We start from the raw sequence: 57,671 nt of genomic DNA, 5'->3' as shown, positions 1-57,671 counted from the left end.
TGGAACGCGATCGCCGGCGGGAACACCGAGGCCGTGTGGAACGAGTCCTGGCTGCCCGCCGCCACCGGGGGTGGCCCCAGCACGATCTACGCGCGCCCCAGCTGGCAGGACAGCGTCGCGAGCCGGATCCCCGGAAACCATCGCGGCGTCCCGGACCTGGCGTGGAACGCGGCCGTGAACGGCGGCGTGCTCGTGTACACGTCGTTCTTCCCGAAGACCGACCGCGTCGGCTGGCACGTCTATGGCGAGACGAGCGCGGCCTCGCCGCAGGTCGCCGGGCTCGTCGCGCTCGCCAACGAGCAGCAACGCACGAGCAATCAGCCGCCGCTGGGACACCTCGCCCCGCTGCTGTACAAGGTCGGCTCGAACCCCGCCGCCTTCCGCGACATCGCCCCGGTCACCGAGGGCAGCGCTCTCAGCGGCCGGCTCGTCGACAACCGCCTGTTCGACTACAACGGCGACGGCCTCCCGGTCACCCCGGGCCCGGTCAGCGGCTGGCCCGTCACCAGCGGCTGGGACATGACCACCGGCTTCGGGACGCCCAAGGCGCCCGGGTTCGTGGCCGCGATCCGCGCCGCCCGCAACACCCCCTGAACGGCGCATCGGTGGGGGTGGCCAGGATTTCCGTCCTCTGAGTCAAGTTTTCCTGACCACCCCCCGAACCGAGCGCGGCGGGGGGTGCGCGGTGCGAATCCGCGTCGGTGGCTGCGGGCCGCTACTGTCGCGCAGCTCATGGAGCTCGTGACCTGCATCTACAGCGCCCCGATCCCGATCGGCCACCGGATCGAGGTCCGGTGGTTCCAGTCGAGCGGGGGCGGCGTGTTCGGCAACAAGACCGAGGAGCAGCCGCACCAGCCCCTGATCAAGGACCTCGACACCGGGATCGAGTACATGGGCGACTGGATGCTCAAGCACGCCGGCTCCAAGCGCCCCAAGCGTGCGCTCGAGACCGAGGAGCACCTCAAGCACGAGCTCGAGGTCGTGCGCACGGTCGTCGGCACCGTCCGCCGCTGCCGCGTGGTCACGGTCGCGTGGAGCGAATACGACGTCCAGACCCACCTGGACGTCGAGCCCGATTAGACCGTGGCGACGCGCCGGGCGGCGTAGAGCCGCTCGTCGGCCCTGCGCACCAGGGTGTCGGCCGCGAAGCCGTCGTCGGGCGCGGCGGCGACACCGGTCGTCGCCTGCACCCGCTCGGCCAACGCGGCGCGGGTGCGCACCGCGACCGCCACGGCGCCCGCGAGGTCCATCCCCGGCAGGATCAGCGCGAACTCGTCGCCGCCCAGCCGGGCGACCGCGTCATCCCCACGCACCAGCGCCTGCAGCGTGCGGGCGACCCACACCAGCAGCTCGTCGCCCGCGGGGTGACCGAAGGTGTCGTTGACCGCCTTGAAGCCGACGAGGTCGAACAGGACCAAGCCCGTTCCCACCACCTCGCCGCTGAAGCGCTCGGTGAACCCGAGCCGGTTCAGGCAGCCCGTCAGCGAGTCGGTGCGCGAGATCCGCAGCAGGTGGTTCGCGCGGCGGGTGTTCAGGCGCGCCTGCCAGATGCACATGAAGGCGACGAGCGCGAGGCAGGTCGCGAAGACGAGGATCGTCGACGGCGACAACGACGCGGCCGCGCCGGTCTGCTCGAGCAGCGCGAGCGACACGTACGCGCCGAGGCTCGACACGCTCACCACGACCACCAGCGTGAACGGATACGACAGCGCCGAGAAGACCATCGTCAGGAAGAACACGAGCGTGGCCGGACTGCGGGTGCCGCCGGAGCCCGCCGCCAACGCGGTGATGAAGACGATGTTGGCCATGCTCCAGCTCACGAAGAACGGCTCGCGCCAACGGGAGCGAACGATGCGCTCGTGCGGGAGCAGCGCCACGAGCAACGCGGTGAGCGCGGCGATGACGAGGAACGTCGCCATCAGCGCCCGCCCCGCCTCATGCCACGTCGCCGCGACCCACACGGCCAGCGCCGCGATGATCGCGAACGACACGAAGACCCCGATCGGCACGCTCTGCGCACGCAGCCGCAGCCCGTCGTCGAGCGGGTCCCGCGGCACTCGCGCGTCCTGCATACCCGTGTGGTCGGCCCGGCCGGCCGCCGGCTTTAGGCGTAGCGGGTGAGATCGAGCGCGCACCACACGGACTTGCCGTCGCGGATCGGGCGCGTGCCCCACTCGTCGGCCATGATCGCGACGAGCTGGAGGCCGCGGCCGTGGACGTCGTCGGCGGTCGGGCGCAGCTTGCGGGGGACCGCCGTCGCGGTGTCGGAGACCTCGATCAGCAGGTGCTCGCGGGCGCGTCGCAGGCGCAGCCGGATCGGCCCGCGGCCGTGCACGATCGCGTTGGTGACCATCTCTGAGACGAGCAGGATCGCGTCGCGCGTCAGCGCTTCCGGCAATGCCAGGGCGGCGAGGGTGATCCTGGTGAACGAGCGCGCCTGGTGCACGGCGCGGACGTCGTCGTCGATGGAGAGCTGGGCGGACGCGGGCTCGTCGCCCTCCAGCACGCAGGCGACGAGGACCGCCACGTCGTCGTCGGAGCCCTCCGGCGCCAACGCTGAGACGAGCACGCCCGGCAGCTCGGCCACCGGCTCGGCGGCAGCGGCGAACCGGGCGGCGAGCAGGTCGATCCCGGCGTCGAGGTTGCGGTCGCGGCGCTCGACCAACCCGTCGGTGTAGAGCGCGAGGCACCCGCCGACCGGCAGCTCGACCACCTCCTCTTCGAGCGTGAGCGGCCCCGCGCCGAGCGGCGGTCCGGCCGCGCCGGTCAGTCGCCGCACCGGCGCGCCGGCCACCCGCAGCAGCGGCGGGAGATGGCCGGCGTTGGCGTAGATCAGCGACCGGTCGGTGGGATCGAAGACCGCGTAGACGCACGTGACGATCTGGACCTCGCCGAGATCGCGCACGACGGCGTCGAGGGACTCGAGGATGTCGGCGGGCGGGAGGTCGAGCCGCGCGTAGGCCCGGACGGCGGTCCGCAACTGACCCATGACCGCCGCGGCGTTGACGCCGCGGCCCATCACGTCGCCGATCACCAGCGCGGTGCGTCCCGCCCCGACCTGGATGACGTCGTACCAGTCGCCGCCGACCTGGGTGCCGGCGACGCCCGGCTGGTAGAAGGTGGCGACCTCGAGCCGGTCGGGGGCGAACGTCACTGCTGGGAGCAGCGAGTGCTGGAGGTGGTCGGCGATCTCGCGCTCGCGCGCGCTCGCCTCGCGCTCGGCGGCGGCGCTCGCCAGCGCCCGCTCGGCCTCGCGCTGGGCGGTGATGTCCTGGAGGCTGCCGCGCAGGCGCACGGGGTCGTCGCCGTCGAGCTCGCCGAGCGCACGCACCCACGGGCGCCCCGGCAGCGCCAGCTGGACCTCGACGTCGATCGGCACCCCCTGCGTCCCGGCCTCGATGGCGGCCCGCAGGCGTGGCACGTCAGCCGGGTCGAAGATCCGCTCGAAGGCGGCCTCCAGGCCACCGGACGCGAGCTCCTCGGCCGTCCGCTGGAGGATCCGGGCCAGCTCCTCCGAACCGCTGATCGCGCCGCTGGCGAGGTCGAGCTCCCAGCTGCCGACGCGCGCGAGCCGCTGCGCCTGGTCGATCAGGTCCTGGCTCTTCCGCAGCCGATCACGGGTGCGCCGGACGCGGTCGAGCTCGAGGTTCGCGGCGACGCGCGCGAGCAGTTCGCGGGCCGCGAACGGCTTGATCAGATAGTCGTCGGCGCCGGCCTCGAGCCCTTCGATCGTGCCTTCCTCGCCCGCTCGCGCCGAGAGCATGATCACCGGGACGCCCATCGTCGCCGGGTCCTCCTGCAGCGCCGCGAGCAGCCCGAAGCCGTCCAGGCGGGGCATCATCACGTCGGTCAGCACGAGGTCGGGCGGGTGCGCCCGCGCCTGCTCGAGCGCGTCGACGCCGTCCGCCGCGGTCTGGACCGCGTACTCGGACGCCAGCAGCGTGGCGATGTAGCGCCGCATGTCCGCGTTGTCGTCGACGACGAGCACGCGCGGGGCATCCGGGTCGGTCACGGCGGCGATGCCGTCGTCGTCGGTCCCGAGCCAGCGCGAAGCCTCCTCGAGGAACCCTTCGGCCTGCTGGCGGGCGCTGACCGCGGCGTCCCCGTCGCGGCGGATGTCCTCCTGCGGAAGATGCGCGTCCCCGAACGGCACGTCCACCGTGAACGTGGAGCCCTCGCCGCGGCGGCTGGTCGCCGCGGCGCAGCCGCCGTGCAGCTCGGCGAGCTCGGCCACGAGGGCGAGGCCGATCCCTGAGCCCTCGTGTGAGCGCGCCCGCACGCCCGCGACGCGGTGGAAGCGCTCGAAGAGCCGCGGGAGCTCGTCCTCCGGGATCCCGATGCCGGTGTCGGTGACGGTCAGCCGCGCCCGGTCGGACTGCGCGCTCAGCCGCACCGTCACACCGCCGTCGAAGGTGAACTTCAACGCGTTGGAGAGCAGGTTGAGCACGATCTTGGCCCACATCTCGCGGTCGACGTAGACCGGTTCGGGTAGCGGCGGGCACTCGATCTCGATCGTCAGGCCGGCACGCTCGACGGCCGACTCGAACATGCTCGCGAGCTCGGCCGTGTAGCGCGCGAGGTCGACCGGCTCGAACTGCGCGCGCACGTTCCCGCTCTCGAGCCGGGAGAAGTCCAGCAGCGTGTTGACCAGCTTCAGCAGGCGCTGCGCGTTGCGGGTGATGACCTCGACGCGGCCGCGTTGCTTGTCCGGCAGCGCCGCGTCCGGGTCGGCGAGCGCGTCCTCGGCCGGGCCGAGCAGGAGCGTCAGCGGCGTCCGCAGCTCGTGGCTGACGTTGGTGAAGAACGCGGTCTTCGCGCGGTCGAGCTCGGCCAGCGCCTCGGCGCGCCGGCGCTCGGCCTCATACGCCCGGGCACCCGCGATGGCGGCCGCGACCTGGCCCGCGACGAGGCCGAGGAACCCGCGGTAGTCGTCGTCCAGCTGCCGGTAGCGGTTGAGCGCCGCGACCAGGAACCCGGGCGAGTCGACCTGGCCCTGAGCGGACAGCGGGAGCACCGCCGCGGCGTACGGTGGCTCGGCCCAGGCGCCGGTCGGAAGGTCGTCGACGTCGAGCTCGACCATGTCCGCGTCGGCCGGCCAGATCCGGTGGGTGACGGGGTGGTCGGCCGCGATGCCGGTGGCCGCGCGCAGGACGGGCGTCCCCTCGTCGTCATAGAGGTAGGCGAGCGCGAAGGGCAGGTCGTGCGGGTTGCCGGCCAGCTGCCGTGAGACGCTCGCGAGCACCTCGTCCTCGCTCGACGTCGACGACACGGAGCCGAGGTCGCGCAGCGTCGCCAGCCTCCGCTCGCCGATGACGCGGTCCGTGTCCTCGGAGACGACGCACAGCATCCCCGCGATGCGGCCGTCCTCGTCGGTCAGCGGGCTGTAGGAGAACGTGTGGTAGGTCTCCTCGGCGTAGCCGGAGCGTGCGAGGAAGAGCTGCAGCGCCTCGTCCCACGTCGCGATCCCGGTACGCATCACGGTCTCGATCCGCGGCCCGATGTCGGGCCAGATCTCCGCCCACACCTCGCGCGCGGAGCGCCCGAGCGCCCACGGGTACTTCTTGGCCAGCGTGTCGCGCCGGTAGGCGTCATTGCAGAAGAACGTGAGGTCCGAGCCCCACGCCATCCACATCGCGAAGCGCGAGGTCAGGACGACCTGGACGACGGTCTGCAGCGAGCGCGGCCAGTGCTCGGGCGGGCCGAGCGGGTGTGCGGCCCAGTCGACCGCCAGCGTGTCGCGCCCGACCTCGCCACCCGCGAGGAGCACGTCACGAATGCCGGATTCCGCGGCCCGCTCTTGCGTCACGCGTCGCCGCCGGCGAAGAAGGCGTCCGGGTCGTCGACGAACGTCAGGACCTTCGTGAGCCCTGACATCTCGAGGATCCGATGGACGTCGGTGGCGCCGCCGACCGCCACCGCGAACCGGAACCCCTGCTTGCGCGCGCGCTGGTTGGACTCGACGATCAGCCCGAGGCCGCTGGAGTCCATGAAGGTGACACCCCGCAGATCGAGGACCACGGCGCTGTCACGCGAGCCGTGACCTGCGAGCGCGGCCTTGATCTCCGGCGCCGACCAGAGGTCGATCTCGCCGCTGGCGACGACGACCACACCGGCCTCGCGTCGCTCCAGGCGCACGTCAAATGGTCGCTCCTCCACCGACATCGGAGGAGCTTATTCCCCTGTCCGACCGATTTCAGGCGCGCGGCGGGTTTCCCCTTGCACCGCCGCGCGCCTGATGTCCCGCCCCTAGGAGGCGGCGGGAACCGGGTCCGGGTTCACGATCACCGTTTCGGCGATGAGCGTGATCTCGTCCGCCGGCATACCGGTGCGCTCGGCCTGCTCGCGCACCTTCTCGGCGCTCGTGCCCTCGTAGATGCACAGCGTGCCGAGCTTGCCGGAGTCTTCCTGCACGATGTAGGTGCGGATCCAGCGGATGTCAGCCGCCATGTCCTCGCCCACCTGTGCGGACTTCGCGGCCGTCGCCTGCAGCTCCTCGGGGGTGCCCCAGAAGTCACGACGGCGGATGGCGTAGAGATTCATGCTTGACCTGCCTTTCTCACTGGACGTTGTAGCCCTTCGCGGCGAGCTCTTCGGTGGCCGCCTGCAGCTCCTTCGCGCCTGGGCTGGAGTCGATGTCGGAGATGACCTTCAGCAGCTTCTCGCTGTCGTTGGACTTCGCGGCGTCCGCGGCCTCGCGGAACGTGTCCGCGAACTTGTGCAGACCGTCGACGATCTGCCCGTGGGCGTGCTTGGCGTCGTCCGGCGGCGTGATGTTGTTGAAGTTCTCCGCGGCGACGTCCATCGCCTTGGCGCCGTCCTGGAGCCGCGTGACCGCGGCGCCACCGTCCGTGGCGGCCGGGCCCAGCGACGCGGTCGACTTCTGCAGCGACTGCACGGCCTCGTTGAGGTCCTTGACGTAGTCGTTCTTGCTCACCCCGCCGGACCCGCCGCAGGCGGCCACGAAGAGCGTGGCGGCGACGGCGAGGGCGCTGAAGGGACGGAGGGCGTTCACTGGTCTGCTCCCAGGTCGACGGTGGCGGCGATCAGGTCGGAGATGTCGTTGTCGAAGACGACGCTGTCCTTGCCGCCCAGGGTGTTGACCTGGAGGGTGTCGAGCGTCGGCTCGGAGTCGAAGATGTGCAGCTGCGGGCCGAGACCGGTGAGGTCGACACGGCCGTTGATCTTGAAGATCGTGACGTTGTCAGGACGCTCGGAGCCGTTGACGATCACCTGGTCGGCCGTGGCGTCGCCGCCGCCGCCGAACCCGCCCAGCTGCAGGTCGACGTTGGTCACGTCGGTCCCGCGCAGGTCGTTGACCGTCAGCTTGTCCGCCGAGCCCAGCGACCGGACCACGACGTCCTCGAGATTGTCGTAGTCCATCGTGATGTTGGCGATGTTGCGGGTCAGGCGACCGCGGCTCCCGTTGGCGGAGAGCTGGATGTCCTCAGCGGCGTTTGAGCCGTTGAAGTCGAGGCCGTCGAAGCCGGACTGGCCGTCGATGACATCGTTGCCGTCGCCCGGGTCCCACTGGAAGCGGTCGTCGCCGATGCCGAGGTTGGCCGTGTCGGTGCCGCGGTTGCCGTCGACGTGGTCGTTGCCCTGGCCCCCGAGCAGCAGGTCGTCGCCGTCGCCGCCGCCGAGCGTGTCGTCGCCGTTGCCGCCGTCGATCGTGAAGTGCGAGTCGCCGGCGATGCCGTTCTGGCCCTGGATCGTGTCGTTGCCGTCGAGACCCTGGATGAGCGTCTCCTCCGTGCCTGCGCCGGCGGTGACATCGAGGCCCGAGGTGGTGGCGGTGCCGACGCGGGCGATCCCGGTGCCGGCGGCTGCGAAGAAGATCTGATCGTCCCAGCTCGTGCCGAGGTACTTCGCGGTGTCGTCGTCATCGCCGCCGTTGGCGACGATCGCGGCGGGGCCGGTGACACCGACGCCCGAGGTGATCGTGTCGTCGCCGGCGAGGCCGTTGACGGTCACGAGGTCCTGCGTGAACTCGGCGCCGTCGACCTGGACGTTCGCGGCCAGGCCGCTGATCAGCGCGGTGCCCGCCGTCGGCGAGGTCGCGGTGACCTTGTCCGGGCCGGAGGTGCCGTTGACGATCACGTTGTCCTTGGCGCCGTCGCCCTGGCCGTCGAAGCCGGCCTCGTCGACGTCGACGAGCTTGACGCCCGTGCCGTTCAGGTCGTTCACGGTCACGTTGTCGACGGAGCCGAGCGCGCGGACGTTGACGCGCTCGATCGTGCCGAGGTCCATGACGATGTTCGCGATGTTGCGGGTGAAGCGCGTGCGGGCGCCGTTGGCCGAGACGGCCATCTCCTCGCCGGCGTTGGAGCCGTTGAACTGCAGGACGTCCGCGCCGGTCTCGCCGTCGACGGTGTCGTTGCCGTCGCCCGGGTCCCACTGGAAGGTGTCGTTGCCTGAGCCCATGCGCGCGGTGTCTGAGCCGCGGTTGCCGTCGATCAGGTCGTTGCCGGCACCGCCGAGGATCAGGTCGTCCCCGTCGCCGCCGAGCAGCGTGTCGTCGCCGTTGCCGCCGTCGATCGTGAAGTGCGAGGCGGTGGAGACGCCGTTCTGACCGGAGACCTTATCGTTGCCGCCGAGGGTCTGGATGAGGGTCTCCTCGGTGCCGCCGCCGGCCGCGACGTCGATGCCGGTGGCCGTCGGCGTCCCGACGCGGGCGATCCCCGTGCCGGCCGCCGCGAGGAACAGATCGGTGTCGTCGCCGTTGGTTCCGACGTATTTGGCGGTGTCGGCGCCGTCGCCGCCATTGGCGACGATCGAGGCCGGGCCCGTGACACCGACGCCGCCCGCGATCGTGTCGTCACCGAACAGGCCGTTGACGGTCACGAGGTCCTGGGTGAACTCGGCGTTGTCGACCTGGACCTTGGCCGCGAGGCCGTTGATCTGCGCCGTGCCCGGGGTGGGGGAGGTGGCGGTGATCGTGTCCGGGTCGTTGGTGCCGTTGACGATCACGTTGTCCTTGGCGCCGTCGCCCTGGCCGTCGAAGCCGGACTCGTCGACGTCGACCAGGCCGAGCCCGGTGCCCGCCAGATCGTTGACGGTGACGTTGTCGGTCCCACCGAGCGTGCGCACGTTGACGCGCTCGATCGTGCCGAGGTCCATGACGATGTTCGCGATGTTGCGGGTGAAGCGCGTGCGAGCGCCGTTGGCCGAGACGTCCATGTCCTCGCTGGCGTTGGAGCCGTTGAACTGGAGGACGTCTGCGCCGGCGTCGCCGTCGACGGTGTCGTTGCCGTCGCCCGGGTCCCACTGGAAGGTGTCGTTGCCGGTGCCCAGGCGCGCGGTGTCGGTGCCCTGGTTGCCGTCGACGAAGTCGTTGCCCGGGCCGCCGTCGAGGACGTCGTTGCCGTTGCTGCCGAGCAGTCGGTCGTTGCCCGCGCCGCCTTCGATCGTGAACGCCTCGTCGGCGAGGTTGCCGAGCGTGCTGATCTCGTCGTCGCCGTCACCGGCGTTGACGTGGACCTTGTCGAAGGTGCTGCGATCGAACTGGAAGTCGATCGTGCCGTCGGAGCCGACGTCGAGGGCCAGGGCCGTGCCGTTGGCCGCGAACGTCAGCTTGTCGGAGGCCTTGTCGCCCGCGACTTCGAGCGTCGTGCCCTGAACCGAGGCGGTATATGAAGCCGACGCCTGCGTGGCGGTGAGACCGAGGAAGGTCAAGCCGACAGCCGTGACGGCGAGGGATCGTCGCATCCTGCTCCTTATTGAGAGAGTGATCCCGGGCGATCAGTGCCCAGGGGTTGGGGAGGAAGGTCAACCGTAAATCAGAGGTAAGGGCGCGGACAATCAGGCCCCTACCCTGAGATTTCTCGAACCCTTACCAGCGCGTGATCTCGAGCAGCCCCTGGTCGACCAGGCGCGTGCGCTTGCCGCGCTGTTCGAGCCAGTCGATCGAGCGCGGGGCGCGTGGCATCGAGAGCCACAGGGGCAGCCGCGCGGACTCCAGCGCGCGCACCGTCTGCTCGAGCATCGGCTGCCGCGGGGAGCGGGCGTCGAGGATCAGGAAGTCAGGGTGCTCGGCGTGGAAGAGGTCCACGAGCCGGCTGATCGTGCCGCCGTCGTCGAGGTCCATGGTGGAGTCGATCGAGAAGCCGACGGCGACCTTGCCGACCCGCTTCTGCGCGGCGATGGCGAGGCGGGCGAGACGGACGCCGCGGCGGGCGATCGTCATCCAGCGGTCGGGCTCGGGGGAGACCACGGTGGCGGCGGCGATGCCCCACGTGGCGGTCGTGACGACGTCGGCGCCCGCACGCACGTCGCGGCGGTGGCGCTCGAGCACGTCGCCCGGGTTGGAGACCAGTTGACGGAGGCCGTGGCGGCGCTCGACCTCGCGCCGGTGCCGGTGGCCTGAGTCGATCATCAACGGCCGGTCCACGACCCAAGCCTCACGAAGGGCAATGTACGCGCTCATGCCATAAGTGTCCGGCGAGTCGCCCACCCTGACAATCGGTGGGCGACCCTTAAATCACCGGGGGGCTGCCGCCCCCCGCGGACCCCCCGCTTTAAGTCACTTGGCAAGCGCCCACTGGGCGGTGTCCCCGTACCCCGAGTCCGAGGTGTAGGAGAACGTGTCCAGCTTGCCCTTCTTGGGCACCTCGAACGCGATGCAGACGCTCTTGGACTTACCCGGCTTGAGCTTCACGCGCGGGTTCTCGCACGGGTCCTTGGACCCGTCGATCTGGATCAGGTTCGTCTGCTTGCCGGTGCCCCCGCCGACGAGCGTCAGCTTGCCGTTGGGGAGCGGGTTGTCGTAGACGAGCTCACCGGTGTTCTTGAACTTGAACTGCAGGCCGATCAACTTGCGGTTGGACTTGATGTCATAGCCCTTGAACGGCCCCTTGACCTTGCTCAGGGTCACCGTGATCTTGGTCTTGGTGTGGTCGTTGGGGTCCTTGTTGCCCAGCCCGGAGCCGTTGAGCTCGAGCGTGTCGCCGACGGCGCCCTTGACCGTCACCGGGTCCTCGATGCCGTCGCCGTCGTCGTCCTTGATCTCGGCCTCGGTGGCGGCCGGGGTCGCCTCCGCGGTCTTGGTGGCGCCGCCCGAGGAGGCGCCGCCGCCCGACGCGGCCGACTCGTCCGAGCTCGAGGACCCGCAGCCGGCCAGCAGCGCCAGCAGGATCAGGAGTCCGCCGAACCCGGCGAGGCGCGCCGGTTGACGATCAATTCGAACGCGTCGGCGACGTGCCACTCGAGCGAGAGCATCACCGCCCGCCCGCGCGCGTCGTAGTCGACCTGATCGATGTGCAGCAGCGGGGTACCGCATTCAACCTCCAGCAGTTCGGAGAGCCGTTCGTCGGCGAGGGTGGGGAGGAGCTCGGCACTGGCCCGGAAGACCGGGTGGCCGGCGGACTCGAGGATCACGTACAGCGAACTGTCGAGCGCATCTTCAGAGATGCCGTTCAGGAGCGCCGCGGGGATGCGGTCGCGCGAGTAGATGACGGGCCGGTCGTCCGCCAGGCGGACGCGTTCGACCTCGTGGACGCGGTCGTCGCCGTCCAGGCCGAGCACCTCGCACTCGTGCTCGGTGGGCGCGCGCACGGCCTTGGCGATCACCGTCTCGCCGGGCGTGTGCCCGGCGTCGCGGATCATCGCGGTGTAGGAGACGGTGGTGTCGAGCGCGTGGCGGCTGCGCGGCACCTTGGTCACGTAGGTGCCGGAGCCGTGGCGGCGGGTCAGGTAGCCCGCCTCGAGCAGGCCGAGCACGGCCTCGCGCACGGTCGCGCGGCTGACCGAGAAGCGCTCGGCGAGCCGGTCCTCGTTGGGCAGCTTGTCGCCGGTGACGAGCTTGCCGCCGACCAGGTCCTCGAGCAGCCCTTGCCGCACCTGCTCGACCAGGGATGTGCGCCGCACCGACGTCACGCGGTCGCCTCCGCGAACCTAAAGGGGCCTGACCCCTTTATGTGGGCGAGCACGGCGGCGACCTGGCCGGGGACGCTCGGCCCGCCGGGGAGCTGGTTGGCGAAGATCGCCGAGCCGATCGTGAAGCCCCAGGCGCCGGCGTCTCCGAGCGCGGCGATCTGCTCGAAGGACGTGACCGACCCGGCCGCGATCACGTGCCCGCTCGCCGCGGCGGCGACGGCGCGGGTGAGCGCGATCGGGTCCTCGGTGGGGTGGCGGTACGCGAGCAGGTCGACGCCGTGCACGCCGTCGAGCGCGGTCAGGCGCTCGGCGTCGGCGGCGATCTCGGCGATCGAGCCCTTGAGCACGCTCGGATGGCCTTCGATCGTGCCCGGGAACGGGCAGTACTTGACGGCGCCGCCGAGGATCTCGACCCCGACGTCGGCGCGGGTGCCGCCGAGGACCCAGTCGACGCCGATGTCCAGCGCCGCGTGCAGCGAGCGCAGCTCGTCCTCGGCGCTCGTGGATACGACTTCCAGCATGACCTCCATGCTCGCCTCGTGGGCCGCGCGCGTAACCTCGGCCAGCGTCTCGGGCGGCGGTCCGATGTCCTTGAACCCGACGTAGCGCAACCCGCTCTCGCGCAGCGACGCCAGCACCTCGGCGGCGTTGCCGACGGTGACGTCGTCGCGCGTGAGCATGAAGACGAACTCGATCACAGGCCGGCTCCCAGCCGGGCGGCGCACACGAGCAACGCGTCGACGTCGGCGGAGTCCCAGATGCCCATGAAGAACGCGAGGTCCGCGACGCTGAAGCGCTCGCGCATCAGGTGCCCGTGGGCGAGCGCCCAGCGCGCCGTGCGGTCGCGCACGCCGAGCTGGGTCAGCCGCACCGGCGCGCGCGCCGAGCGCAGCGCCGCGACGAGGCGCTCCGGCGACGCCAGCAGCCGGTCGAGCTCGGCGTCGAACGCGGGCCAGCGCTGCCACAACGTCTCGAGCTCTCCGCGCGCGTCGTTCCAGCGGTCGAGCTTGCGGGCGTAGTCGTGCCAGCAGGCCTCGCCGACGCGTCCCGACGGGTCGAGCACCGCGAACGCCTCACGCACCTGCGGCTCGAGCTCGTCGCGCTCCGGGAAGCGCAACGCGCGCAACCCGCCGCCGCGCGCGACCGTCCGCACGCGCGCCCACAGCATCGCGGCCAGCACCGACAGCGCGCCGACCTTCGCCCCGTGCAGCGGCGCCTCGACGCCCGGCCGTTCCGCCATCTCCAGCAGGTGGCTGACGGTGTGCTCCATCCCGGACCCCGGCGCGGTGCGGCCGGCGACACCCATCGCGATGCCGCTCAGGGTCAGCGCCGCGCTGAGATGCTCGAGCGCCGCGGGGTCGGCGCGGTGGATGCCGTCGGCGCGGTCGAGCACTTCATCCACGTGCGCGCGCGCGAGGCCGACCGCGAACGGCGAGTAGCTGTCGTCCTGCCCGACGAGCTGGGCGAGCCGCCAGTCGGCGGGCGCCGTGTAGGTGGCGAGCAGGTCGCCGAACCCCGCTCGGTTGAGCTCCACCGGGGCGCGCGCGATGACATCGGAGTCGATCAGCAGCCGCTCCGGCCAGCGCGTGGCGGTCGTGTGCTTGACGCCGTTGAGCAGCAGCACCGACTGGTCGTCGGCGAACCCGTTCACGCTCGCCGCGGTCTGGACGACGACGTGCGGGACGCGGCCGAGCTCGGCGCTGAGCGCCTTGCCGATGTCGGCGATCGTGCCCGAGCCGACGCTCACCACGACGCTCGCGCCCGCGGCGGCCGCGGCGCCGCGGCGCAACGTCACCGCGTCGGCGTGGACGTTGGCCCGCTCGTCACCGAGCGTGACCTGGCGGACGGACATCCCCGCGGCTTCGAGCGCCGACGCGACGTAGGCCTTGACCTCGCCCGCGGCGCTCGCCATCTGGCGGCGGTCGGCGAGCACGACCACGTCGCCGTCACGATGGCGCACCTCGGCGACGACGTCCGCGACGCGCTCGAGGACGCCCGGGCCGAGCAGCAGGCCGCCGAGCCCGAGCGGGCGCAACGTGGCCGCCTCGGCGCACGCGGCCAGGCGCACGCGCAGCATGTTGAGGTCGCGCGCGACCTCAGGGGCGGAGGGAGGTGGAGCGAGCGTCATGCCAGCGCGTCCTCCACGCCGTCGAAGAGGCGCCGATAGGCGCGATAGCTGTCGTCATACACGGAGCGGACCTCAGGGCGCGGGGTCACCGGCTCGGGGGCGAGTTGGACCGTCGCCTCGGCGGCCTCGGCGAGGTCCTTGAAGGCACCGTCGGCGACGCCGGCGAGCATCGCCGCGCCGGCGCTGGTCGCGCACTCGCTCAGCACGGCCCGCACCGGGCGGTCGGTGACATCGGCCTTGATCTGCAGCCACAGCGCCGAGCGCGCGCCGCCGCCGACGACGCGGATCTCGTCGCCCGCGAGCTCGAGCGCCGCGAAGCGGTCGACGATGTCGCGCAGCGCGTACGCGCAGCCCTCGAGCACGGCGCGCGCGAGGTGCGCGGCGTCGTGGCTGAGGGCGAGCCCCGCGAAGCACCCGCGCATCCGGCCGTTCCAGCGCGGCGCCATCGAGCCCGAGAGCGTAGGGAGGAAGAGCGCGCCGTCCGCACCCGCCGGGGCGAGCGCCGCCAGGCCGAAGAGCTCGGACTGCGGGATGCCCTGGGTCGCCGCCCACCAGCGGGTGCTGCCGCCGGAGACGAAGCCGGGGTTCTCCACCAGCAGCATCTCGTCGACCGCGTGCGCGTGCGTCTCGATCATCCGCTCGGCGTCGAGGACGGGCTGACGCGACGGCGCCGCGACCGGCTCGGCGGTGCCGGTGACGTCGACGATCACGCCCGGTGCCAAGGCGCCCGCGCCCAGCGCACCCGCGTGGTCGTCGCCCGTGCCGACGATCACGCGGCAGTGACGCGAGAGCCCGAGCGCGTCGGCGATCTCGCCGCGCAGCGTGCCGAGCACGTCGCCGGCGCGATGGATCGCGGGCAGCCGCGCGGCGTCGAGCCCGGCGTGGCCGATCAGCTCGGCGCTGTAGTCGCGCCGGTACAGGTCGTAGAGCAAGGTCGAGGACGCGTGCGCGTGGTCGTGGGCGACCTCACCGGTCAGCCACGCGTTCATATGCGCGCCCGCGGACGCCAGCCAGCGCGCGGCGGCGTAGTTGGCCGGCTCGACCTCGCGCAGCCACATCGCCTTCGGAGCGACGTGCGACGCGTCCGGGTTCAGGCCGGTGCGGCTGATCAGCACGTCCTCGCCGACCGCCTCGGCGAGCGCGGCCGACTGGCCGTCGGCGCGCCGGTCGAGCCAGATGATCGCGGGACGGATCGCGCGCAGCTGCGCGTCCAGCGCCACCAGCCCGTCCACCTGACACGCGAGCCCGAGCATCGTGATGTCATCGCGCCCGAGCCCGGCGCTGGTGCGCGCCTGGCGGACCGCGTCGATCAGGGCGCCGGTCCAGTCGGACGGGTCCTGCTCCGCCCAGCCGCCGGCGGGATGACGCATCGTGCAGGGCGCGCTCGCCGTGGCGAGCGCCCGTCCTTCATCGTCGGCGACCACCGCCTTGACGCTCTGTGAGCCGACGTCGACCCCGATCACGCAGCCCATCTAGACCCTCATCGCTTCCCGCATGGCCTCGGTCTCGCCGGTGGCGAGCACGGCACCGGCGAGCTCGAGCTCACGCGGGCGCCGCGATGCCAGCCACTGCGCGCCGAGCGCCATCAGCACGACCCAGATCACGATCAGCCACGGGAACCACGTGTACGGGCGCACGGTCTGCTCGAGGATCTGCCCGATCAGCAGCGCGACCATCAATGCGGCGCCGCCGAGTGGGAGCACGCCGTGGCGGATCAGGTTGAAGCGCCCACTCGCGGCGAAGTAGCGCGCCGCGGCCAGATTGGTCAGCACGTACACCGGCAAGATCCCGAGCGTGAGCAGGAAGCCGAGGTAGCCGTAGACGTTCGAGCCGCCGACCGGGTCGCCGAGACCGCCGGCCACCGCGCCGACGCAGAGCGCCAGCACGATCGCGAAGGCGCCGGTGGCGAAGATCGCGTAGGACGGCGTGTTCCGCTTGGGGTCGATGAACGCGAACATCGGCGGCAGCAGGCGCTCGCGGCCCATCGTGTTGAGGATCCGCACGATCCCGTTGGACGAGTTGATCATCACGGCGAACATGCTCGAGACCGACGCGATGATCACGGGCCACTTCATCCACGACGCGTACATCGCGGCGAGGTCGTTCCACGGCGTCGAGGTGCCGTCGAGCTTGTTGGTGGCGGCGATGCCGAGCCCGTTGACCTCGGCCCAGATGCAGAACACGTAGATCAGGCCGACGAGCAGGACGCTCGTCAGCACCGCGCGGGGGACGACCCGGCGCGGCTCCTTGACCTCGTCACCGAGCGTCGCGGCGGCCTCGAAGCCGACGAAGCTGAGGGCCGCGAACACGAACCCGGTGGTGAGTCCATTGAACCCATTGGGTGAGGCGGACGGATTGAGGGGATGCAATGTCAACCCGTCGTGACCTCCTTGGCCGACGACGATCAGCGCCAGACCGACCACCACGAGCACTTCGAGCGAGAACAGGATCAGCGCGGCGCGCAGTGAGGAGCGAATGCCCTCGAAGGCCAGCAGCATCATCAGCCCGGCGGGAACCATCCCGATGATCCACCACGGGATGTTGGCGCTGAACTCTGCGCGGAACGTGCTCTGCAGATACGACCCGATGAGTCCGACCTCGGCGGGTGGCAGCAGGGCGTAGGCGACGAACATCAGACCGCCGGTGACGAACCCGGCCCGCGGACCGAGTCCGCGGGTGACGTAGGTGTAGAACGCGCCGGCGCTCGGAAGCTCACGGGCCATCTCGACGATGCCGGACGCCGCGATCAGGATCGCGATCAGGCAGACGAGGTACACGAACGGGGTCGCGGCCCCGGAGAACGGTGTCGAGAACTGGGGGTTGAAGAACGTCGAGACCGCCGGTCCCATGATCGCCGCGGACATGATCACCGCGCCGGTCAGGCCGACCGCATTCCGACGTAGACCCCCTGGAATCGCACTCGACATTTGGCTCGAAGATGTCTAACGTCTGACGACTTTTGTGTCAAGCCGGGCAGCACGATTGTGAGACAGGACGAAGCAGAAGATGATCTTCAGCAGCGATGGAATAAATCCGCGAAGGAGACGTCGTCGGTGACTGTGACCACCGCGCTCGCCCCCCGCAGGTCCAACCTGCACGTCGTACCACTGCCAACCGCTCCGTCGCCGCTGATCGAGCGCGCCGTCGAGCTCGATGTGCTGCGTTCATCCGTCGATCGGCTGGCCGCGGGTGGCAGTGGTGTCGTTGTGCTGGAGGCGCCGGCGGGGCTCGGCAAGACCGCACTGCTGGAGTACGGAGCCTCGCTCGCCGCGCAGGCCGGCTACCTCGTTCGCCGCGCCGCCCCCGGGCCGCTCGAGCGCCACTTCTCCTTCGGGGTGGTGCGGGCCCTGCTCGAAGGTCCGGTCCGTGAGGCATCGGGCGACGAGCGCGAAGGCCTGCTCGACGGCGCCGCCGCGGCAGCGGGCGAGCTGCTGCTGGAGGGCAACGCGCCCGCCGGCGACTCGGCGATGCTGATCGCGCACTCGATCCTCTGGCTGTGCTCGGCGATCGCCGAGCGGCGCCCGCTCGCGCTGGTGGTCGACGACGCACAGTGGGCGGACCGCTCCTCGCTCGAGGTCCTCTCCTACCTCGCCCGTCGGGTCGACGACCTGCCGCTGCTGATCCTGATCGGCGCCCGCGCCGACGACCCCGACGCCGCATCCGATCTGCTGACCCTCCTCGGGTCCGTCCGCTCGGCGACCGTCCTGCACCCGCAGCCGCTGACGCCGCGCGGCGCGATGCAGCTGATCCGCCGACTGGCACCGGAGACGCCCGCCGCGGTCTGCCGCGACTGTCATCGCGCGGTCGGCGGCAACCCGTGGCTGCTCGGCGAGCTCGGGCGCCAGATCGCCGCCCACGGCCCCGAGGCGCTCGAGGACTCCGAGCAGGACGCGCCGCAGGTGACCGCGGTCGCCCGCACCGTCGTCCGCCGCCGCCTGGCGGAGCTGACGCCGCGCGACCGCGGCGTCGTCTCGGCGCTCGCGGTGATCGGCGACGGCGCGCCGCCGCACGTGCTGGCGGCGGTGGCCGGCGTGCCGGTCGGCGAGCTCGGCCCGGCGCGCGACGCGCTCGTGGTCGCCGGACTGCTCGATCCCGGTGCCGGCGCCTCGCGGAGCGGTGCGCTCGCCGGCAGCGACGCGCTCGATCCCGCCGCCCGCGCGGCGCGCAACGGCGCTCCCTGCGCGGACGCCGACGGCCGCAGCCCACTCGAGCCGTTGCCCGGCGCGCGGTTCGCGCACGGCCTGATCGCGGTCGCGATCGCCGAGGACCTGCCGCGGACCGAGCGCGAGCGCCTGCACCGCGAGGCGGCGCGGGCGCTGATGGACTGCGACGCCGAGCCGGGCGTGGTGGCGTCGCACCTGCTCGAGTGCGGTCCCCAGGCAGACCCCGAGGTCTCTGACTTACTGCTGCGAGCCGCGGCGGACGCGGCGCGGGGCGGCGTGCCACGCGCGGCAGCGGCCTACCTGGAGCGGGCGCTGCAGGAGCGCGCGCCCGGCGACGACCGCGGCAAGATGCTCGCGCGGCTCGGCACGATGGCCTTCGACGCCGGCCTGCCCGACTCGCGGCGGCGCCTGCGCGAGGCGCTGCGCGAGGTCGACGACCGCGAGTGCCGGATCGACGTCCTGACCCGGCTGGCCGCGCTGAACCTGGTCGACGCGGGTGACGAGGGCCTGGCGGGCGTGTTCGAGGCCGAGCTGGCCAACGAGACCGACCCGGACGTCCGGCTCGCGGTCGAGGCCGCCTCGCTGGACGCGCTGCTGATCTTCCCCGAGCGCCACGCGGAGCGCGCGCGGCGGGTGGCGGCGATCGACCTCTCCGGCAACCGCGACCCGCTGCTCGGCCGCGTGATCCTCGCCCACCGGGCGTGGGTCGGCACCGAGCTGGGCGCGCCGTCGGCGCAGGTGTGGGCCGCGATGGCACGCAACGCGCTCGACGACGGCCTGCTGCAGGAGGAGGCGCACTGGCGCAGCGCCTACTCGCTGTGCGCGCGGGTGCTGGTGGCGACCGACGACCCGCAGGCGGCCGACGCGATCGCCGGCATGCGCGACGTCGCTCTCGCTCGCGGCTCGCTGCGCTTGCGCGTCGCCGCCGAGTGGTACGCCGCCGACCACGCGCTGCGCACCGGCCGCGTGGCCGAGGCCGAGAACCACGCGCGGCTCGCGCTCGATCTCGTCGACGATGACACCAACGTCTTCAGCGGCGGCGCGGCCGAGGTGCTCGTCAGCGCGCTGGCCGAGCGCGGGGCGTTCGGCGAAGCGCGCGAGCTGCTGCGCGAGCGGCGGCTCGACGGCGTCCTCGGGATCGCGGTGTGGGAGATCGGCCTGCGCCATGCCAGAGCCCGCCTGTGGCTCGCCGAGGGTGACTTCGAACGCGCCCACGCCGAGGCGATGGAGGCCGGCGCGCTGCGCGCCGAGCAAGGGCGCCCGAACCCCGCGCTGGAGCCCTGGCGCTCGACCGCCGCGCGTGCGTTGGCGCACCTGGGGCGGCGCGAGGAGGCGGCGGCGCTCGCCGACGCGGAACTGGCGCTGGCGGAACGCTTCGGCGCGCCCGCGGCGATCGCCACCGCGCTGCACGCCCGCGCCGTCGCCGAGCCCGACCACGAGGCGCGGATCGAGCTGTGCGAGCGCGGCCTGGCCGTTGCCACCCGCGCTCCGGGCCTCGAGAGCGTGCGCCTGCGCCTGGAGCTGGGCAGCGCGCTCGCCTCGCTCGGCCGCCGCGTCGAGGCGCGCGACGCGCTCCGTCCCGCGCTCGCCGACGCCGACGTCGCGGGCGCCGTGATCCTCGCCCAGCGCGCTCGCCGCGAGCTCGTCGCGACGGGCCTGCGCCCCCGCCACGCCGCGATCGAGGGCGCCGCCGCGCTGACCCCACGCCAGCGCCAGATCTGCGAGCTGGCAGCGGCCGGCAAGGGCAACCGCGCCATCGCGCAGCAGCTCTTCCTCTCGATCAAGACCGTCGAGACGCACCTCGCCGCGGGGTACCGCAAGCTGGGGGTGAACACGCGCTCGGAGCTTGCCGCCGAGCTGGCCGCGTAATCGCAAATCTCAGGGTCACCCACCGATTGTCAGGGGTGGCCCGAGACCCCGATAGTCAGTCGGATGCGTTCCTCCCCAGCGCTCTGTCTGCTCCTCGCGGCGATGGCACTCGCCGCACCCACCACCGCCCTTGCCTCGGACGAATGGTCGGTGCCACCCGACGGGGCGTCGCAGCCCGCGTCGTCGTGGCCGCACGCCTCGCGGTTCGAGATGGTCGACTTCACCTTCTATGGCGACGAGGACCTGCCGACGCGGGTGCAGGTCGCCACCGACCGCGCCATGCACGACGTCGTCGCGACCTACGACACGGCGCCGAGCGCCGGGCTCGACGAGATCGTCTCGGCCCGCACCGCGCCTGACGACCGCTGGGTCGGAACGCCCGGCATCTACTACTGGCAGGGCGGCGACCGGCCCGTCCAGGCGCTGCGGATCACCGGCGGCGACGCCACACCCGCCGCGGCCGCGCTGGCCGGTGTCACCGAGGTCGTCTTCAGCCCGGCCGACAACGGCACCGAGGCCGGCCTGCGGATCACCGGCGACCACACCGTGGACGAGGACGATCACATCACGATCACCCAGACCCAGACGCGCTACATCGTCAGCCGGGAGTCGGGCGACTTCGCGCCGGCGACCGGCCAGTGCACGGGAGGCAACGGCAACACACCCGTCAGCTGCCCGATCGCGCCGAGCATCTCGGTCGACCTCGCGGGCGGCAACGACTCGCTCACCACCAACCATGTCACCCACCCGGTGCTCGTGGCGGGCGGCGCGGGGAACGACACGCTCAACGGCGGGGACGCCGACGACGTGCTCGCGGGCGGCCCGGGCGATGACACGCTCAACGGCGGCGCCGGCGACGACGCGTACTTCGGCGAGGCCGGCAAGGACGTGATCGAGGCGCGCGACGGCACGCCGGAGCGGATCGCGTGCGGCGCCGACGACGACCAGGCGCGCAACGACTTCACCGACATCCTCGCCGAGTGCGAGCGGGGCGTCGACGGCGACGGCGACGCGTTCGCCTCCGGCGCGGACTGCAACGATGGCGTGGCGGCGATCCACCCCGGCGCGCTGGACATCTTCGAGAACGGGATCGACGAGGACTGCGACGGCCGCGACGCCGTCAACCGCGATCGCGACGGCGACGGGTTCCCGGTGCCGATCGACTGCAACGACGCCGATCCGAACATCCGCCCGGGGGCGGTCGAGATCCGCGGCAACGACGTCGACGAGAACTGCGACCGCAAGGCCGAGCGCTACGGCCTCCTGCGCAGCCTGGTCCTGAGCAACTGGCAGTTCACGAACACCTTCTCGCGCCTGCGCAGCATGGACATCCGCAACGCGCCCAAGGGCGCGCAGGTGTCGCTCTCCTGCGCCAAGTGCGCGCTGAAGACGACGAAGAAGCTCATCGTCGCCCGCGACCTGCAGCCGCTGCACCTGAAGAAGTTCCTGGGCACGGGGAAGCTCAAGAAGGGCGCGTCGATCAAGGTCGTCGTCACCGCGAGCGGCCTCGTCGGGCGCACCTACACGTACAAGGTCGTCCGCTACGGGGAGTTCCCGGCGCCGTCGATCGTCTGTACGAACCCCGGCGAGAAGGGGGGACGGCCGTGCTGAGGCGCGCGCTGATCCTGACCGCCGCCGTGTGCGCGCTCGCGCCCGCGACCGCGGCCCACGCCACCGGCGTCTTCCAGAAGGCCGGCCCGACCGTGATCTATACGGCCGCGCCCGGTGACATCGACCAGATCGCGGCGTTCGAGACTCAGACCACGATCCGCTTCACCCGCTTCGGGGGCGCGAGCTTCGGCCCCGGGCCGGGCTGCAACTTCCTCGACAACGACTCCAACACGATCGACTGCACCAAGGACGGCGTGACCTCGGTCGTGCTCAACCTCGGTGACGGCGACGACGTCGCCTCGATCGACCCGTCGCTGAAGATCCCGGTGATCTTCAACGGCGCCGACGGCCGCGACGGCCTGTTCGGCGGCGGCGGCATCGACATCTTCGACGGCGGCGCCGGCGACGACAACATCATCTCGCGCGACGGCGTCGCCGAGCGGGTGACCTGCGGGATCGGCCATGACACGGCGATCTCCGACGACGCCGACCAGCGCGACTCGTGCGAGGAGGTCCAGGGCGACGCGGACCTCGACGGCGTCCGCTACCCGGCCGACTGCGACGACACGAACCCGAACATCCACCCGGGCGCGACGGACATCCCGGACAACGGGATCGACGAGGACTGCTCCGGCGTGGACGCGGTCGACCTCGACCGCGACGCCGACGGCATCCCACGCCCGCAGGACTGCGATGACACCAATGCGGCGATCCGTCCCGGCGCCACCGAGGTGATCGGCAACGCGGTCGACGAGAACTGCGACGGGATCATCGCCCCGTACCCGCCGCTGGTCGGCTCGATCCAGGCGACGTGGAAGAAGAGCGGCAAGAACACCCGCAACGTGACGCTGCTGGCCAAGGGCTTCCCGGACAGCGCGCAGATCACGATCGTCTGCACGGGCGTCAAGAACTGCCCGAAGCGGACCGTGCTCGCGCACGTCTCGGCCAAGGCCGGGCAGATCAACCTCCACGGCGCGCTGGGCACGCGCAGCTTCTCGAGCAAGGCGCGGATCGAGGTCCAGGTCACGCGGGCGGAGCGGGTCGGGCGCGTCCTGCGCTTCGACATCGGGACGCCGGGGCTGCCGACGGTCGACTTCCTCTGCAAGCCGCCGAACGCGGAGGCGGGCCCGTGCTGATTGAAGGTCAGGGGGTCAAGGCGAGGCGGACCGAGCTCTTCGACCACGTGGTCGGGCGCGCGTCGTCCGACGCCCCCGAGGAGGCCGACCGCCGGTTCGCCTTCCACTTCCCGCTGTTCCTGTCCGAGTTGCTCGACGACGTCGACGGCGGCGACGCCAACACCGTGCTGGCGGAGTGGGCGGAGGCGTTCGACTGGATCGCCGGCACGACCACGCTGGTGGGTCAGGCGATGGTCTCCGTGCTGGACGCGGACAAGCTCCGTGCCGCCGCCGGCCGGGCGGACAAGCCGGAGACCGCCATGTGGCTCGAGCGGCTCGCCGCGGAGTGGCCGCAGGTCCGCGCCTGGATCGAGGCCGATCAGGCGGCAGCTGTGGCGCGCCGCAGCAGCGGCGTGCCGGCGGGCCACAGCACGTACACCGCGGCCGGGATCAGGAAGACGAGGTACCCGACCAGCTCGGCGTAGGTCGGCAGCGGCTGCCAGCCGAGCATCCCGGTCAGCAGCGCGGACGTCCACGAGCCCGGTACCACCAGCCAGGTCAGGTCGAGCGCCTGGCCCTGGGCGACGTTCAGCCAGCCGGCCTCGTGGGCGCTGTGCAGCGTGCTCGCCACGAGGCCGGCGGCGACGAGCACGAGCACGAACCCGGTGATGCGGAAGAACCGTGCGAGGTTCAGCCGCACGCCGCCGGTGTACACCAGCGCGCCGATCCCCACCGCGACCGCCAGGCCGAGCAGCGCGCCCAGGCCCGCGGTCGCCGGATCGTCCGCGTTCTGGAAGACCGCGAGCAGGAACACCACGGTCTCCATGCCTTCGCGGATGACGGCGAAGAACGCCATCGCGATCAGCGCGCTCGCCGACCCCGACGCGAGCGCCGCCCGCGCGCTGTCGCGCAGCTGCCCCGAGAGCCCGCGCGCGTGCCGGCGCATCCACACGATCATGAAGCTCACGATCCCGATCGCGGCCACGCCGATCACCGTCTCGAGCCCTTCCTGCCGGCGCTGCGGCAGCTCCGTGTCGAGCAGCTCGAGCAGCCCGCCGACGGCGACGCAGATGACGATCGCGGCGACGACCCCGGCCCACATCGGGCGCAGGGCGTCGCGCCGTCCCTCCTGGCGCAGGAAGCTGGCGATGATGCCGACGATGAGCGCGGCCTCGACCCCCTCCCGGAGGCCGATCACGAAACTGGGCAACATGAGTTAGGGGACCCTAAGGGTCCCTGATGAGAAAACGCCTAGGAGTCGGTTGACGCATGGTCGGTCCGACCGGTGTGGTGCAGCCGCCAGTGGCTCGGGTCGCCCGCGCTCGCGATGCGGCCCTCTGGGCCGTGAGCAGCGTGGGTGGCGCGAGGCGCTGCGGATGTGCCGCACCCGGGCGCACCGGTATGCGTCAACCGGCTCCTAGGACACGGAGAACGTCAGGCTGACCGTCGCGTAGACCTCGCGGGGGACCCGGCAGACGCGGTGCGTGCCCTTGGTCGCCACGCGGCGCCGCACGCCGTTGCGCACCACCGTCTTCGTGTTGCGGACCTTGCCGCAGTAGTGGCCGTTGCCGAACGTGCCCTGCTGGCCGAAGAACGTGTAGCCGTTGTTGGGGTTGTCGGAGATCGCGATCAGCGGGCCGAGCGTGACGCCGGCGGCCGCCGCGAGCTCGGCCGCGTGCGCGCGGGCCTTCTCCATCGCGTCGGGGAGCGCCTTGGCGTTGGCGGCCTTGACGGCCTCGCGGATCGACGCGTCGCTCTTGCGGTTCTCGGGCTTGACGTCGGCCTCCCCGAGCCCATTGGCGGTCAGCGTGGTGGCGGGCTGCTGCGCGTGCGCGGGTACCGCGGCGAGAGCAGTGAGAACGAGCGATAGGGCGGCGACGCGGGCGACACGGAACATGGAGGCTCCTCCGATTGGATTGAGGACCGGCACATTGATGTTTCGCCGAACGCTGAACTTTGTGACCGATCTCATGGTCGTGTCATCTGCGCGCACGACGTTCGGGAGGTGCTGCACGCGATCTACCGCTCCACGGCCAAGGTCAACGCGAAGCCACGCCCGCCGGGGTTCTCGAAGCTCTCGTCGCTCGAGTCCTTCCTCGCCGCGTGGCCGGACCACGGCGACCTGATCTTCCTCAACGACGGACCGGTGGCGGGCGAGCAGCTCGAGCTGATGGAGGCCGCGGGCCGGGTGACGGTCCGCTCGGCGGCCGACGCGATGGGCGCCTACTGGACCGCGCTGGAGCTCGCGCTCGAGCAGGGATGGGCGGACGAGGACCTCGTCTATTTCGGCGAGGACGACTACCTCTACCGCCCGGAGACGTTCGCCGCCCTGGAAGCGGCCGCCGCGCGGCTCCCGCACGTCGACCACTTCGCCCCGTACGCGACGATCGGTCACACGATGCCCAACGGCGAGCCGCTGCACGAGGGCCTCAAGCGGCCGCGCCTGCAGCCGCTCTTGCTCGCGGACGTGGATGGTGTCGCGTGGCATCACGCCACCAGCCATACGGTCTCGTACGCGATCCGGGTCCGTTCGCTGCGCGAGGACCGCACGCTGCATCGCCTCACGCTGAAGGCGAGCGGCGCCTGGGACCACACGATGTGCCTCGCCTGCCAGGGGATCGTCCCCTACACGGCGCGCGAGCTGATCGAGCCGCTGCGCGCCCGGACGGGCGCGTCCGCGAGCCGGCGGGCGAAGATCGTCATCTGGCGCGTGGTGCTCAGCGGGCTGGCGCTGCGGCGCCGCCGCGACCCCCACGTGATCGCCGCGCCGAGCCCCGCGCTCGCCTCGCACATGGAGGTCGGCCTGACGGCCGCATAGATTTGCGGGCGTGGACATCTTCGTCCGTGCCTTCGGAGACGTGGCGGACCGGGACGGGATCCCGGTCCGGCGCATCCTGCTCGAGGCGGGCGGCTTCCGGGTCGCCGGGGACGGGAGCCTCGACGTCGCGGGCACGTCGGTTCACGGTCTGCCGATCGCGGGGCGGCCGTTCGCGGGCCTGAAGTTCGCGCACGTCACCGACGCCGTGTTCGAGCTGATCGTCCACGTCGCCCGCACCGCCGACATGGTCATCCTGCCGGTCGGCTGTCCGCTGTGCGTCGTCTTCGAGCACCAGCGCGCCCAGCTGCCCGAGGACATGGCCTCGCACGACGTCCAGCTGGTCGAGACGGGGGAGGAGCTCGCGATCGTGGTGCGCGGCGCTCTACCGTCCTCGGGGTGAGTCCCCAAGAGCCCGACCTCGCCGAGGCGCTCGAGTTGCGCGACGAGCTCCTGCTCGCGTGCCGCGAGGTGCTGCTGACGGTGGGGACGCGACCCGCCTCGGCGCTGGTGGCGCACATCGACATGCTGCTCGATCTCGACGACGAGGCCTCACCCGGCTCGCAGCGGGGTACGGGAAGCGGCGATGCATGACTATTTCGGCGAAGAGGTGGCGGCCCGCTACGACGCGTCCTCCGCGGGCGAGTTCGCTCCGGAGGTGATCGACCCGATCGTCTCGTTCCTGGCCGCGCTGGCGGGGGACGGCGCCGCGCTCGAGTTCGGGATCGGGACGGGACGGATCGCGCTCCCGCTGGCGTCGCGCGGGGTCGCGGTGAGCGGGATCGAGCTCTCGGAGGCGATGGCCGCGCGCCTGCGGGCCAAGCCGGGCGGCGCGGACATCCCGGTGGCGATCGGCGACTTCTCCTCGACCCGCGTCGCGGGGGAGTTCCAGCTCGTCTACCTCGTGTTCAACACGATCGGCAACCTCACGACGCAGGCCCTGCAGGTGGCGTGCTTCGCCAACGCCGCCGCTCATCTGCGACCGGGCGGGACCTTCGTGATCGAGGTCGGCATCCCGGATCTGCAGCGGCTGCCGCCGGGGGAGACCGTGATCCCGTTCCATGTGGGTTCCGACCACGTCGGCTTCGACGAGTACGACGTCGCCAACCAGGGGCTGGTCTCGCACCACCTCGAGATCACGCCCGACGGGCGCGCGATCCGCGGGTCGATCCCCTTCCGTTACGCCTGGCCCGCCGAGTTCGACCTGATGGCGTTGCTGGCGGGCATGACGCTGCGCGAGCGCTGGAGCGGGTGGCGGCGCGAGCCGTTCACGAGCGCCAGCCGCAAACATGTCTCGGTATGGGCCAAATAGCCGAGTTGCCGATCGTGCAGGCGCCGATGGCGGGCGGGCCGTCGACGCCCGCGCTGGCCGCGGCGGTCAGTGAGGCGGGCGGGCTCGGGTTCGTCGCCGCGGGCTATCTGACCGTCTCGCGGATGCTCGAGGACATCGCCGCCACGCGGGCGCTGACGTCCAAGCGCTTCGGGGTGAACGTGTTCGTCGGCGGTGGCTCGGCCGCCGACCCGGGGGTGGTCGAGGCGTACGCCGCGCGGCTGGAGCCGGTGGCGGCCCGAGCCGGGGTCGCGCTGGGAACGCCTCGATTCGACGACGACCTGTTCGACGCGAAGGTCGACGCGCTCGTGTCGGAGCCGGTCGCGGTCGTCTCGTTCACGTTCGGCCTGCCGCCCTCGGGTGCGGTCGAGCGGCTGCGTGCGGCCGGTTCGGCCGTGTGGCTGACGGTGACGTCGGTCGCGGAGGCGCGGGCGGCGATGGAGTCGCGTCCGGACGCGCTGATCGTGCAGGGCGTCGAGGCGGGTGGGCATCGGGGCGTGTTCGTCGACGATCCCGACGCGTCGGACCTGACCTTGTTGAGCGCGCTGCAGCTGATCGGCGCGGCGGTCGACGTGCCACTGATCGCCGCGGGCGGGCTCGCGACCGGCGCGGCCGTGGGCGCGGCGCTGGTGGCGGGCGCGAGCGCGGCACAGGTCGGCACCGCGTACCTGCTGGCGGCTGAGGCGGGCACGTCGGAGGCGCAACGCGCGGCGGTCGCGGGCGACGCGCCGACCGTCTTGACGCGCGCGTTCAGCGGCCGGCTCGCCCGCGGGATCACCAACCGCTGGCACACAGACCACGCCGCCGACGCTCCCCGCGCCTACCCCGAGATCCACCACCTGACCTCGCCGCTGCGAGCGCACGGACGCAAGGCGGGCGACCCGGACCTGATCAACCTCTGGGCGGGTCAGGCGCACCCGCTCGCCGAGGCACTGCCGGCGGGTGAGATCACGCGGCGGTTGGCCGCCGACGCGCGCGCGGCGATCGAGGCCGCCGCCCGCCGCCTGTGAAGCTCCACCCGGGCGAGGTCGACACGAGCGCGGCGCTCGTCTCGGCGCTCGTCGCCGGCCAGTTCCCGTCGCTCGCCGGTCCGGTGCGCGAGTTCCGCTCGACGGGGACGGTCAACGCGATCTACCGGATCGGCGACGAGCTGTACGCGCGGCTGCCGCGGATCGCGAAGTACGAACGCGACCTCCACCGCGAACGCGAGTGGCTCCCACGCCTCGCGCCCGCTCTGTCGCTGCGGGTGCCGGAACCCGTCGCCTTCGGCCGCCCCGGCGAGGGATATCCCTTCGCCTGGGGGATCTTCCGCTGGCTCGAGGGGGAGCCGTACGCGGGGCTGGCTGCGGCCACCGCGCCGGCCGGGCCTGGCGAGCCGCCGCCCGCGCGGGGCGAGCCGCCGGCCGCGCGGGGCGAGGCGCCGGCCGCGCGGCGCGAGGCGCCGCCCGCGCGCGGCCTCGTCGCCGACGAGCGCGTCGCGGCGCGCCACCTCGCGCGGTTCGTGCGCGAGCTGCGCGCGATCCCCGTCCCGGACGACGCGCCGCGCGGCGGCCGCCGTCCGTTGCGCGAGCTCGACGCCGTCACCCGCCCGGTCCTCGACGGCGCCGCCCTCGAAGCCTGGGATCGCGCGCTCGACACGCCGCCCTTCACCGGACCGCCCGTGTGGATCCACGCCGACCTGCTGCGGCCGAACCTCCTCGTCCGTGACGGTCGGCTGAGCGCGGTGATCGACTTCGGCGGCGTCGGCGCCGGCGACCCCGCGACCGACGTCATCCCCGCCTGGGCGGTCTTCGACGCGCCCGGGCGCGCGGCGTTCCGCGAGGCGCTCGAGGTCGACGACGCCACGTGGGAGCGCGCCCGCGGCATCGCGCTGCACCAGGCCGCGCTGATCGTCCCCTACTACGAACAGACCAACCCGGCGTTCAGCGCACTCGCCCGCCGGACGATCGAGCAGCTCCTCGACTGACCAACTGTTCGTTTGCTTGCGATACCTTCCGGACCGGAACCGACGAGGAGACGGCTCAGATGAAGTTCGGACTGCTGTTCCGCCCGCAGGACCCACCGGAAGCCGCGAACATCGGGCAACGCTGGCAGGAGATCCTGGCCGCCGGCGAGGCCGCCGAGGAGGCGGGCTGGGACGGCCTCTTCGTGCCCGAGCACCACATGATGCCCGACGCCTACCTGCCGTCCCCGTGGCCGGCACTGGGCGCGCTGGCGGCGCGGACGAAGCGGGTCGACATCGGCACCACGGTGCACCTGCTCCCGTTCGAGCACCCGGTCCACGTCGCCGAGCACGCGGCGATGGTCGACGTGCTCTCCGGCGGGCGCCTGAAGCTCGGCGTCGGCCTCGGGAACTTCCCGACCGAGTTCGAGCTCTTCGGCCTGAACCCCAAGACGCAGGTCTCGCGCTTCGAGGAGGCGATCGAGATCGTCCAGAAGCTCTGGGCGGGCGAGACGCTCGACCACAAGGGCAAGCACTTCAGCGTCAAGGGCAACCTGACCCCGCTGCCGCGGAACGCCGAGCTGTGGATGGGCGCGATGTCCGAGCCCGGCATCCGCCGCGCCGCCCGCTTCGGCGCGCCCTGGCCGACCGACCCGCTCCACAACATCGACGTCATGAAGGAGTGGAAGGGCATCTACGACGCCGCGGGCGAGGAGTACGGCACGTCCGACAAGCTCCAGATGGTCCTGCTCCGCGACGGCTGGGTCGCGGATTCGATGGACGACGTCGAGCGCGACTGGTGGCCGTGCATCCGCGCCGAGCACTGGTTCTACTTCTCCCAGATCCCGCGCTGGGTGCTCGACCGCGAGCCCTTCCTGCAGGGCGTGTCCTCCGAGGACGACTTCCACTTCGACAAGCACCGCGTCGATCGACTGATCGTCGGCAGTCCCGACGACTGCATCGCTCAGGTCAAGCGCTTCCAAGCAGAGCTCGGCATCGACTACCTGATCCTGTCCATGCGCGTCGCCGCCGGCCCGAGCCACGAGCTCGAGCTCGAGGCCATCCGCCGCTTCGGCCGCGACGTCATCCCCGCCTTCAAGGACTGACCCATGGCCGAATACAGCGACATCGCGGAGCTCTTCGCCCGCTACGGCGCCGCCCAGGACCTCCACGACCGCGAGCTGATGGCCACGACGCTGACCGCGGACGCGACCGTCACCATCCACATCGTCGGCATGGACTCGATAGGCCCGCTCGCCGGCCGCGACACGATCGTCTCCTTCTTCGGCGACATCCTCGACAGCCAGACCGACCAGCGCCGTCACTCGATCACCAACATCCACCGCCTCGAGGGCGACCGCGTCAACGCCTACCTGACGCTGATCGTCACCGACGAGGGCGAGACCGTCGTCAAGAGCGCCGGGATCTACGAGGCGACCGTCGCGGAGGAGGACGGGACGCTGCGGCTGAGCGGCTTCGTGCTCTCGCTCGACCGCGGTTTCTGACCCACAAGCGGCCAACCTTCGTGTGGGTGGGCGGGTCATGCCCATCGTGACCACCACCCACCCAAGGAAGGCCCCCATGCTCCGTATCGCCCTGCTCGCCGTCAGCGGCTTGCTCGCCCTCGCCGTGCCCGCCTCGGCCCAGCCACTCGAGAACACGATGATCAGCGGCTACGCCGTCCACGCCGCGATGGCCGGAACGCAGGTGGGCAGCGAAGGCTTCGCCCACATTGCGGGAACGTCGTCGCGGACCCCTTGACCGGCGGCGTCCCGCGGGCGTACCTTCATGGAGCACGCGGAACCGAGCCGCAGAGAGCGAAGCCCAGGGGTTGCAAGGGCTCGCCGCTCAGCCGTCGGCCGGCGACACTCTCCTTCGTGGGGAATGGCGCTGCCGGGGGAGAGCACCCCGAGCGGCTCGGGACCGCGTCACTTTGCGTTAACGGGCGATCGCCGACCTGTGGTCGGGCTGCGACTAAGATGTCGACACCATGTCGATAACTTGTCTCGTCTGATGTTCCTCGCGCTGCGAGATCTCCGGCGCGGTTGGCGGCGCTTCGTGCTGGTCGGGTCGGTCGTCGGCCTGGTGGCGGTGCTGTCGACCGTGTTGTCGGGCTTGGCCGATGGGCTGGTGCGCGACGGGACCTCGGGTCTGCGGGCGCTGCCGCTCACGCACCTGGCGTTCGCGCCACATAGCGAAGCGGTCTTCAGCCGCTCGACGCTCGACGAGCGCGCGCTGTCGGCCTGGACCGCGCAGCCCGGGGTGCAGGCGTCGCCGATCGGCGTGTCGTTCGTCAACGGTGCGCCGGTCGGCGGGCGGCGCGGTGAGCCGTCGATCGACCTCGCGCTCTTCGGGGTCCGGGACGGAGACTTCCTCGCCGCCGCCGACGCGCAGCGGGCGCGCGACCTCGAGGGGCTGGTGCTCGCGGGCGAGTTGCGCGACGAGGGCGTCCGGATCGGCGACCGCTACCGGATCGCGGGCTCCGATGTCGTGCTGCCGGTGCTCGGCTTCACCTTCGCGGGGTCCTATGGGCACGTGCCGATCGCGTACACGTCGCTGGCCGCTTGGCGGCGGATCGCCTACGGCAACGACGCGCGCGGGCGCTTCTCGGCGCTCGCGCTGCGGCTGCCCCCGGGACTCGACGCGACGAAGCTCGCGGCACGGGCCGGGACCGAGCTCAAGACCAAGGAGCAGGCCTTCGCGGGCTCGCCGGGGTTCACGGCGGAGACGGCCACGATGTCGCTGATACGGGCCTTCCTGCTCGCGATCTCGGCGCTGGTCGTGGGTGCGTTCTTCACCGTGTTGACCGTCCAGCGCACCCAGCAGATCGGGGTGATGAAGGCGTTGGGCGCGTCGACGGCTTACGTGGTGCGAGACGGCGTGGCGCAGATGCTCGTGGTCGTTGCGGTGGCGACGGTCGCGGGCGGGGCGGCCGGGACGGCGATCGTGGCGCTGCTGGACGGCGGGCCGGTGCCGGTCGCCCTGGTGCCGGGCGGGATCGCCGCGAGCGCCGGGCTGCTCGTGGCGGCGGGACTGGCGGGCAGCCTCGTCGCGTTGCGGCGGATCGCGCGCGTGGAGCCGGCGATCGCGCTCGGGGTGCAGGCATGACCGCCGCCCTCGCGCTCGAAGACCTGCACGCCGAGGTCCCCGACGGCGACCGGGCGCGCGTACTGCTGGACGGCCTGAATTTCGTGCTGGCTCCCGGCGAGCTGGTCGTCGTCACCGGCGCGTCGGGTTCGGGCAAGTCGACGCTGTTGACCTACGCCGGTCTGCTCCGTCGGCCCGCGCGCGGCGAGGTGCTGGTCGCGGGCATGCCGACGGCGCGGCTGCGCGAGCGCGCCCGCACCGCTGCGCGGCGCGAGCACATGGCGCTCGTCTATCAGTCGGCGAACCTGCTGCCGTCACTGACGGCGCGCGAGCAGCTCGAGTTGGTCGCCCACGTGCGGGGCGAGCGCGGTCGGGCGGCGCGACGCCGGGCGGACGAGCTGCTCACGCGCGTGCAGGTCGCCCACCGCGCCGACGCGCTCCCCGCGCAGCTGTCGGGCGGCGAGCGCCAGCGCGTGGGCGTGGCACGCGCGCTGATGGGGCGCCCGACGGTCCTGCTGGCCGACGAGCCGACGGCGTCGCTGGACCCCGATCTGTCGGCCGAGATCGCCCGGCTGCTCGCGTCCGCGGCCCGCGAGGATGGTGTCGCGACGCTCGTCGTCTCCCACGACGACGCGCCGCTCGCGTACGCCGACCGCCACCTGCGGCTGATCCGGGGTGGGCTGGTGTCAGGATGACCGGGTGCCGCGGATCAGCGCCGATACCGTCGCCGAGCACGTCGCCCAGCAGGAGAGTGCCGTCTTCGACGCGGCCATCCGCCTCTTCTTGGAGCGCGGCTACGCTGCCGTCGGCCTCGGCGACATCGCGGCCGCCGTCGGACTGAAGCGCACGTCGCTGTACCGGTACTTCCCGGACAAGGCGCACATCCTCGCCCGCTGGTTGCGGCGCGAACTCGACGCCGAGGCGGCGACCTCCGCGGAGCTGCTCGCGGGCAACGGGGACATCGGCTCGCGCATCGAGCGCTGGGTCGACCACCAACTCGCCTACGCGCGCCGGCCCGAGCACGCGCTCGTCCGCGCAGCGCCCGAGGCCGAGCGCGCGCTGGACGACGAGACGCGCGCCGGGCTGGCCGACGGCCACCGCCGCCTGCTCGCGCCGCTGAGCGACCTGCTCCGCGCGAGCGGTCTCAGCGACACCGAGGTCGCCGCGACCACGACGCTCCTCTTCGGCCTGGTCCGCGCCGCCGTCGACGCCGAGCCCTCGCCCGCGCTGCATCAGCAGCTCTCGGCCGCCATCGGCGGCCTGCTCGCAGCCGTCCGATAACCGGGCCTTAACGGGGTTCTCTCATACGCACTGGGTAGGGCCGGGGTGTGTCCCGCTTCCTCCCGTTCGCCCTTGCCGTCCTCGCATTCGCCGGCGCGCTCATCCTCGGCTGGTGGATCGTCGCGGCGATCCTCGCCCTGATCGTCGCGGTCGGGATCCACGACCTCGTCCAGCGCAAGCACAGCATCCTGCGCAACTACCCGCTGCTCGGGCACGCCCGGTTCGCGATGGAGGCCCTGCGGCCCGAGCTCCAGCAGTACTTCATCGAGCGCGACACCGACGGGCGGCCGTTCGACCGCGACACGCGCACGTCGATCTATGAGCGCGCGAAGGGCGCCAAGGACGAGCAGGCCTTCGGCACCGAGCTCGACGTCACCGCGCCGGGCTACGAGTGGCTCGTGCACTCGATCGCGCCGCTCGACCCACCGAAGGACCCGCCGCGGGTCCGGATCGGCGGCCCGGACTGCGCGCAGCCGTACGAGATGGCGCTGCTCAACGTCTCGGCGATGAGCTTCGGCGCCCTCTCCAAGGCGGCGCTCACCGCGCTCAACCGCGGCGCCAAGGCGGGCGGCTTCGCCCACGACACCGGGGAGGGCGGCCTCACCGACCATCACCTCCAGGGCGGCGATGTGATCTGGGAGCTGGGCAGCGGCTACTTCGGCGCCCGCACCCACGACGGCGGCTTCGACGCCCACGAGTTCCAGGACAAGGCCGCCCACGAGCACGTCAAGCTCGTCTCGCTCAAGCTCAGCCAGGGAGCCAAGCCCGGCATCGGCGGACAGCTGCCGGGCGCGAAGGTGACGAAGGAGATCGCCGAGGCGCGCGACGTCCCACAGGGCGAGCCGTGTGTCAGTCCGGCCGCGCACACGGCCTTCCACACGCCGCGCGAGCTCGTCCGCTTCATCGCCCACATGCGCGAGCTGGCCGGCGGCAAGCCCGCGGGCTTCAAGCTCTGCGTCGGCAGCCGCCGCGAGCTGCTGGCGATCTGCAAGGCGATGCTGGCCGAGGGCACCGCCCCGGACTTCATCATCGTCGACGGCGCCGAAGGCGGGACCGGCGCGGCCCCGATGGAGTACGCCGACCACGTCGGCATGCCGCTCACCGAAGGGCTGATGACCGTGCACAACGCACTCGTCGGCGCGGGGCTGCGCGACAGCATCAGAATCGGCGCGAGCGGGAAGGTCGCGACGGGCAGCGACATCGTCAAGCGCCTCGCGCAGGGCGCGGACTACACCAACGCGGCGCGGGCGATGATGATGGCGCTCGGCTGCATCCAGTCGCAGGAATGCCACCTGAACACGTGCCCGGTCGGCGTCGCGACGCAGGATCCGAAGCGCGCGCGGGCACTCGACGTTCCAGACAAGACCCAACGGGTGACCCGCTACCAGCAGGCGGCGGTCGAGGAGGCGGTGCGGATCATGGCGTCGATGGGGATCGATCGGCCGGCGAAGCTCGGCCCGGGGCACCTGATGCGCCGCGTCGACGAGCACACCACGAAGAGCTACGGCGACCTCTACGAGTGGCTCGAGCCGGGAGAGCTGGCGAGCGGCGACCCGCGTGAGAGCTGGGCCGCCGACTGGCAAGCGGCGAGCGCGGAGACGTTCGCATGACCGTCGCCGAGCACATCGTCGCCGCGCTCGCGCGCCAGGGCGTCACGACCGTGTGGGGCGTCGTGGGCGACGCGCTGAACCCGATCACCGACGCGATCCGCCGGCACGACGGCATCGACTGGCTCGGCGTGCGTCACGAGGAGGCGGGCGCGTTCGCCGCGTCCGCGCAGGCGCAGCTCACCGGGACGCTCGCGGTCTGCATGGGCACGGTCGGCCCCGGCTCGATCCACCTGCTCAACGGCCTCTACGACGCCAAGAAGTCGCACGCGCCGGTGCTGGCGCTGTGCGGTCAGGTGCCGTTGGCGGAGCTCGGGACGGACTTCTTCCAGGAGGTCGACAACGACGCGCTGTTCGCCGACGTCGCCGTCGTCCGCCACACGATCACGAGCCCGGAGCAGCTCCCGAACCTGCTCGAGCGAGCGGTCCAGGGCGCGCTCACGCAGCGCGGCGTCGCGGTGCTCACGCTGCCCGGCGACCTCGGCGACAAAGACCTCCCGAAGGGCACGCCCGAGGCGCGCTTCATCGCCCCGCCGGCGAAGATCCTCCCCGACCCGCACGCCCTGCACGAGGCAGCCGCCGCCATCGACGGCGCCGACAAGGTCACGTTGCTGGCCGGGATCGGCGCGCGCGACGCCCGCGCCGAGGTGCTCGCGCTCGCCGAGAAGCTGTCGGCGCCGATCGTCCTGACACTCAAGGCCAAGGAAGGGCTGGAGCGCGAGAACACCTACCAGGTCGGGCAGACCGGTCTGATCGGCAACCCCGCGGCGCGGCACGCGTTCGACGGCTGCGACCTGCTGCTGATGCTCGGGACGGACTTTCCGTATACGGACTGGTATCCGCAGGACAAGGTCGTCGTGCAGGTCGACGTCGTGGGCTCGCACATCGGCCGGCGGACGCGGGTCGACGTCGGCATCGTCGGCGACGCCGCCCTCACGGCCGCCGCGCTGCTGGACCGCGTCCGCGCGAAGCCCGACCGCACCCACCTCGACGACGCCACCGGCCGCTACGCGTCGTGGCGCGACGACCAGCGCAAGCTCGCCGACCCGGGCTACGAGGACTCAGGCATCGTGCCCAAGCTGCGCGCGAAGTTCGACAACCCGGACCAGCGCATCCGCCCGGAGGCGCTGGCCGCCGCCGTCAACACGCACGCCGCCGCGGACGCGATCTTCACCAGCGACACGGGGATGTCCACGGTCTGGCTCTCCCGCTTCGTCGAGTTCACCGGCACACGGCGGCTGATCGGCTCCTACAACCTCGGCTCGATGGCCAACGCGCTGCCGCAGGCCCTCGGCGCGCAGGCGCTGGACCGGCGGCGGCAGGTGATCGCCTTCTGCGGCGACGGCGGGTTGACGATGCTGCTCGGCGACCTGATCACCGCCGTCAGCCACGACCTGCCCGTGAAGTTCGTGGTCTTCGACAACGGGCGCCTGGGCATGGTCAAGCTCGAACAGGAGCAGGGCGGACTGCCGGAGTTCGGCACCATGCTGGCCAACCCCGACCTCGCGGCGGTCGGACGGGCGCTCGGCCTGCACGGCGTGCGTGTCGAGGGCCCGGATGAGCTCTCCGACGCCGTGCGGGCGGCGCTTGCGCACCCCGGCCCCGTGCTGCTGGACGTGGTCACGAATCCCGACGAGATCTCGCTCCCGCCGCGCGTGAAGGTCGCCGACGGCTGGGGGTTCGCGATCGCCAAGCTCAGCGAGGAACTCCAAAGCTCCTGAGCAGGGGGTATGGTGCTCGCCGATAGCGAGCATGGACGACTTCATCCTCGGCGAGTCGTTCGCCGCAATCCTCACGGAGACCACGCAGTCCCTCGTGTGCGTGTACGACCGCAACGCGCGGATCGTGCTCTTCAACGACGCGTGCGTGCGCGCGACCGGCTACGCCCGCGACGAGGTGCTCGGCAAGGACGCGCGCGACTTCGTGATCCCGCCCGAGGAGCGCGAGGCGTTCGGCGACTTCCTGACCTACGTCTTCAACACCGGCTCGCCGAGCCCGCAGGTCGGCCACTGGGCGACGAAGTCCGGTGGGAGGCGCCTGATCGCCTGGTCGAACCGGCCGATGACCGGCGACGACGGCGAGCCCGTCGCGCTCGTCACGACCGGCATCGACCTGACCGACCGCGAGTCGCTGCGCGAGGAGGAGGACCGCGCGCTGCAGGGCGACCCGGAGGCCAAGCTCGCGCAGATCTCGCGGCTCGCGTCCGAACAGCGGGCGCTGCGGCGGGTCGCCACGCTGGTCGCCGCCGAGGTCAGCCCCGACCGCGTGTTCATGGCGGTGAGCGAGGAGTGCGCGCGCGTCCTGCAGGTCAACTCGTCCGCGGTCTTCCGCTACGGGGGTGACGGGCGCGCGACGATCGTCGGCCGCCACAACCGCGACAGCGTCGACGTGCTCAGCATCGGCGAGGTGCTCGAGGCCAAGGAGAGCTCCGCGATCGGCCGCGTGCTGCGCACCGGCTCGCCCGCCCGCATCGACGACTGGGGCGGCGTGCGCGACGAGTCGGAGATCGCCGAGGCGATCTTCCGCGTCGGCTACCGCTCCTCCGCCGCGGCGCCGATCGTCGTCGCCGGCGCGCTCTGGGGCGCCGTCGCGATCACCAGCGAGGACCCGCTGCCCGAGGACACCGAGGACCGGCTCGGCGCGTTCTGTGAGCTCGTCTCCCTGGCGGTGGCCAGCGCGCAGGCGCGGGCCGACCTGATCGCGAGCCGCGCCCGCCTGGTCGAGGCGGGCGACGAGCAGCGCCGGCGCCTCGAGCGCAACCTCCACGACGGCGCGCAGCAGCACCTGGTCAGCGTCGCCGTCAAGCTGCGCGTCGCCCGTTCGCAGTTGGAGGCCAAGCCGGATATCACGGCCCGGTTGCTCGACGAGGCGCTGCACGAGCTCGGCGCGGGGTTGGAGGAACTGCGCGAGATCGCCCGCGGCCTTCATCCGGCGATCCTCGGCGAGCACGGCCTCGGCCGCGCGCTCGAGGTCCTCGCCAGCCGCCTCCCGGTCGCCGTCGTCCTCGACATCCTCCCCGAGCGCCTGCCCGACCACCTCGAGGCGACGCTCTACTACATCGTCTCCGAGGCCTTGACCAACGTCGCCAAGCACGCCAGGGCGGACGAGGCGCGGGTGACCGTCTTCCGCCACCGCGACGTCCTGCGCTGCGAGATCACCGACGACGGCCGCGGCGGCGCCGACGCCTCACGCGGCAGCGGCATCACCGGCCTGCGCGACCGCGCCGAGGCCGCGGGCGGAACCCTGTCGGTGGTGAGCCCGCCGGGCCGCGGGACCGTCGTCAGCGCCGCGCTGCCGCTGTCATGAGCGCGATCATCGAGGTCGCGCTCAACGGGGTGACGCCACACGCCCCGCGAACGCCGGCCGAGATCACGGCGGACGCGCTGGCGTGCATCGCGGCGGGCGCTTCGATCGTCCACAACCACAACGACGAGCCGATGTGGGTGGACGACGGGGTCCACGCGTCAGAGCCGTACGCTGAGGCGTGGCGTCCGATCCTCGCCGCACACCCGGACGTCCAGCTCTACACGACGCAGGCGAGCGGCGGGCCGGGGATCGCGATCGAGACGCGTTGGGCCCATCAAGAGGCACTCGCCCGCGCGGGGCTGTTGCGGGTCGGGCTGATCGACCCGGGCTCGGTCAACCTCGGCGACCGCGTCTATGTGAACACGCTCCCGGACGCCCGGTTCGCGGTGGCCCGGTGCGCCGCGCTCGGTCTCACGGCATCCGTCTCGATCTTCGACCCGAGCTTCCTCCGCGCGGCGCTCGCGCTGCCGCTCCCGGCGGGCGCGATCATCAAGCTCTACTTCGGCGGCGAGGCGCTGCCGTTCGGGCTTCCGCCGACGGAGCCGAGCCTCGACGCCTACCTGGCGATGCTCGACGGTGCCGGAAGGCAATGGCTCGTCGCGGTCCTCGGCGGGGACGTGGTCGGTTGCGGCCTGGCGGCGCTCGCGCTGGCGCGTGGCGGCCACGTGCGCGTCGGGCTCGAGGACTATGCCGGCCCGCGCTCGCCGTCCAACGTCGAGCTCGTCCGTGAAGCCGCCGCGCTGATCGCCGCGTCCGGCCGCCGTGTCGCCACGCCGGCCGAGACCCGCGCACTGCTCGGTTAGGGCTTCACCGCCAGCACCGACACGCTCGTCACCCCGTAGCGCTCGGCGGTCGCCTGCGCGCGCGGGGAGTGGAAGCGGTACCCGGTGTTGGTGCGCACGGTCTGCTTGTGCAGGCCGGACGCCTCGACCGCCTGCAGGCAGTGGGCGAGCGGCACGGCGCCGGCGATGCACGCCGACCACAGCTCCTTGTTGCTGCGGGTGCGTTCGGGCAGTTGCAGCTCGCAGACGACGACCGCGAAGGCGAGCCGGCCGCCCGGCCGCAGCGCCCAGGCGGCCGCGTCGAACACGGCCTGCTTGTCGGGAGCGAGGTTGATCGCGCCGTTGGCGATGACCACGTCGACGCTCTCGCTGTCCACCGGCGGCGCCTCGATCAGGCCCTCGACGAACTCGACGTTCGCGGGCGCGTCGCGGCGGGCGGTCGCGAGTTGGGCGTCGGTCATGTCGACGCCGATCACCGACCCCGCGGGCCCGGTGAGGTGGGCGGCGATGCAGGCATCGGTGCCCGAGCCCGACCCGAGGTCGAGGACCTTCGCGCGCGGTTCGATCTCCGCAAGGTCGAGGAAGTGCCCGACGCCGGCGAAGCGCGCCAGCCGTTCAGGCCGGACAGCGTCCAGCCACTCGGCCGGGTAGCCGAGCCGCTCGGCGAGCGGGCGTCCGGTCTCGAAGTGGAACTCGCCGTCGGGGTCGCGGGCGACGTCCCGGTACGTCGCGCGTATCTCGTCGCGCAGCGCGCCGGCGTCCTGCAGGGTGGGGCTCATGGGAAGAACTCCTGCGAGGTGATCGTGGGGAGGACGCAAGCGTCTCGCATTTGGCGCGTTGACGCAACCGAGTCGCTTCGACGACAAAAGCCTTCGGGTTCTCATCAAACCCCTTCATCCAGTCATCGGATGACCCGATTCGATGCCACCCCTGCTTATTCGTGTCTTGCGGCGTTTCCGGGAATATATGTCGGGTGAATCAACGAACTTGTCATCAACCCTGAAAGATCCTTCGCAAGGCCTTGCAATGAATTGAAAGGAATTCGTTGACAGAGGCACCGAACTCGGTGTAGCGTCACTAAGGCCGTCCGAGCCGGGTTGGTCAGAGAGGGATTCCAGGGGCTCAGGGCGGACCGTCGCGTACTTCGGAGGAGGGAACGGATGCAGCTGTCCTTGGCGGCACGGCCGCCGCATGCTCAGACAACGACGGAGACGCCACCGGGCCGCATGATGCGGTCCGTTTGCGTGTTCTTGGGCGCTCTGCTCGCCGTCTTCGCGCTGAGTACAGCGCCCGCGCTCGCGGACGCGGGGAAGGTCCTGGTCTTCACCGGCACCGGTGGGACACCCAACGCGGCCAGCGCCGACACGGTCACCACGATCAAGGCGCTCGGTGCCGCCAACGACTTCAGCGTCGACAACACTGCCGACAAGGCGGACATCAACGCCGCCAACCTGGCCAAGTACCGCGCCGTCGTGTTCGTTCACTCCTCGGGCGACGCACTCGACGCGGCCGGCGAGACCGCCCTGCAGGATTACGTCCAGAACGGCGGCGGCTTCGTCGGTATGGGGGAGACCGCGCTGCTCGAACAGGGCGGCGCGGCCTTCTTCAACACGCTGACCGGCCTGACCGGCACGCGCATCACCGGCACGGGCACCTCGAGCGCCGCCGACGTCGAGTTCCTCGACCGCGTGCACCCGTCGACGCGCGCGCTGCCGCTGCTCGACAAGGCGCAGACCGAGACCTGGTACACGTGGGCGACGAACCCGACCGGCACCGTGCACACGGTCGCCCGCGTCCGCGGCAACGCGCTGCCGGACGGCACGTCGGTCCCGAACGACGCCGTCAGCCGCTTCACCGGCGGGACCGCGACGATTCAGCCGCAGCTCGAGCGCCCGGCCTCCTGGTGCCGCGACATCCAGCAGGGCCGCTCGTTCTACACCGAGCTCGGCAGCTCGGCCGCCAGCCTCGCGACCGCCGACATCAAGAAGCACCTGCTCGGCGCCATCCAGTGGGCGGCCGGCATGGTCCGCGGCGGCTGCAAGGCCGGGATTAACTCCAACTACTCCGCGACGCGGCTGACGCCGATCCAGACCAATGCCCAGGGCAACCAGTACTACGGCGAGATGACGAAGTCGGCCCTGGCCGACGACGGCCGCGTGTTCTACGGCGGTCGCGCGATCTGCAGCGCCACCCAGGCACAGGTCGCCGACTGGGATCAGCCCAACGTCGGCCTCGGCTGCGGCACGATCCACGTCTGGGACCCCCGCGTCGACGGGCCGAACAGCCAGAACCCGGCGAAGATCACGATGGTCGCGAGCCTGTCGGTGTTCGGCGCCAAGGGCAACGGGGCCGAGTACGGGCAGACGTCGGTCTCCGAGGCCGGCATGGTCGGCATGGTCCTCGACCCCGACTTCACCAAGGGCCGTCCCTACATCTACATCCAGTACTACCCGTACTTCGGCGGCGAGCAGGGCAAGGACACCAACCCGAAGCTCGGCAAGGGCTTCGACCGCCGCACGTACATGGGCGAGAAGCGGATCAGCCGCTTCACCTACGACGATGCGACCAAGACACTCGTCCCCGGTTCGGAGAAGGTGATCTTCTCGTACATGTCGCAGGTCTACAGCTGCTGCCACAACGGCGCGGGCATGGCCTTCGACTCCAAGGGCAACCTCTACGTCACCAACGGCGACTCGACGCCCAACGGCACGTCGGCCAACGGCGCCAACAACCAGTCCAACAACAACAACGGCGGCTACGTCAACCCGGACGGGCACTTCACGCTGCCCTGCCCCGGGGCTGCTGCCACCACGCACTGCGGTGACGTCCCGGCCGACCAGCGGCCCCCGGACACCGGCCCACTGATCTCCTACGGCGACGCGCGCGGCACCTCGGGCAACACGAACGTCTACGAGGGCAAGATCATCCGGATCAAGCCGCTCGCGAACCCGGGTGACACGCCGGGCATCGGCTCGACGTACACGATCCCGGACGCCTCGGCGCCCAACGGGCCGAACCTGTTCGCTCCGGACAGCCAGCCCGTCAAGGACGGCAAGGCCAAGCCGGAGATCTTCGCGATGGGCGTGCGGTCGAACTACACGATCCACATCGACAAGAAGACCGACGCGATCACCACGGCGTGGATCGGTCCCGACCAGGGCTCCGAGAACGGCCAGTGGGGCCCGGCCAAGACCGAGAACGCGACGATGATGAACTCCTCGGGCAACTGGGGCTGGCCCTTCTGCCAGGGCGGCAACCGCTGGAGCTACCGCGCGAAGACGGCGAGCCTGAACGGCGGCAACCCGGCCCCGCTGGGCACGCCCGGTACGGTCGGCGGCGGCGCCGACGGCCAGACCGGCGGCTACTTCGACTGCCGCGGCGACGTCCTCAACGACTCGCCGTACAACACCGGCCTGACGACGATCCCCGCGCCCAAGCCGGTGAACATCTGGTACGGCCCGCAGGGCGGCTGCTACGGCTACAACAAGAACGCCAACGGCATCGGCCTCTACTCGCCGCTGAACACGACGCCGGCCCCGGACACGTTCCGCGCCTGCCCGTGGATCATCGGCGGGAGCCAGGCCCCGATCGACGGTGGCATCTACCGCAAGCCGGCGGGTGACAAGCCTGACGCCTGGCCCTCCTACTGGGACGGGCGCTGGTTCATGATCGACTTCGCGAACACCAACGCGACGCGTCACGCCCTCCTGATGGACCCGGCGACGCAGTTCAAGGGCGGCCAGCCGGTGGCGGTCGACTCGCTGTACGGCATCGTCACCACCCAGCTGATCGGCGGTGCGCGCCCCGTGTTCATGGACTTCGGGTCCGACGGTGCGCTCTACGTCGGCTCCTATGGCGGCGGCTACTACGTCTTCACCAACAGCAACATGGGCATCTGGCGCTTCGCCTACACCGGCGGCCCGGACACCCCGGGTCCCGACCCGAAGGCGATCGTGCCCACCACGAGCAGCGTCGTGCAGTTCAACATCGGCAAGTCCGGCGGCGTCTCCTACACGTGGGACTTCGGCGACGGCTCACCGAAGGTGACGACGCAGAACGCGACGGTGTCGCATACCTATGACACCGCCGGGTCCAAGACGGCGACGCTGACGGTCAACTACGCGGACGGCGACTCCGCTTCGAAGACCGTGGTCGCGGCCGACGTGCCGCAGCCGCTGTTCACCAACTCGTCCCAGGATGTCAGCGCGAGCGTTCCGCTCGTGATGTCGCTGACGCTCGGGTCTCCGGCCACGTTCGGCGCGTTCACCCCGGCGGTCGACAAGGACTACACCGCCTCGACGACCGCTCGCGCGATCGCCACCAGCGGTGATGCGACCCTGACGGTCGCCGACGCGTCGGCCACCGCCACCGGGTTCCTGACCAACGGCGACTACGCGTTGACGTCTCGGCTCCAGGTCAAGGCGACCAGCACGATCGGCACCGGCGGCGGCACGTTCGCCAACGTCGGTTCGAGTGCGAGCCCGACGCTGCTCCTCAGCTATCCGCGCGCGCTCAACGACGCCGCGGTCGCGCTGGACTTCAAGCAGCACGTCAGCGCCACGGATGCCCTGAGGGCAGGGCGGTACAGCAAGACGCTCACGTTCACGCTCGCGACGGTCACGCCGTAGAGCACAGCCGTTGACGCCGGGGCGGCCGCAGGGCCGCCCCGGCGCGTCCATATCGAGATCTTTGATGGAGGGTCATGTCGTGTTGGGACTGAGGAGGAGGTTCCCGTGTTGGGACTGAAGAGGAGGCGCGGGCCATGGCTGGCGAGCGGCCTCGCGCTGTTGGCGCTCGTGGTGCCCGCCGTCGCATCGGCGGCACCGGGCGCGATCAAGGCGGCCGACGACGAGAACTTCGGCTCGTTGTTCATGGACGCGTCGCAGTCCAACCCGCAGAAGAACAGCGTGACGATCTCGCCGGGCGAGAAGGTCACGTTCAGCTATCCCACGGGCAACAGCGCCCACAACGTGGTCTTCAACCAACCCGGCCCGCAGCCGGCGAGCTGCACGCAGACCGTGGCCTCCCCGGGCATCCCGATCATGGCGGCGCCGCCACTGCCGGCGTTCGGCGAGCCGCCCGGCTGGGCCGGTGAGTGCACGTTCGCCGCCGCCGGGACCTACAACTTCTACTGCAACGTGCATCCCAACATGCTCGGCAGTGTCATCGTCGCCGCGGCGTCGAACACCAACCCGACCGTCACGATCGGGCGCACACCCTCCGGCGACGTCCCGCGCGGCACCTCGATCGCGTTCACCGCGACGGGCGCGGACGCCGACGGCGACCCGCTCACCTACGCCTGGGACTTCGGGGACAGCCAGACCTCCACCCAGCAGAACCCCAACCACACCTTCGATTCGGCCGGCACCTACTCGGTCAAGGTCACGGTGTCCGACGGCAAGGGCGGCACGGGCACGGCGACCAACAGCGTCACGATCACCCAGCCCAACCGCGCGCCCACGGTCACGGCCGCGCGCACGCCCACGGGCAGCGTCCCGACCGGCACCGCCGTCGCGTTCACCGCGACCGGCACCGACGCCGACGGTGACACGCTGACGTACACGTGGGACTTCGGCGACTCGACGGCGACGTCGACGACGCAGAACCCGTCGCACACGTACGCCGCGGCCGGCTCGTTCACCGCGAAGGTGACGGTGTCCGACGGCAAGGGTGGCACCGGCGAGGCGACCGTCCCGGTCACGGTGACCGCCGCCAACACCGCCCCGACGGTCACCGCCTCGCGCACGCCGAGCGGCGACGGCAACGTCAACACCAGCTTCGCCTACACGGCGGTCGGCGCCGACGCCGACAGCGACCCGCTCACGTACGCGTGGGACTTCGGCGACGGCCAGACCGGCACGGGCGCGACCGTCTCGCACACGTTCGCGACGGCGGGCGCGTACAGCGTCAAGGTCACGGTCTCCGACGGCAAGGGCGGCAGCGCCTCGGCGACGGTCCTGACGACCGTCTACGGCGCGACCTGCACGCCGGGCGTCTACCGCGACGACTTCAACGGGAACGAGCTCGGCGCCGCGTGGAGCGTGCTCCGCCGCGATGCCACCCTGACTGTCTCCAACGGCGCGGTGACGATCCCGACCCAGGCCGGCGATCTCTACCAGACGACCAACACGGCCAAGAACATCGTGACGCGTCCGGCGCCCTCCGGCGCGTGGACGATCACCACCAAGCTCAACCACAAGGGCACCGCCCAGTATCAGCAGGGCGGCCTCATCGTCTACGGCGACGACGACAACTACATCAAGCTCGACCGCACCTCGACCAACACGGCGGGGGCGACGACCAAGACGGAGTTCGTCGAGTTCATCCAGGAGGTCGCCGCGACCGCCCGCAACCAGAGCGCCGACCACACGACCAACCTGCCGGCCGCGCAGGACCCGAACATGTGGCTGCGGATCGTCTATGACGGCACGACGCTGATCGGCCAGTACTCGGCCGACGGGACCACCTGGACGCAGGCCGGCCAGTCCTCGACGGCGCTGCCGGCGAACCCCCGGATCGGCTTCTTCGCGCTGTCCAACGCCGCCACGACGACCGTCAACGCGGTCTTCGACTGGTGGCAGGTCGAGGGCACCAATGCCCCGGCGATCCCGGGCTGCACGAACGCCCCGAACGCCAACCCGGTGATCACGTCCGCGACGCGCACGCCGAGCGGCAACGTGGACACCAACACGGCGATCAACTTCGCCGCCGCCGCGACCGACGCCGACGGCGACACGCTCTCCTACGCGTGGGACTTCGGCGACTCGACGACGAGCAACCAGCAGAACCCGACGAAGACCTACGCGACGCCCGGCACGTACGCGGCCAAGGTGACGGTCACCGACGGCAAGGGCGGCAGCGCCACCCAGACGGTCAATGTCACCGTCACGCAGGGCAACCGCAACCCGACGGTGACCGCGGCGCGGACGCCGACCGGCACGGTCGCGCCCGGCACGGAGGTCTCGTTCACGGCGACCGGCGCGGACGCCGACGGCGACACCCTGACCTACTCGTGGGACTTCGGCGACTCGTCGGCGGCCTCCACGGAGCAGAACCCGAAGCACACCTACCCGAACGCCGGCAACTACACGGCCAAGGTGACGGTGTCAGACGGCAAGGGCGGCACCGGCAACGCCACCGTGACGGTGAACGTCGCAGGCGCCAACTCCAACCCGACGGTCACCGCCACGCGCAATCCGACGGGCAACACGCGCGTCGGCATCCCGATCACCTTCACGGCGACGGGCGCCGATGTCGACGGTGACACGCTCACCTACTCGTGGAACTTCGGCGACTCGACGGCGGCCGGCACGGGCGCGAGCGTGACCCACACGTTCGCCACCGCCGCGACGTTCAACGTCGTCGTCACCGTGAGCGACGGCAAGGGCGGCACGGGCACCGCGACGCTGAGCGTCGTCGTCCAGGCCAACCGCGCGCCGACGATCTCGGCCGCGACAGCCACCCCCAACGAGGGCTTCGCTCCGCTCAACGTGTCCTTCTCGGCGACGGCCACCGACCCCGACGGGCAGGCGGTCACCTACGAGTGGGACCTCGACGGCGACGGCACGTTCGAGACCCAGGGCGCCACGGCGACCAGGACCTACACGGCCTCGGCCGCGCCGGTCCTGCGCGTCAGCGACGGCCTCGGCGGCGTGACGACACGCACGCTCGCGTCCGCTCCGAACGGCGGCGGCATCAACGTGTTCCCGGCCACGCTCGACCCGAGCGCCCGGTACCACGTCCTCGTCTTCTCCAAGACGGCCGCGTTCCGCCATTCGGCGATCGACGAGGCCGAAGTGGCGATCGCGAAGCTGGGCCGCGAGAACAACTTCACGGTCGACTGGACCGAGGACGCGACGCGCTTCAACGACGCGTTCCTCGGCCGCTACGACCTGGTGGTGTTCAACTCGACCACGGGTGACGTGCTCAGCGACGACCAGCAGGCCGCGTTCGAGCGCTTCATCCGCTCCGGCAAGGGCTACGCAGGCATCCACTCGGCGACCGACACCGAGTACACCTGGCCGTGGTACGGCCGCCTGACGGGCGCGTACTTCCGCAACCACCCGAACGGCACGCCGACCGCCACGGTCGTCGTCGAGGACCCGAACAAGGCCTCCACGAAGGACATCCCGGCTCGCTGGACGCGCGTCGACGAGTGGTACAACTTCCAGAAGATCGACAACCCGGTGGTCAACGGCGGCGGCGACGATGTCAGTCCCCGCACGCAGACCCCGATCCACGTGCTGTTGACGATGGACGAGTCGACCTACACGGAGTCCGATGGTACGGACGGCGTGGATGACGACCACCCGATCGCCTGGTGCAAGCGCTACGACGGCGGCCGGATGTTCTACACCGCCCTCGGCCACACCGAGGCCACCTACACGGATGCGACGTTCCTGAAGCATCTGCTCGGTGGCATGGACACGGCGGCCGGCCAGGTCGTCGACGCCGACTGCGGCGTGGACCCGAACGCCGCACCCGTCCTCACCGCCTCCCGTGACCCGCAGGGCACGATCGGCGCGGGCGACGCGATCAAGTTCACCGCGAGCGCGACGGACGCCGACAACAACCCGCTCACGTACGCGTGGGACTTCGGCGACAACGGCACGTCGACCATCCAGAACCCGACGCACACCTACACGACGCCCGGCACGTTCACGGCGAAGGTGACGGTGTCCGACGGCAAGGGCGGAACCGACACCAAGTCGTTCACGATCGTGGTCGAGCAGCGCAAGGTCGAGGTCGGCCAGTCCGTCGGCGCGGACGTGCCGCTCGTGCTGGCGCTGTCGCTGGGTGGCCCGGCGAAGCTGGGCGCGCTGACACCGGGCGTGGCGGGCGAGTACACGGCCTCCGTGCCCGCGGTCGTCACCAGCACCGCGGGTGACGCGGCGCTGACGGTCGCCGATCCCGACCCGACCAACCCGGGCAAGCTCATCAACGGCACGTACGCCCTGGCCTCGCCGATCCAGGTGAAGGCCAGCAACACGGCCAACCCGAGCACCGCGTTCGCGCCCGTCGGGTCGAACCCGGTCACGTTGCTCTCCTGGCCTCGCTCGGTCAGCTCGGACGCGGTCACGGTCGCGTTCAAGCAGGTCGTCGACGCCAACGAGACGCTGCGTGCCGGCAACTACGGCAAGACGTTGACGTTCACGCTGTCCACGACAACTCCCTAACCGGGGTCCGCCGGTGGGTCCTCGCCTTGGGCGAGGACCCGCTGGGCCCAGTGGACGTCGTGCCAGGCACCGAGCTTGTAGCCGATGCTGCGGTAGGTGCCGACCGGCTCGAAGCCGAGGGCCCGATGGAGGCCTTCGCTGGCGGGGTTGGGCAGTGTCATCCCCGCGATCGCCGACCGGTAGCCCCGGTCGGCGAGGTCGCGGAGCAGGACGTCATACAGAGCTCGGCCGGCGCCGGTGCGGCGCCGGCCGGGTTCCAGGTAGACGCTGACCTCGCACGCCCAGCGGTACGCCGCGCGCGGGTGGAAGCGGCCCGCGTAGGCGTAGCCCGTGACGCGGCCCTCGTCCTCGACGACGATCCAGGCGATGGCGGTCGCGATCCGCCCGGCCATCTCGTCGGCGCTCGGTACCTCGGTCTCGAAGGTGATCGCGGTGTCGGTGACGTACGGCGCGTAGATCGCGGCGCACGCGTCGGCGTCAGCCTGGGTTGCGGAGCGGATCAACATGTGACTATCGTACGCACCGTGTCCACTATGATGACGGACGAGGCGCTGGCGGCGGCGGTGCTGGCGGCGCGCGAGGCCCAAGGGCTCTCGACCAGTGCGCTGGCCGAGCGGTCCGGCGTCTCGCGGGCGATGATCGCGAAGATCGAGCGCGCCGAGGCGCAGCCCACCGCCGCGCTCCTCGGCCGGCTCTCGGGCGCGCTGGGCCTGACGCTGAGCGAGCTGATCGCCCGTGCCGAGCACGCCGAGTCCCGGCTCGCACGCGCGGCCGACCAGCCGCTGTGGACGGACCCCGACACGGGCTACACGCGCCGCGCGGTGTCACCCGCCGCGGGTGGAGCGCTCGAGCTCGTGGAGGTGACGTTGCCGCCGGGTGCGCAGGTCGCCTACCCGGCGGATGCCTACGTCTTCACCCACCAGCAGCTCTGGGTGCTGGAGGGCACGCTGCGCTTCGTCGAGGGCGCGACGGCCCACGAGCTCGCGAAGGGCGACTGCCTGCAGCTCGGCGCCCCGGCTGACTGCGTCTTCGTCAACCCCGGGCGCCGCGCGTGCCGTTACCTCGTCGCCCTCACTCGGCGGCCGGGTCGTAGCTGAACGGGTCGTACGGCAGGTCGGGATGCTCGCCGGGCTGCGACAGGTCGTACGCGCGGATCTGTCCTGACGGCTCGTCGAACGCCAGCGCCCAGCGCTGCGTGAACGCGGGGTTCGTGCCCGGCTCGCGCAGCTCGGCCATCCGAGCGGAGACGAGCTTGAGCGCGCTCATCGCCCGCATCCGCGCTCCGAACAGATCCTGGCCGACGTGCAACGCGTTGTCGCGCAGCGCCTCGGCCATCGGTGCCGTCAGATTGTCGATGAACGCGAGGTCGTCGCGCGCCCAGCGCGCGAGCTCGTGCGTCGTGCGGTCGATGATCGCCACGCGGCCGTAGAAGCCGTAGAAGAGCCGGTGCAACGCGTCCAGACGCTCCTCCTCCGGGACGGCGTCTTCGTATTGCTCGAGGCTCTCGGCGAGCGTCTGCGGTTCTGGCATCGCGCGACGATCACCCACCTGCGTGCTCGCGTCAAGAACCTCCAGCTTGGTGGGAACGGTGTGGGAAACCGCACCACGCCCGACGGGGCGCCGACGCCGATCCGCCAGGGTGCCGCACCAAGCGCGAACGTCCGCGCTGGGAGGCTTCCGCTCGCTTCCTCACGCCCACGAAGGAGACCCCAACTTCATGCCGCTCCCCCTGCGTGCGGCGCTCGCCACCCTGGCGGTCGTCGCGCTGGCCCCTGCCTCCGCCTCCGCGCAACAACAGCAGCAGTACACCGTCGGCCTCGGCTGGGCGCCGACGGCGCCGACCGTCCTCGACGACGTCACCCTGACGGCGACGACCACGTCCAACGATGTCACGTGGGACTTCGACGCCGACGGTCATCCCGACGCCGCCGGCAAGTCCGTCGTGCACCGGTTCACGACCGAGGGCGATCATCGTGTGGTCGTGAAGGCGTCGTGGCCGGGCGCTGTACCGATCGTCCGGCAGGCCGTGGAGTCGATTCACGTGACACCGTCCCCACCCACCCAGGTCACGCCGACGCCGACGCCGACGGCGACGGCCACGCCCACGGCCACGCCGTCGCCTGAGCCGACCGTCGTCGTGCCGGTGCCGACCGCGGTGGCGACGCCCACCCCGGCGCCGTGCAAGACCAGCGTCACCGTCGGCAAGCTCGTCGCGACCTCGATGTGCTTCGAGCAGAAGGGCTCGACGTACACGACGAAGTGGCCGATGGCGCTCAACGGCATCTTCGTCGGCCCGCAGAACGGGGCGATCATCGCCATCGACACCCGCGGCGCCACGAAGATCACCGCCGACAGCGCGAAGGTCAAGGTCACCATCAAGGGGACGTCGCTGACGACGTCGACCGGCAAGCTCGACTGGACGGTCACGGGCGACAAGCTGGTCGGCTTCAAGTCGTCGGCGCCCTCGCTGGGCGGCATGAAGATCACCGGCATGCCGATCGCGCCGCAGCTGCTGACCGGCGGCAAGTCGCAGTTCGCGTTCTACTTCGCGCTGCCGGAGAAGCTCGGCGGCGGGACGCCCACCACGCCGGTCAAGATCAACATCGGCTCCGGCGCCGACAACGGCTTCAACTTCAAGATCGCCCACGGCTGGCTCCCCGGCCTCAGCCTCAGCGAGCTCAACGTCCGATACGACGGCAACTCGAGCTGGAACGTCGACGCCCGCGTGCGGCTCCCGCAGCCGGTGCCGCTCGATGTCAGCGGCGGCCTCGGCATCAAGAACGGCTCGTTCGCCTCGCTGTACGCCAACACCACCTTCGGTGCCAACGGCCCGCACTACGGCCCGATCGCGCTTCAGCGCCTCTCCTTCGCCCTGGAGCTCAACCCGACGGTCTCCAAGTGCGTGCCGAAGATCGGCAAGGAGACCGTCAACGTCAACAAGCTGCTCAAGGACGTCACGGGCCAGACGTTCAACGTCCCGCCGATCGTCGTCGACCACGGCAAGCCGATCTCCGCGCTGTGCGGTGACATCGCGCTCACCGCCGGCCCGACCCTGGTCGGCAAGCCCGCGCTCTCGGTCGAGGGCGGCCTCGGCATGACGATGTTCAACGACCGCCCGAGCGTCATGCGCGCCTACGGCAAGGTCAAGCTCGTCGGCTGGACGATGTCCGACGCCGAGCTCGAGGTCCACGGCAACGGCTACGTCGGCATGCGCTCGAAGTTCAACTGGGGCTGGGACGGCGTCGCGGCGCTGCGCGGCTACTCCTCGCTCGAGTTCCTCGGCAAGAAGTTCAACGGCGAGGCCTACATGAAGGCGTGCCTGGACTTCATCGACTACTGCCTCGGCGCCGAGGGCCTGCTCTCGAGCAAGGGCGTCGCCGTCTGCCTGACGATCGACACCTGGGTCGGCGACTGGCATCCCGGCTTCGGCGCCGCCTGGGGCAAGTCGGCCAAGCTCTACTGGTCCGGCTGCGACCTCGGCCCGTACCGCGAGAACCTGACCGCGTCGGCCTCGGCCGCCACCGGCCAGAGCGTGCGCATCCCCGGCGGTCTGCCGGGCGCCGTGATCGCCGTCACCGGCCGCGGCGGCGTGCCGAAGGTCGCGTTCATCTCCCCGAGCGGCAAGCGCATCGAGACGCCCGCCGACGTCAAGCCGGTCGGCGCCAAGGGCTCCTTCCTCATGCAGGTCCCGAACGAGAACCTGACCCAGGTCGCGCTGGGCAAGCCGGAGGCCGGCACGTGGCGCGTCGAGACGCTCCCGGGCTCCGTGCCGATCGCGAAGGTCGCTTCGGCCCAGGGCCTGGAGAAGCCGTCGGTGAAAGCGAGCGTGCGCGGCAACAAGCTCACCTACAAGGTGAAGACCCGTCCCGGCCAGGTCGTGCGCTTCATCGAGCGCGGCCCGTCCGCCGCCGGTGAGATCGGCGTCGCCCGCGGCACGCACGGCACGCTGAAGTTCACCCCGGCCGCCGGCCGCGCCGAGCGCCGTGACATCGTCGCCCTCGTCGAGCAGGACGGCGCGCTGCGCGACCGCGTCGTCGTCGCCCACTACCGCGCCCCGGGTCTGAAGAAGCCGGCGAAGGTCCGCTCCCTGCGCGCCAAGCGCTCCGGCTCCTCGCTCGTGGTCACCTGGAAGGGCGCGAAGACGGCCGAGGTCCGCGCCGTGCTCGCCGACGGCCGCCGCCTGACCGTCCGCGGCGCCCGCGCGAAGTTCGCCAACGCCACCCGCGGCACGATCACGGTCCGCTCGCTCTCGCCCGACGGCCGCCTCGGCGCCCCGGTCACGCTGCGCGTCCACTGACCGCCCCGCGCCCGCGCGGCTCCGGCCGCGCGGGCGCCTTGTCGCGCCGCGCCGCGCCGCCCCGCGCCCCGCCGCGCCGCGCCGCCCCGCACCCCGCCGCGCCGCCCCGCGCCGCCCCGCCCCGCGCCGCCCCGCGCCGCGCCGCCCCGCGCCGCCCCGCCCCGCGCCGCGCCGCCCCGCCCCGCGCGGCGACGCCCCGCGCCGCGCGGCGACGCGGGGTACGGCTGGCCGCACTACGGGCGGGCGGTGCCCGTAGGCCGCAGACGCCAGCCTCCCACACATGCCGAGGGGGTCCGGAGTGAGAGAGTTCCGCTTGTCGCACGGAACCCCCAGAGACCCGAAGACAATGACCGTTCAAGCCACTACGCCAAGGATCTCCTCCTCCGCTCCCCACGCGTATCTCCTCCCCGTCGTCCGCGAGTTGCCGTCTCTCCCCACCACCGCCCTGACCACGCAGTGGTGACCGCGCTCGCCAACGACCCGGCTTGAATTCCGAAGGCCCCGCTCTCCCCGGCGGGGCCTTCGTCATTTAACGAGCTGTGCCAGCGCCCGGTCGACGACGGACCGCGCGAGCGCGCGCAGCTCCTCCTCGTCCTTGCCCCAGATCGGGTGGGGGACCGTCAGGGAGTGGTAGCCCGGGGCGCCGAGCTTCGCCGCCATCGACGCGATCACCGTCTGGAACGGCTCGGTGATCAGCACCGTCGCCGGGGTCCCGCGCTCCTCGATCATCACCGCGTCATGCAAACTGCACGACGAGCAGGCGCCTCAGTCACCGAGGCCGGAGATCACGACGTGCGCACGCACCGCCATGACATCGGCCTCCTCGGCGCTGATCACGTACGCCGCGCTCGGCTTCTTGAGCTCCTCGACGTCGACGGTCCGACCCAGCCGCTCCGCCAGCTCGGCCACGAGCGCGTCCAGCAGCTCCTTCGCCAGCGGCTTGCCGTTGGAGATCACGCCGATCACCGGACGCTCCGGCAGCGGCACACGCGGCGCGAGCGACACCGTCGCCACCGCGGGCGCGGGGAGATCGGGGCGGAGGACTTCGATCTTCATCGCATCCAGGGGACGATGCAGCCGTCCGGTCCGCATTCGGGGAGTGGTTCGCCGGCGGGACGGACGCGGCGCGTGGCGCGGTAGGCGTGGATCGTCGGCGCCCACGCGGGCAGCCAGGCCGACCAGCCCGCGCCCTCGCCCCCGGCGGTGACGAGCAGCACGTCGTCGGGGGAGCGCAGGGTGTCGATCTTGCCGTCGGCGGCGACGGTCATGTCGTGCTGGGCACCGGTCTCGAGGTGCACGCCGGCGGCGGTCAGCGCGTCGGCCTCGATCCGCGCGTGCTCGAAGACGTACTCGCGCACGCGCGCCCGTGACCACCCTTCGCGGACGCAGAATCCCGCGTGCTCCGGGCCGAGCACGAGCGCGCCGTGGCCGCCCTTGCCGGTGGAGAACCACGCGGGGTGGCGGATCGAGGTCGCGAAGGAGCGCAGCACGTCGCCGGCCGAGTCGGTCAGCTGCTGGGCGAGCTGGTGCGGGCCTTCGACGGGCACCACGGTGACCGTCGTGTCCTCGCGGAAATAGCCGAGTTCCATACGGAGCGGTTCCCACGGCTCCGGCGGCGGGTCCTCGGCGAAGCAGAGCGTGAACTTGCCGGGATGTCCGAACGACGAGGCGTCGGACTCGCCGGGCTTGGAGTCGAGCACGTTCATCGCCACCAGCCGCAGCGCCCGCCCGATCGTGGCGTTCGCGCGGTTGCCCTGGCCGAGGACGTTGTGGCGCGCGTTCATGCCGATCTCCTCCGCGATCGGCCCGCTGACGATCGCGCACAGCGCCGCGCCGCCGGTGCTCGTGAGCACGGTGTGGAGGTTGAAGGCGTCGTCGAACATCGCCTCCAGCGCGGCGACCACGACCGGGAAGCACTCGGCCTTGCACCCGGCCATCACGGCGTTGATCGCGGCCTTCTCGAGCGTCACGCCGCGGCCACGGGCGGGCAGGAAGCCGATCAGCGTGTCGGGGTCGTCGGCGAGCACGAGATCGAGCATCGCCTGCACGCGATCTGGCGTGGGGGCGACGATCGGCAGCCCGTCGGTCCAGCCGCGCGCGAAGAACTCCTCTTGGAGGTCGAGCTCCTCGATGACCAGGCGTTCGGCCACGCCGTGAGTCTATAACAACCGACCGGTTGATTGATTGGTAGGGTGGTGGGCAGGGCAATGCGTGAGTCCGACATCCGCCAACTCGCCATCACCTACGCCCGCCGCGCCGACGAGCGCGCCCTGGACGGTTTCGCCGAGCTCTTCACGGAGGACGGCTGGCTGACGATCAGCGAAGGCGGCGAGGAACGAGCGGCGTTCCGCGGCCGTGACGAGCTGCGCCGCGTGCTCGCGCCCATGGCCCAGTACGAGCGCACGCTCCACGTCGTCACCAACCACGAGATCGACGGAGACGCCGGCAGCGTCTACTGCATCGCCAACCACCTGCGTGGGCGCGGCGACGAGCACGAGAACATCCGCATGCTGATCGAGTACGCCGACCGCTACGCCGAGGTCGACGGTGCCGCCCGCTTCGCCTCGCGCGCCGTCGACATCCTCTGGGTGGAACGCGTGCCCGCGCTCGTGGGCCGGCTCCGCGTGTGAGCGTCGTGAGGATCTCCGTCTCGCTCCCGTACCCCGACGCCGACGCCGAGGCCGCCGACCCCGCCGCCACCGTTACCCTCGCGCAGGCCGTCGAGGCCGCCGGGCTGGACGCCGTCGCCGCGACCGACCACCCGTTCCCGTATACGGCTCCGGGCCGCGCGGGCCATCAGGCGCTGGACCCGTTCGTGCTCTTCGGGTACCTCGCGCAGGCCACGACGAGGCTCGCGCTGCACTTCAACCTGATCGTCGTGCCGTACCGCAACCCGTTCCTGACGGCGCGGATGGTGGCCACGCTCGACCACCTGTCCGGCGGGCGGGTGATCGCCTCGGTCGGCGCGGGCTACATGCGCGAGGAGTTCGCCGCGCTGGGCATGCCGTTCAGCGGCCGCGGCGCGGCTCTGGACGCCGGCGTGGCCGCGATGCGCGCGGCGTGGAGCGGCGGGCGGGTGGACTGGGAGGGCGAAGGCTTCCGCGCCGAGGGCAACGTCATGTGGCCGGTCAGTTCGCCGCCGCTCTGGCGCGGCGGGAACACCCGGCGCGCGATCGAGAGCGCGGTCGCGAGCTTCGACGGCTGGTCGCCGTTCGAGGCCGGCGAGGACACCTCAGTCCAGACGAACACCGCGGCGATGTCACTCGACACGCTCCCGGCGCGGATGGAGCTGCTGCGCTCGGTGATCGAAGGGGCCGGCCGCACCGCGCCGCTCGACGTCTGCTTGGTGCGCCCGAGTCCTGGCTGGATGAAGGACCGCACTCGTGCGATCGAGACGCTGCAGGAGCTCGAAGCGCTCGGCATCACCTGGCTGACCACCCACGTCCTCGGCCGGTCCGGCGCGGAGCGCCTCGAGGGCGTGGAGACGCTCCGGGAGATCGCGGAGGCTAGCGGCGTGCGCGCTAGAGCAACGCCCGGCTGAGCGCCTCGACCGCGGCCGGCGCCTGCGACTCGGGCAGGTTCGCGTAGCCGACGACCAGCGCGCCGTCGATCGCGTCCAGGACGACGCCGTTCGCCGCTGCGCGGCGCTGTGCCTCGTGCGCGTCCTGGACGTGCAGCACGGCATGCAGGCCGGCCGCGGCGCCGGTGATGGCGTTGTCCGGAAGGCGATTGGCGAGCGCCTGCAGGAGCGCCTCGCGGCGGCTGCGGTACAGGCGGCGGCGGTCGCGTAGGTGGCGGTCGAAGTCGCCGCGGGCGATCAGGTCCGCGAGCGCGAGCTGGTCGAGCACCGGCGGCGGGGCGGGCGAGTCGCCGCCGATCCCCCGTGGCAGCACGAGCCACCCGATCCGCAGCCCCGGCGCGAGCGTCTTCGACGTCGACCCGCCGTAGATGACGACGTCCGGAGCCAGGCCCTGGAGCGAGCCGACCGGGTGGCGGTCGTAGCGGAACTCGGCGTCGTAGTCGTCCTCGAAGACGAACGCCCGGTTCGCCCGCGCCCACTCGATCAGGTGGGCGCGGCGGCCGGGGGAGAGGACCGCGCCGGTCGGGTACTGATGGGCGGGCGTGACGAACACCGCGCCGACACCGTCGAGTGCATCCGCATGCAAGCCCTCCTCGTCGACGGGCGTGGGGACGGCTTGGAGGCCGGCGGTCGACAGCGTGTGCGCCAGCCGCGGCCAGCACGGGTCCTCGATCGCGACGCGTGTGACACCACGCGCGGCGAGCAACCGCCACACGAACGGCAGGCCCGGCCCCAGCCCACCGGTGACAACGACCTCGTCGGCGGTCGTGAGGACCCCACGCCGCCGCGCGAGCGACTCGGCCAGCGCCTCGCGGAGCTCCGGCTCACCCCGCGGGTCGGGATACCCGAGCCGAGCGTCGGGCGTCGTCCGCAACACGCGCGCGAGCGCGCGCCCCCACGCGGGCCGGACCGCCCCGTCGAGGGCGGGCAGGGCGGGTCGAAGATCGAACCTGGGCGCCCGCGCCGCGCCGGCGCCGCGGCCACGCCCGTCGCCTGCCGCGCCGCCCGCGCCCGCCGCGCCGCTCGCGCCTGCCGCGCCGCCCGCGCCTGCCGCGCCGCCCGTGCCTGCCGCGCCGCTCGCCGGCTGCGGCGTCGCCGCGACGAACGTCCCGCCGCCACGCCGCGTCAGCAGGTAGCCCTCGGCGGCGAGCTGCGCGTACGCCTCCACCACGACGCCGCGCGACACCCCCAGCTCCGCCGCCAGCGCCCGGGTCGGCGGGAGGCGGGTGCCGGCCGGGAGGCGGCGGACGGCCGCGCGCAGCGCGTGCTCGCAGCGGGCGCGCAGGGGGCCGTCGCCGCCGAGGTCGAGGTGGAGGTCCATTTGGCCCGCGATTATCGCGCACGATTGGCACTGGAATGAGGACCAAGGGACCCGTAACTTCGATGTTGTGACCGCCGCTCCCTCGACCCGCACCCGCGTTCGCCGCGTGCCGAACCGCGCCGACTACTCGCGCGAGACGATCGACGCGATCCTCGACGAGGCGCTCGTCGCGCACCTCGGGTTCGCGGTGGACGGCCAGCCGTACGTGATCCCGACGCTGCACGCGCGGGTCGGTGACATCGTCTATGTCCACGGCTCCTCGGCCAGCCGGATGGTCCGCGGCCTCAGCGCCGGGCTCGCCGCCTGCTTGACGGTGACGCTGATCGACGGGCTGGTGCTGGCCCGCTCTGCCTTCCACCATTCGATGAACTATCGGTCGGTCGTCATCCT

General features: G+C 71.8%; 50 protein-coding genes (2 of these 50 cut by a window edge). 29 read left to right on the top strand and 21 right to left on the bottom strand.

Going from position 1 to position 57,671, the window contains the following annotated elements; translation table 11 throughout:
• Both G569_RS0115780 and G569_RS0115775 read left to right on the top strand, forming a co-directional pair.
• A protein-coding gene (locus G569_RS0115780) for a S53 family peptidase (RefSeq protein ID WP_028064112.1) crosses the window boundary here: on the top strand, positions 1 to 594 show its final stretch. 909 nt of this gene lie to the left of the window's left edge; only the last 594 of its 1,503 coding nucleotides appear in the window; its start codon lies off the left edge, out of view; its stop codon occupies positions 592 to 594.
• 138 nt (positions 595 to 732) lie between these two features.
• Positions 733 to 1,080, top strand: a complete 348-nt coding sequence (locus tag G569_RS0115775; RefSeq protein ID WP_028064111.1) for a hypothetical protein — start codon at positions 733 to 735, stop codon at positions 1,078 to 1,080.
• On the opposite strand, the gene G569_RS0115770 is transcribed toward G569_RS0115775, so the two are convergent.
• From G569_RS0115770 to G569_RS0115710, 13 genes are all read right to left on the bottom strand, one after another.
• Positions 1,077 to 2,072, bottom strand: coding sequence for a GGDEF domain-containing protein (locus G569_RS0115770; protein ID WP_028064110.1), 996 nt, complete (start codon positions 2,070 to 2,072; stop codon positions 1,077 to 1,079). The genes G569_RS0115775 and G569_RS0115770 overlap by 4 nt on opposite strands.
• Positions 2,073 to 2,104: 32 nt before the next feature.
• The gene (locus tag G569_RS48865) at positions 2,105 to 5,767 is read right to left on the bottom strand and encodes a SpoIIE family protein phosphatase (protein WP_053226434.1); all 3,663 of its coding nucleotides are present in this window, start codon (positions 5,765 to 5,767) and stop codon (positions 2,105 to 2,107) included.
• A gap of 35 nt (positions 5,768 to 5,802) precedes the next feature.
• Positions 5,803 to 6,162 carry an STAS domain-containing protein gene (locus G569_RS48860; protein ID WP_064750365.1) on the bottom strand — a complete coding sequence of 120 codons (360 nt, stop codon included), beginning with the start codon at positions 6,160 to 6,162 and terminating at the stop codon, positions 5,803 to 5,805.
• A gap of 84 nt (positions 6,163 to 6,246) precedes the next feature.
• Positions 6,247 to 6,540, bottom strand: coding sequence for a DUF4242 domain-containing protein (locus G569_RS0115755; RefSeq protein ID WP_028064109.1), 294 nt, complete (start codon positions 6,538 to 6,540; stop codon positions 6,247 to 6,249).
• A gap of 16 nt (positions 6,541 to 6,556) precedes the next feature.
• Positions 6,557 to 7,012, bottom strand: a complete 456-nt coding sequence (locus tag G569_RS0115750; protein WP_028064108.1) for a hypothetical protein — start codon at positions 7,010 to 7,012, stop codon at positions 6,557 to 6,559.
• The gene (locus tag G569_RS58100) at positions 7,009 to 9,705 is read right to left on the bottom strand and encodes a beta strand repeat-containing protein (protein ID WP_053226432.1); all 2,697 of its coding nucleotides are present in this window, start codon (positions 9,703 to 9,705) and stop codon (positions 7,009 to 7,011) included. The genes G569_RS0115750 and G569_RS58100 overlap by 4 nt, the downstream gene beginning before the upstream one ends.
• A gap of 124 nt (positions 9,706 to 9,829) precedes the next feature.
• Positions 9,830 to 10,387 (bottom strand): homocysteine S-methyltransferase family protein, encoded by a 558-nt coding sequence (locus tag G569_RS0115740; RefSeq protein WP_028064106.1) that lies wholly within the window; start codon positions 10,385 to 10,387, stop codon positions 9,830 to 9,832.
• 132 nt (positions 10,388 to 10,519) lie between these two features.
• A complete protein-coding gene (locus G569_RS0115735; protein ID WP_028064105.1) occupies positions 10,520 to 11,200 on the bottom strand; it encodes a hypothetical protein in 681 nt (226 codons plus the stop codon).
• Positions 11,131 to 11,862 carry a GntR family transcriptional regulator gene (locus G569_RS0115730; protein WP_169542155.1) on the bottom strand — a complete coding sequence of 244 codons (732 nt, stop codon included), beginning with the start codon at positions 11,860 to 11,862 and terminating at the stop codon, positions 11,131 to 11,133. Before G569_RS0115730 ends, G569_RS0115735 begins: the two co-directional genes overlap by 70 nt.
• 5 nt (positions 11,863 to 11,867) lie before the next feature.
• Complete coding sequence (locus G569_RS48850) at positions 11,868 to 12,569, bottom strand: 1-(5-phosphoribosyl)-5-((5-phosphoribosylamino)methylideneamino)imidazole-4-carboxamide isomerase (RefSeq protein ID WP_053226431.1); 702 nt, start codon at positions 12,567 to 12,569, stop codon at positions 11,868 to 11,870.
• The gene (locus tag G569_RS0115720; RefSeq protein ID WP_028064103.1) at positions 12,566 to 13,999 is read right to left on the bottom strand and encodes an iron-containing alcohol dehydrogenase; all 1,434 of its coding nucleotides are present in this window, start codon (positions 13,997 to 13,999) and stop codon (positions 12,566 to 12,568) included. The genes G569_RS48850 and G569_RS0115720 overlap by 4 nt, the downstream gene beginning before the upstream one ends.
• Complete coding sequence (locus G569_RS0115715; protein ID WP_028064102.1) at positions 13,996 to 15,471, bottom strand: xylulokinase; 1,476 nt, start codon at positions 15,469 to 15,471, stop codon at positions 13,996 to 13,998. Before G569_RS0115715 ends, G569_RS0115720 begins: the two co-directional genes overlap by 4 nt.
• Positions 15,472 to 16,863: an APC family permease gene (locus G569_RS0115710; RefSeq protein ID WP_169542154.1), complete on the bottom strand. Its 1,392-nt coding sequence runs from the start codon at positions 16,861 to 16,863 to the stop codon at positions 15,472 to 15,474.
• A 189-nt stretch (positions 16,864 to 17,052) separates the two neighbouring features.
• Here G569_RS0115710 and G569_RS0115705 point away from each other — a divergent pair, with 189 nt between their 5' ends.
• The 4 genes from G569_RS0115705 to G569_RS62640 all read left to right on the top strand — a co-directional run bounded on the left by G569_RS0115705 (position 17,053) and on the right by G569_RS62640 (position 23,242).
• On the top strand, positions 17,053 to 20,031 hold the full coding sequence (locus tag G569_RS0115705; RefSeq protein WP_169542153.1) for a helix-turn-helix transcriptional regulator: 2,979 nt from the start codon (positions 17,053 to 17,055) through the stop codon (positions 20,029 to 20,031).
• A gap of 63 nt (positions 20,032 to 20,094) precedes the next feature.
• Positions 20,095 to 21,642 carry a MopE-related protein gene (locus G569_RS0115700; protein ID WP_157592076.1) on the top strand — a complete coding sequence of 516 codons (1,548 nt, stop codon included), beginning with the start codon at positions 20,095 to 20,097 and terminating at the stop codon, positions 21,640 to 21,642.
• The gene (locus G569_RS62645; RefSeq protein WP_028064098.1) at positions 21,636 to 22,778 is read left to right on the top strand and encodes a putative metal-binding motif-containing protein; all 1,143 of its coding nucleotides are present in this window, start codon (positions 21,636 to 21,638) and stop codon (positions 22,776 to 22,778) included. The genes G569_RS0115700 and G569_RS62645 overlap by 7 nt, the downstream gene beginning before the upstream one ends.
• On the top strand, positions 22,772 to 23,242 hold the full coding sequence (locus G569_RS62640) for a hypothetical protein (protein WP_157592075.1): 471 nt from the start codon (positions 22,772 to 22,774) through the stop codon (positions 23,240 to 23,242). Before G569_RS62645 ends, G569_RS62640 begins: the two co-directional genes overlap by 7 nt.
• On the opposite strand, the gene efeU is transcribed toward G569_RS62640, so the two are convergent.
• Positions 23,137 to 23,970: an iron uptake transporter permease EfeU gene (gene efeU / locus G569_RS48845; protein ID WP_037496932.1), complete on the bottom strand. Its 834-nt coding sequence runs from the start codon at positions 23,968 to 23,970 to the stop codon at positions 23,137 to 23,139. The two genes, G569_RS62640 and efeU, sit on opposite strands and share 106 nt — an antisense overlap.
• 204 nt (positions 23,971 to 24,174) lie before the next feature.
• Positions 24,175 to 24,654 (bottom strand): SIMPL domain-containing protein, encoded by a 480-nt coding sequence (locus G569_RS0115680; RefSeq protein WP_028064096.1) that lies wholly within the window; start codon positions 24,652 to 24,654, stop codon positions 24,175 to 24,177.
• A 108-nt stretch (positions 24,655 to 24,762) separates the two neighbouring features.
• Here G569_RS0115680 and G569_RS0115675 point away from each other — a divergent pair, with 108 nt between their 5' ends.
• The 16 genes from G569_RS0115675 to G569_RS0115600 all read left to right on the top strand — a co-directional run bounded on the left by G569_RS0115675 (position 24,763) and on the right by G569_RS0115600 (position 38,928).
• The gene (locus G569_RS0115675; protein ID WP_028064095.1) at positions 24,763 to 25,575 is read left to right on the top strand and encodes a hypothetical protein; all 813 of its coding nucleotides are present in this window, start codon (positions 24,763 to 24,765) and stop codon (positions 25,573 to 25,575) included.
• A gap of 10 nt (positions 25,576 to 25,585) precedes the next feature.
• Positions 25,586 to 25,975, top strand: a complete 390-nt coding sequence (locus G569_RS0115670; RefSeq protein ID WP_028064094.1) for a hypothetical protein — start codon at positions 25,586 to 25,588, stop codon at positions 25,973 to 25,975.
• On the top strand, positions 25,972 to 26,166 hold the full coding sequence (locus G569_RS0115665) for a hypothetical protein (RefSeq protein WP_028064093.1): 195 nt from the start codon (positions 25,972 to 25,974) through the stop codon (positions 26,164 to 26,166). The genes G569_RS0115670 and G569_RS0115665 overlap by 4 nt, the downstream gene beginning before the upstream one ends.
• Complete coding sequence (locus tag G569_RS0115660) at positions 26,159 to 26,884, top strand: class I SAM-dependent DNA methyltransferase (RefSeq protein ID WP_028064092.1); 726 nt, start codon at positions 26,159 to 26,161, stop codon at positions 26,882 to 26,884. The genes G569_RS0115665 and G569_RS0115660 overlap by 8 nt, the downstream gene beginning before the upstream one ends.
• Positions 26,872 to 27,912 (top strand): nitronate monooxygenase, encoded by a 1,041-nt coding sequence (locus G569_RS0115655; protein WP_028064091.1) that lies wholly within the window; start codon positions 26,872 to 26,874, stop codon positions 27,910 to 27,912. The genes G569_RS0115660 and G569_RS0115655 overlap by 13 nt, the downstream gene beginning before the upstream one ends.
• On the top strand, positions 27,909 to 28,868 hold the full coding sequence (locus G569_RS0115650) for an aminoglycoside phosphotransferase family protein (RefSeq protein WP_028064090.1): 960 nt from the start codon (positions 27,909 to 27,911) through the stop codon (positions 28,866 to 28,868). Before G569_RS0115655 ends, G569_RS0115650 begins: the two co-directional genes overlap by 4 nt.
• A 59-nt stretch (positions 28,869 to 28,927) precedes the next feature.
• Positions 28,928 to 29,950, top strand: a complete 1,023-nt coding sequence (locus G569_RS0115645; protein ID WP_028064089.1) for an LLM class flavin-dependent oxidoreductase — start codon at positions 28,928 to 28,930, stop codon at positions 29,948 to 29,950.
• Between the two features lie 3 nt (positions 29,951 to 29,953).
• Positions 29,954 to 30,349, top strand: a complete 396-nt coding sequence (locus tag G569_RS48840) for a nuclear transport factor 2 family protein (RefSeq protein ID WP_053226430.1) — start codon at positions 29,954 to 29,956, stop codon at positions 30,347 to 30,349.
• Positions 30,350 to 30,425: 76 nt separating this feature from the next.
• On the top strand, positions 30,426 to 30,605 hold the full coding sequence (locus G569_RS0115635) for a hypothetical protein (protein ID WP_157592073.1): 180 nt from the start codon (positions 30,426 to 30,428) through the stop codon (positions 30,603 to 30,605).
• A 240-nt stretch (positions 30,606 to 30,845) separates the two neighbouring features.
• Positions 30,846 to 31,952 carry an ABC transporter permease gene (locus G569_RS0115630; protein ID WP_169542152.1) on the top strand — a complete coding sequence of 369 codons (1,107 nt, stop codon included), beginning with the start codon at positions 30,846 to 30,848 and terminating at the stop codon, positions 31,950 to 31,952.
• A complete protein-coding gene (locus G569_RS0115625) occupies positions 31,949 to 32,626 on the top strand; it encodes an ABC transporter ATP-binding protein (protein WP_028064086.1) in 678 nt (225 codons plus the stop codon). The genes G569_RS0115630 and G569_RS0115625 overlap by 4 nt, the downstream gene beginning before the upstream one ends.
• Positions 32,627 to 32,630: 4 nt before the next feature.
• On the top strand, positions 32,631 to 33,212 hold the full coding sequence (locus tag G569_RS58095; RefSeq protein ID WP_028064085.1) for a TetR/AcrR family transcriptional regulator: 582 nt from the start codon (positions 32,631 to 32,633) through the stop codon (positions 33,210 to 33,212).
• Positions 33,213 to 33,259: 47 nt separating this feature from the next.
• Entirely contained in the window at positions 33,260 to 34,822 is a 1,563-nt protein-coding gene (locus tag G569_RS0115615; RefSeq protein WP_028064084.1) for an FMN-binding glutamate synthase family protein, read from the top strand.
• Positions 34,819 to 36,540 carry a thiamine pyrophosphate-dependent enzyme gene (locus tag G569_RS0115610; RefSeq protein WP_028064083.1) on the top strand — a complete coding sequence of 574 codons (1,722 nt, stop codon included), beginning with the start codon at positions 34,819 to 34,821 and terminating at the stop codon, positions 36,538 to 36,540. The genes G569_RS0115615 and G569_RS0115610 overlap by 4 nt, the downstream gene beginning before the upstream one ends.
• A 31-nt stretch (positions 36,541 to 36,571) precedes the next feature.
• A complete protein-coding gene (locus G569_RS48830) occupies positions 36,572 to 38,125 on the top strand; it encodes a PAS domain S-box protein (RefSeq protein WP_053226429.1) in 1,554 nt (517 codons plus the stop codon).
• On the top strand, positions 38,122 to 38,928 hold the full coding sequence (locus G569_RS0115600; RefSeq protein ID WP_028064082.1) for a beta-keto acid cleavage family enzyme: 807 nt from the start codon (positions 38,122 to 38,124) through the stop codon (positions 38,926 to 38,928). The genes G569_RS48830 and G569_RS0115600 overlap by 4 nt, the downstream gene beginning before the upstream one ends.
• On the opposite strand, the gene G569_RS0115595 is transcribed toward G569_RS0115600, so the two are convergent.
• A complete protein-coding gene (locus G569_RS0115595; RefSeq protein WP_028064081.1) occupies positions 38,925 to 39,686 on the bottom strand; it encodes a methyltransferase domain-containing protein in 762 nt (253 codons plus the stop codon). The two genes, G569_RS0115600 and G569_RS0115595, sit on opposite strands and share 4 nt — an antisense overlap.
• A gap of 465 nt (positions 39,687 to 40,151) precedes the next feature.
• Between G569_RS0115595 and G569_RS0115590 the strand changes: the two genes are divergently transcribed.
• Complete coding sequence (locus G569_RS0115590; RefSeq protein ID WP_028064080.1) at positions 40,152 to 43,535, top strand: ThuA domain-containing protein; 3,384 nt, start codon at positions 40,152 to 40,154, stop codon at positions 43,533 to 43,535.
• 105 nt (positions 43,536 to 43,640) lie between these two features.
• A complete protein-coding gene (locus tag G569_RS58090) occupies positions 43,641 to 48,083 on the top strand; it encodes a PKD domain-containing protein (RefSeq protein ID WP_157592071.1) in 4,443 nt (1,480 codons plus the stop codon).
• On the opposite strand, the gene G569_RS0115580 is transcribed toward G569_RS58090, so the two are convergent.
• Positions 48,080 to 48,589 carry a GNAT family N-acetyltransferase gene (locus G569_RS0115580; RefSeq protein ID WP_037496928.1) on the bottom strand — a complete coding sequence of 170 codons (510 nt, stop codon included), beginning with the start codon at positions 48,587 to 48,589 and terminating at the stop codon, positions 48,080 to 48,082. The two genes, G569_RS58090 and G569_RS0115580, sit on opposite strands and share 4 nt — an antisense overlap.
• Positions 48,590 to 48,616: 27 nt before the next feature.
• On the opposite strand from G569_RS0115580, the gene G569_RS0115575 reads away from it, so the two are divergent.
• Positions 48,617 to 49,180, top strand: coding sequence for a helix-turn-helix domain-containing protein (locus G569_RS0115575; protein WP_245602497.1), 564 nt, complete (start codon positions 48,617 to 48,619; stop codon positions 49,178 to 49,180).
• Here G569_RS0115575 and G569_RS0115570 read toward each other — a convergent pair.
• Positions 49,155 to 49,613, bottom strand: a complete 459-nt coding sequence (locus G569_RS0115570) for a hypothetical protein (RefSeq protein ID WP_028064077.1) — start codon at positions 49,611 to 49,613, stop codon at positions 49,155 to 49,157. The genes G569_RS0115575 and G569_RS0115570 overlap by 26 nt on opposite strands.
• A 187-nt stretch (positions 49,614 to 49,800) precedes the next feature.
• Here G569_RS0115570 and G569_RS0115565 point away from each other — a divergent pair, with 187 nt between their 5' ends.
• On the top strand, positions 49,801 to 52,380 hold the full coding sequence (locus tag G569_RS0115565; RefSeq protein ID WP_028064076.1) for a PKD domain-containing protein: 2,580 nt from the start codon (positions 49,801 to 49,803) through the stop codon (positions 52,378 to 52,380).
• Positions 52,381 to 52,905: 525 nt separating this feature from the next.
• Here the strand turns inward: G569_RS0115565 and G569_RS66670 are convergent.
• Positions 52,906 to 53,436 (bottom strand): UGSC family (seleno)protein, encoded by a 531-nt coding sequence (locus G569_RS66670; RefSeq protein ID WP_442800906.1) that lies wholly within the window; start codon positions 53,434 to 53,436, stop codon positions 52,906 to 52,908.
• On the bottom strand, positions 53,433 to 54,530 hold the full coding sequence (locus tag G569_RS48820; RefSeq protein ID WP_053226427.1) for a hypothetical protein: 1,098 nt from the start codon (positions 54,528 to 54,530) through the stop codon (positions 53,433 to 53,435). Before G569_RS48820 ends, G569_RS66670 begins: the two co-directional genes overlap by 4 nt.
• Before the next feature lie 57 nt (positions 54,531 to 54,587).
• Between G569_RS48820 and G569_RS0115545 the strand changes: the two genes are divergently transcribed.
• Both G569_RS0115545 and G569_RS48815 read left to right on the top strand, forming a co-directional pair.
• On the top strand, positions 54,588 to 55,010 hold the full coding sequence (locus tag G569_RS0115545; protein WP_028064073.1) for a nuclear transport factor 2 family protein: 423 nt from the start codon (positions 54,588 to 54,590) through the stop codon (positions 55,008 to 55,010).
• Positions 55,011 to 55,015: 5 nt separating this feature from the next.
• Positions 55,016 to 55,921, top strand: a complete 906-nt coding sequence (locus G569_RS48815; protein WP_169542151.1) for a TIGR03619 family F420-dependent LLM class oxidoreductase — start codon at positions 55,016 to 55,018, stop codon at positions 55,919 to 55,921.
• On the opposite strand, the gene pdxR is transcribed toward G569_RS48815, so the two are convergent.
• Complete coding sequence (pdxR, locus tag G569_RS0115535) at positions 55,902 to 57,281, bottom strand: MocR-like pyridoxine biosynthesis transcription factor PdxR (RefSeq protein ID WP_037496925.1); 1,380 nt, start codon at positions 57,279 to 57,281, stop codon at positions 55,902 to 55,904. The genes G569_RS48815 and pdxR overlap by 20 nt on opposite strands.
• A 67-nt stretch (positions 57,282 to 57,348) precedes the next feature.
• On the opposite strand from pdxR, the gene G569_RS0115530 reads away from it, so the two are divergent.
• Positions 57,349 to 57,671, top strand: partial view of a pyridoxamine 5'-phosphate oxidase family protein gene (locus G569_RS0115530; RefSeq protein WP_028064071.1) — the 5' portion only. Its footprint extends 325 nt past the window's final position; the window shows 323 of its 648 coding nt (coding positions 1–323); its start codon is at positions 57,349 to 57,351; its stop codon lies beyond the right edge, outside the window.

Origin of the sequence: Solirubrobacter soli DSM 22325 (genome assembly GCF_000423665.1) — a bacterium.
GTDB classification, from domain to species: domain Bacteria; phylum Actinomycetota; class Thermoleophilia; order Solirubrobacterales; family Solirubrobacteraceae; genus Solirubrobacter; species Solirubrobacter soli.
This window is presented reverse-complemented; position numbering and strand designations above follow the sequence as displayed.

What these genes read in the sequence shown, in the direction of transcription:
- G569_RS0115775 (WP_028064111.1), top strand. Translation starts at nt 733, where the DNA reads ATGGAGCTCGTGACCTGCATCTACAGCGCCCCGATCCCGATCGGCCAC.
- G569_RS0115770 (WP_028064110.1), bottom strand. Translation starts at nt 2,072, where the DNA reads ATGCAGGACGCGCGAGTGCCGCGGGACCCGCTCGACGACGGGCTGCGG.
- G569_RS48860 (WP_064750365.1), bottom strand. Translation starts at nt 6,162, where the DNA reads ATGTCGGTGGAGGAGCGACCATTTGACGTGCGCCTGGAGCGACGCGAG.
- G569_RS0115755 (WP_028064109.1), bottom strand. Translation starts at nt 6,540, where the DNA reads ATGAATCTCTACGCCATCCGCCGTCGTGACTTCTGGGGCACCCCCGAG.
- G569_RS58100 (WP_053226432.1), bottom strand. Translation starts at nt 9,705, where the DNA reads ATGCGACGATCCCTCGCCGTCACGGCTGTCGGCTTGACCTTCCTCGGT.
- G569_RS0115720 (WP_028064103.1), bottom strand. Translation starts at nt 13,999, where the DNA reads ATGACGCTCGCTCCACCTCCCTCCGCCCCTGAGGTCGCGCGCGACCTC.
- G569_RS0115715 (WP_028064102.1), bottom strand. Translation starts at nt 15,471, where the DNA reads ATGGGCTGCGTGATCGGGGTCGACGTCGGCTCACAGAGCGTCAAGGCG.
- G569_RS0115710 (WP_169542154.1), bottom strand. Translation starts at nt 16,863, where the DNA reads ATGTCCGCGGCGATCATGGGACCGGCGGTCTCGACGTTCTTCAACCCC.
- G569_RS0115700 (WP_157592076.1), top strand. Translation starts at nt 20,095, where the DNA reads ATGCGTTCCTCCCCAGCGCTCTGTCTGCTCCTCGCGGCGATGGCACTC.
- efeU (WP_037496932.1), bottom strand. Translation starts at nt 23,970, where the DNA reads ATGTTGCCCAGTTTCGTGATCGGCCTCCGGGAGGGGGTCGAGGCCGCG.
- G569_RS0115680 (WP_028064096.1), bottom strand. Translation starts at nt 24,654, where the DNA reads ATGTTCCGTGTCGCCCGCGTCGCCGCCCTATCGCTCGTTCTCACTGCT.
- G569_RS0115660 (WP_028064092.1), top strand. Translation starts at nt 26,159, where the DNA reads ATGCATGACTATTTCGGCGAAGAGGTGGCGGCCCGCTACGACGCGTCC.
- G569_RS0115655 (WP_028064091.1), top strand. Translation starts at nt 26,872, where the DNA reads ATGGGCCAAATAGCCGAGTTGCCGATCGTGCAGGCGCCGATGGCGGGC.
- G569_RS0115645 (WP_028064089.1), top strand. Translation starts at nt 28,928, where the DNA reads ATGAAGTTCGGACTGCTGTTCCGCCCGCAGGACCCACCGGAAGCCGCG.
- G569_RS48840 (WP_053226430.1), top strand. Translation starts at nt 29,954, where the DNA reads ATGGCCGAATACAGCGACATCGCGGAGCTCTTCGCCCGCTACGGCGCC.
- G569_RS0115635 (WP_157592073.1), top strand. Translation starts at nt 30,426, where the DNA reads ATGCTCCGTATCGCCCTGCTCGCCGTCAGCGGCTTGCTCGCCCTCGCC.
- G569_RS0115625 (WP_028064086.1), top strand. Translation starts at nt 31,949, where the DNA reads ATGACCGCCGCCCTCGCGCTCGAAGACCTGCACGCCGAGGTCCCCGAC.
- G569_RS0115610 (WP_028064083.1), top strand. Translation starts at nt 34,819, where the DNA reads ATGACCGTCGCCGAGCACATCGTCGCCGCGCTCGCGCGCCAGGGCGTC.
- G569_RS48830 (WP_053226429.1), top strand. Translation starts at nt 36,572, where the DNA reads ATGGACGACTTCATCCTCGGCGAGTCGTTCGCCGCAATCCTCACGGAG.
- G569_RS0115600 (WP_028064082.1), top strand. Translation starts at nt 38,122, where the DNA reads ATGAGCGCGATCATCGAGGTCGCGCTCAACGGGGTGACGCCACACGCC.
- G569_RS0115595 (WP_028064081.1), bottom strand. Translation starts at nt 39,686, where the DNA reads ATGAGCCCCACCCTGCAGGACGCCGGCGCGCTGCGCGACGAGATACGC.
- G569_RS0115580 (WP_037496928.1), bottom strand. Translation starts at nt 48,589, where the DNA reads ATGTTGATCCGCTCCGCAACCCAGGCTGACGCCGACGCGTGCGCCGCG.
- G569_RS0115575 (WP_245602497.1), top strand. Translation starts at nt 48,617, where the DNA reads ATGATGACGGACGAGGCGCTGGCGGCGGCGGTGCTGGCGGCGCGCGAG.
- G569_RS0115570 (WP_028064077.1), bottom strand. Translation starts at nt 49,613, where the DNA reads ATGCCAGAACCGCAGACGCTCGCCGAGAGCCTCGAGCAATACGAAGAC.
- G569_RS0115565 (WP_028064076.1), top strand. Translation starts at nt 49,801, where the DNA reads ATGCCGCTCCCCCTGCGTGCGGCGCTCGCCACCCTGGCGGTCGTCGCG.
- G569_RS0115545 (WP_028064073.1), top strand. Translation starts at nt 54,588, where the DNA reads ATGCGTGAGTCCGACATCCGCCAACTCGCCATCACCTACGCCCGCCGC.
- pdxR (WP_037496925.1), bottom strand. Translation starts at nt 57,281, where the DNA reads ATGGACCTCCACCTCGACCTCGGCGGCGACGGCCCCCTGCGCGCCCGC.